The 47,596-nt window shown below is 55.1% G+C and carries 39 protein-coding genes; 23 read left to right on the top strand and 16 right to left on the bottom strand.

What is annotated here, in order from left to right; translation table 11 throughout:
* The first annotated feature begins 423 nt into the window (after positions 1-423).
* Positions 424-795, top strand: coding sequence for an SgcJ/EcaC family oxidoreductase (locus VPK24_RS00930; RefSeq protein ID WP_393009910.1), 372 nt, complete (start codon positions 424-426; stop codon positions 793-795).
* 238 nt (positions 796-1,033) lie between these two features.
* Here the strand turns inward: VPK24_RS00930 and leuC are convergent, their stop codons facing one another.
* Positions 1,034-2,443 (bottom strand): 3-isopropylmalate dehydratase large subunit, encoded by a 1,410-nt coding sequence (gene leuC, locus VPK24_RS00925; protein WP_393009886.1) that lies wholly within the window; start codon positions 2,441-2,443, stop codon positions 1,034-1,036.
* 328 nt (positions 2,444-2,771) lie between these two features.
* Here leuC and VPK24_RS00920 point away from each other — a divergent pair, with 328 nt between their 5' ends.
* Both VPK24_RS00920 and VPK24_RS00915 read left to right on the top strand, forming a co-directional pair.
* The gene (locus tag VPK24_RS00920) at positions 2,772-3,686 is read left to right on the top strand and encodes a DNA adenine methylase (protein ID WP_393009884.1); all 915 of its coding nucleotides are present in this window, start codon (positions 2,772-2,774) and stop codon (positions 3,684-3,686) included.
* 51 nt (positions 3,687-3,737) lie between these two features.
* Positions 3,738-5,285: a GTP-binding protein gene (locus VPK24_RS00915; RefSeq protein ID WP_393009882.1), complete on the top strand. Its 1,548-nt coding sequence runs from the start codon at positions 3,738-3,740 to the stop codon at positions 5,283-5,285.
* A 45-nt stretch (positions 5,286-5,330) separates the two neighbouring features.
* On the opposite strand, the gene VPK24_RS00910 is transcribed toward VPK24_RS00915, so the two are convergent.
* Complete coding sequence (locus VPK24_RS00910) at positions 5,331-6,494, bottom strand: 2Fe-2S iron-sulfur cluster-binding protein (RefSeq protein WP_393009908.1); 1,164 nt, start codon at positions 6,492-6,494, stop codon at positions 5,331-5,333.
* A 112-nt stretch (positions 6,495-6,606) separates the two neighbouring features.
* Between VPK24_RS00910 and VPK24_RS00905 the strand changes: the two genes are divergently transcribed.
* Positions 6,607-6,984, top strand: a complete 378-nt coding sequence (locus tag VPK24_RS00905) for a hypothetical protein (RefSeq protein ID WP_393009880.1) — start codon at positions 6,607-6,609, stop codon at positions 6,982-6,984.
* Positions 6,985-7,491: 507 nt separating this feature from the next.
* A complete protein-coding gene (locus VPK24_RS00900) occupies positions 7,492-7,884 on the top strand; it encodes an AbrB family transcriptional regulator (protein WP_099534465.1) in 393 nt (130 codons plus the stop codon).
* A 264-nt stretch (positions 7,885-8,148) separates the two neighbouring features.
* On the opposite strand, the gene VPK24_RS00895 is transcribed toward VPK24_RS00900, so the two are convergent.
* Together VPK24_RS00895 and VPK24_RS00890 are read right to left on the bottom strand one after the other, a co-directional pair.
* Positions 8,149-9,138, bottom strand: a complete 990-nt coding sequence (locus tag VPK24_RS00895) for a M48 family metallopeptidase (protein WP_393009878.1) — start codon at positions 9,136-9,138, stop codon at positions 8,149-8,151.
* A 77-nt stretch (positions 9,139-9,215) separates the two neighbouring features.
* Positions 9,216-9,983 carry an ABC transporter permease gene (locus VPK24_RS00890; RefSeq protein WP_393009876.1) on the bottom strand — a complete coding sequence of 256 codons (768 nt, stop codon included), beginning with the start codon at positions 9,981-9,983 and terminating at the stop codon, positions 9,216-9,218.
* A 345-nt stretch (positions 9,984-10,328) separates the two neighbouring features.
* On the opposite strand from VPK24_RS00890, the gene VPK24_RS00885 reads away from it, so the two are divergent.
* From VPK24_RS00885 to VPK24_RS00870, 4 genes are all read left to right on the top strand, one after another.
* Complete coding sequence (locus VPK24_RS00885; RefSeq protein WP_393009874.1) at positions 10,329-10,910, top strand: slr1658 superfamily regulator; 582 nt, start codon at positions 10,329-10,331, stop codon at positions 10,908-10,910.
* A 419-nt stretch (positions 10,911-11,329) separates the two neighbouring features.
* On the top strand, positions 11,330-11,671 hold the full coding sequence (locus VPK24_RS00880) for a slr1659 superfamily regulator (RefSeq protein WP_393009872.1): 342 nt from the start codon (positions 11,330-11,332) through the stop codon (positions 11,669-11,671).
* Positions 11,672-12,024: 353 nt separating this feature from the next.
* Complete coding sequence (locus VPK24_RS00875; protein ID WP_393009870.1) at positions 12,025-13,107, top strand: GGDEF domain-containing protein; 1,083 nt, start codon at positions 12,025-12,027, stop codon at positions 13,105-13,107.
* Between the two features lie 339 nt (positions 13,108-13,446).
* Complete coding sequence (locus VPK24_RS00870; RefSeq protein ID WP_393009868.1) at positions 13,447-15,498, top strand: PP2C family protein-serine/threonine phosphatase; 2,052 nt, start codon at positions 13,447-13,449, stop codon at positions 15,496-15,498.
* A gap of 18 nt (positions 15,499-15,516) precedes the next feature.
* Here VPK24_RS00870 and VPK24_RS00865 read toward each other — a convergent pair whose 3' ends face one another.
* Positions 15,517-16,833 carry a BaiN/RdsA family NAD(P)/FAD-dependent oxidoreductase gene (locus VPK24_RS00865; protein ID WP_393009866.1) on the bottom strand — a complete coding sequence of 439 codons (1,317 nt, stop codon included), beginning with the start codon at positions 16,831-16,833 and terminating at the stop codon, positions 15,517-15,519.
* A gap of 243 nt (positions 16,834-17,076) precedes the next feature.
* Between VPK24_RS00865 and VPK24_RS00860 the strand changes: the two genes are divergently transcribed.
* The 4 genes from VPK24_RS00860 to VPK24_RS00845 all read left to right on the top strand — a co-directional run bounded on the left by VPK24_RS00860 (position 17,077) and on the right by VPK24_RS00845 (position 22,307).
* Positions 17,077-17,811, top strand: a complete 735-nt coding sequence (locus VPK24_RS00860) for a hypothetical protein (RefSeq protein ID WP_393009864.1) — start codon at positions 17,077-17,079, stop codon at positions 17,809-17,811.
* Between the two features lie 560 nt (positions 17,812-18,371).
* Positions 18,372-19,799 carry a pyruvate kinase gene (pyk, locus tag VPK24_RS00855; RefSeq protein ID WP_393009862.1) on the top strand — a complete coding sequence of 476 codons (1,428 nt, stop codon included), beginning with the start codon at positions 18,372-18,374 and terminating at the stop codon, positions 19,797-19,799.
* A gap of 285 nt (positions 19,800-20,084) precedes the next feature.
* On the top strand, positions 20,085-21,821 hold the full coding sequence (locus VPK24_RS00850) for a CTP synthase (RefSeq protein WP_393009860.1): 1,737 nt from the start codon (positions 20,085-20,087) through the stop codon (positions 21,819-21,821).
* A gap of 45 nt (positions 21,822-21,866) precedes the next feature.
* Positions 21,867-22,307: a hypothetical protein gene (locus tag VPK24_RS00845; RefSeq protein ID WP_393009858.1), complete on the top strand. Its 441-nt coding sequence runs from the start codon at positions 21,867-21,869 to the stop codon at positions 22,305-22,307.
* Positions 22,308-22,461: 154 nt separating this feature from the next.
* On the opposite strand, the gene VPK24_RS00840 is transcribed toward VPK24_RS00845, so the two are convergent.
* Positions 22,462-23,811, bottom strand: coding sequence for a CHAT domain-containing protein (locus VPK24_RS00840; RefSeq protein WP_393009856.1), 1,350 nt, complete (start codon positions 23,809-23,811; stop codon positions 22,462-22,464).
* A 140-nt stretch (positions 23,812-23,951) separates the two neighbouring features.
* Between VPK24_RS00840 and VPK24_RS00835 the strand changes: the two genes are divergently transcribed.
* A complete protein-coding gene (locus tag VPK24_RS00835; protein WP_393009854.1) occupies positions 23,952-24,380 on the top strand; it encodes a DUF2511 domain-containing protein in 429 nt (142 codons plus the stop codon).
* Positions 24,381-24,459: 79 nt separating this feature from the next.
* Here VPK24_RS00835 and VPK24_RS00830 read toward each other — a convergent pair whose 3' ends face one another.
* Complete coding sequence (locus VPK24_RS00830; RefSeq protein WP_393009852.1) at positions 24,460-25,347, bottom strand: ABC transporter permease; 888 nt, start codon at positions 25,345-25,347, stop codon at positions 24,460-24,462.
* Positions 25,348-25,458: 111 nt separating this feature from the next.
* Between VPK24_RS00830 and VPK24_RS00825 the strand changes: the two genes are divergently transcribed.
* From VPK24_RS00825 to VPK24_RS00810, 4 genes are all read left to right on the top strand, one after another.
* A complete protein-coding gene (locus VPK24_RS00825; RefSeq protein ID WP_393009850.1) occupies positions 25,459-26,064 on the top strand; it encodes a shikimate kinase in 606 nt (201 codons plus the stop codon).
* A gap of 80 nt (positions 26,065-26,144) precedes the next feature.
* A complete protein-coding gene (locus VPK24_RS00820) occupies positions 26,145-27,236 on the top strand; it encodes a metallophosphoesterase family protein (protein ID WP_393009848.1) in 1,092 nt (363 codons plus the stop codon).
* Positions 27,237-27,444: 208 nt separating this feature from the next.
* Positions 27,445-30,339, top strand: coding sequence for an EAL domain-containing protein (locus tag VPK24_RS00815; RefSeq protein WP_393009846.1), 2,895 nt, complete (start codon positions 27,445-27,447; stop codon positions 30,337-30,339).
* A gap of 843 nt (positions 30,340-31,182) precedes the next feature.
* Positions 31,183-32,619 carry a sensor histidine kinase gene (locus tag VPK24_RS00810; RefSeq protein ID WP_393009845.1) on the top strand — a complete coding sequence of 479 codons (1,437 nt, stop codon included), beginning with the start codon at positions 31,183-31,185 and terminating at the stop codon, positions 32,617-32,619.
* A 59-nt stretch (positions 32,620-32,678) separates the two neighbouring features.
* Here the strand turns inward: VPK24_RS00810 and VPK24_RS00805 are convergent, their stop codons facing one another.
* Positions 32,679-32,843, bottom strand: coding sequence for a hypothetical protein (locus VPK24_RS00805; protein WP_393009843.1), 165 nt, complete (start codon positions 32,841-32,843; stop codon positions 32,679-32,681).
* Between the two features lie 109 nt (positions 32,844-32,952).
* Here VPK24_RS00805 and VPK24_RS00800 point away from each other — a divergent pair, with 109 nt between their 5' ends.
* The 3 genes from VPK24_RS00800 (at position 32,953) to VPK24_RS00790 (ending at position 35,576) form a co-directional block, all read left to right on the top strand.
* A complete protein-coding gene (locus VPK24_RS00800) occupies positions 32,953-34,542 on the top strand; it encodes a glycoside hydrolase family 57 protein (RefSeq protein ID WP_393009841.1) in 1,590 nt (529 codons plus the stop codon).
* A gap of 135 nt (positions 34,543-34,677) precedes the next feature.
* Positions 34,678-35,175 carry a Panacea domain-containing protein gene (locus VPK24_RS00795; protein WP_393009839.1) on the top strand — a complete coding sequence of 166 codons (498 nt, stop codon included), beginning with the start codon at positions 34,678-34,680 and terminating at the stop codon, positions 35,173-35,175.
* A gap of 8 nt (positions 35,176-35,183) precedes the next feature.
* Positions 35,184-35,576, top strand: coding sequence for a hypothetical protein (locus VPK24_RS00790; RefSeq protein ID WP_393009837.1), 393 nt, complete (start codon positions 35,184-35,186; stop codon positions 35,574-35,576).
* 170 nt (positions 35,577-35,746) lie between these two features.
* On the opposite strand, the gene VPK24_RS00785 is transcribed toward VPK24_RS00790, so the two are convergent.
* The 4 genes from VPK24_RS00785 to VPK24_RS00770 form a co-directional block, all read right to left on the bottom strand.
* Positions 35,747-35,971, bottom strand: coding sequence for a DUF2283 domain-containing protein (locus VPK24_RS00785; RefSeq protein ID WP_190354410.1), 225 nt, complete (start codon positions 35,969-35,971; stop codon positions 35,747-35,749).
* Positions 35,950-36,309 (bottom strand): PBECR2 nuclease fold domain-containing protein, encoded by a 360-nt coding sequence (locus VPK24_RS00780; protein ID WP_190528785.1) that lies wholly within the window; start codon positions 36,307-36,309, stop codon positions 35,950-35,952. The genes VPK24_RS00785 and VPK24_RS00780 overlap by 22 nt, the downstream gene beginning before the upstream one ends.
* A 179-nt stretch (positions 36,310-36,488) precedes the next feature.
* The gene (locus VPK24_RS00775) at positions 36,489-38,939 is read right to left on the bottom strand and encodes a tetratricopeptide repeat protein (RefSeq protein ID WP_393009835.1); all 2,451 of its coding nucleotides are present in this window, start codon (positions 38,937-38,939) and stop codon (positions 36,489-36,491) included.
* A complete protein-coding gene (locus VPK24_RS00770) occupies positions 38,936-39,394 on the bottom strand; it encodes a DUF29 domain-containing protein (protein WP_393009833.1) in 459 nt (152 codons plus the stop codon). Before VPK24_RS00770 ends, VPK24_RS00775 begins: the two co-directional genes overlap by 4 nt.
* A 290-nt stretch (positions 39,395-39,684) precedes the next feature.
* On the opposite strand from VPK24_RS00770, the gene glmM reads away from it, so the two are divergent.
* A complete protein-coding gene (gene glmM, locus VPK24_RS00765; protein ID WP_393009831.1) occupies positions 39,685-41,181 on the top strand; it encodes a phosphoglucosamine mutase in 1,497 nt (498 codons plus the stop codon).
* A 437-nt stretch (positions 41,182-41,618) separates the two neighbouring features.
* Entirely contained in the window at positions 41,619-42,299 is a 681-nt protein-coding gene (locus VPK24_RS00760; protein ID WP_393009829.1) for a TapB family protein, read from the top strand.
* Between the two features lie 205 nt (positions 42,300-42,504).
* Here the strand turns inward: VPK24_RS00760 and VPK24_RS00755 are convergent, their stop codons facing one another.
* The 4 genes from VPK24_RS00755 to VPK24_RS00740 all read right to left on the bottom strand — a co-directional run.
* Positions 42,505-43,434, bottom strand: a complete 930-nt coding sequence (locus tag VPK24_RS00755; protein ID WP_393009827.1) for a hypothetical protein — start codon at positions 43,432-43,434, stop codon at positions 42,505-42,507.
* The gene (locus VPK24_RS00750) at positions 43,431-43,871 is read right to left on the bottom strand and encodes a hypothetical protein (RefSeq protein ID WP_393009825.1); all 441 of its coding nucleotides are present in this window, start codon (positions 43,869-43,871) and stop codon (positions 43,431-43,433) included. Before VPK24_RS00750 ends, VPK24_RS00755 begins: the two co-directional genes overlap by 4 nt.
* A gap of 43 nt (positions 43,872-43,914) precedes the next feature.
* A complete protein-coding gene (locus tag VPK24_RS00745; RefSeq protein WP_393009823.1) occupies positions 43,915-44,547 on the bottom strand; it encodes a hypothetical protein in 633 nt (210 codons plus the stop codon).
* A gap of 53 nt (positions 44,548-44,600) precedes the next feature.
* Positions 44,601-47,596 (bottom strand): CHAT domain-containing tetratricopeptide repeat protein (locus VPK24_RS00740; protein WP_393009821.1); only part of this gene is annotated, 2,996 nt, incomplete at its 5' end.

Genomic DNA, 47,596 nt, shown 5'->3' with positions numbered 1-47,596 from the left:
CACAGAAAACCGAGCAGCAACTTTGCGGATCGATTCTTGATTGACCAGGTGTGCTGCCACAATCTTTTCTCGGAGATCCACTGAGTAGGCTTTCATGCGTCATCTATCCCTTGGCTTGCTCATCTCTCCTGTAGTACCTCATTTCATCGATAAGTGCTGTAACAAGCAAAATGAGATGGATTACGACAAAATTCTAATTAGCAAGTCATTGTGTGAAGTTCCTGAATTCCACATAATTGGGTATCAACTCCACTAACTTTTGAAGGAACGACCGCAGAGATGAAAATGAATTTTTGGGCGAAATCTTTGGCCGCAACTGCCTTGATCGCCACCACAGGAGCCATCACCGTCATCAAAGCAGGGACGGGGCAGTCCGTCCAAGCTCGCGAAGCCCAAACGGCGCAATTGGCTACCACTTGCAAGATGGCCAATGAAGCTGAAGTTGCGGCCTTGTTTGATCGCTGGAACCAGTCACTACAAACAGGTGATCCTGAAAAGGTGGTTGCTAACTATGCGGCGCGATCGATTCTATTGCCGACGGTTTCCAACAAGCCGCGCTTGACTCCTGCCGAAAAAGCCGATTATTTTCACCATTTTCTAGAAAATCAACCCTCGGGCAAAATTGATCTGCGGATGGTTGATATCGGTTGTAACTACGCGATCGATGCGGGACTTTATACCTTTACCTTTGCCAAAACCGGCGCAACGGTGAAGGCTCGCTACAGCTATTCTTACCGTTGGGATGGTTCACAATGGCTGATCACCAGCCACCATTCCTCAAAAATGCCTGAGTAATAATCCCGAGTCATTTTGGGTTGAATTCCAATCAACCGTAGTAGCGCGGCTGCCTTAATTTACTGGGTCAAAGTCGCGAAGTCAGTCGTCGTAACAAGGGACTTGAGCATCTTGCTGCCTAACGATCTGGTGACGGCAACAGTCGTTTGATTTGACCTATCAAAATAAGCTTGACGTGCTAGTAGGGGCAGGTTTCAAACCTGCCCTTACCAGTACTTGGGGTTGGCGACTATCGCCGTTACAGCAATTCGCGCACGTCGGTGACGGAACCGGTCACGGCCGCCGCTGCCACCATCGCCGGACTCATCAGCAAGGTGCGACCGCTGGCGGAACCCTGACGGCCCTTGAAGTTGCGGTTCGAAGAAGAGGCGCTGATTTGGCTGCCCTGCAACTTGTCCGGGTTCATGGCCAAACACATGGAGCAACCCGCTTCCCGCCACTCGAACCCGGCGGCCTTGAAGATTTCGTGCAAGCCTTCCGCTTCGGCCGCTTGCTTCACGGATTCGGAGCCGGGGACGACAAAGGCGGTGATCCCTTCGGCCACTTGGCGACCTTGGGCCACCTTGGCAGCTTCCCGCAGGTCGCTGATCCGGCCGTTGGTGCAACTGCCGATGAAGCAGACATCCACCTTGGTTCCAGCGATCGCCTGGCCCGGGGCCAGTTGCATGTAGTCGTAGGCTTCCTTGGCGATCGAGCGATCGCCCTCGTCCAGTTCATCGACCGTCGGGATCGTTTCTGTCACGCCGATGCCCTGACCGGGCGTGATTCCCCAAGTGACGGTCGGTTCAATGTCCGCCGCATCGAACACCACCACATCGTCGTATTCAGCATCCGCATCGCTGCGAACACTCGTCCACCAAGCCACCGCCGCATCCCAATCGGCTCCCTTGGGGGCAAACTCGCGCCCTTGCAAATAATCAAACGTGATTGGGTCGGGGTTCACGTAGCCGCAACGCGCGCCGCCTTCGATGCTCATGTTGCAAACGGTCATCCGTTCTTCCATGCTCATGGCCTCGAAGGTCGTGCCCGCGTATTCGTAGGCATAGCCCACGCCGCCTTTCACACCCAGCTTACGGATGATGTGCAACACCACGTCTTTGGCGTAGACTCCGGGGCGCAGGTTGCCATTCACTTCCACACGGCGCACCTTCGGCTTGGTCATGGCCAGGGTTTGGGAAGCCAGCACATCGCGCACTTGGCTGGTGCCGATGCCAAAGGAGATGGCCCCAAATGCGCCGTGGGTGGAGGTGTGGCTGTCTCCGCAGGCGATCGTCATGCCCGGTTGGGTCAGACCCTGTTCGGGGGCAATCACGTGGACGATGCCTTGCTTACCGGAGCCGATGTTATAGAACCGAATGCCGAATTCTTGGCAGCTTTGCTCAAGGGCCACGATCATGTCCTCGGCCAGGGAATCCACGAAGGGCCGCTGGCGTTGTTGCAATTGGGTGGGGACAATGTGATCAACGGTGGCCACGGTGCGGTGGGGAAACGGCACTTTGAGACCCCGCTCGCGCAACATGGCAAAGGCTTGGGGGCTGGTCACTTCGTGGATCAGATGCAGGCCAACGAACAGTTGGGTTTGGCCCGAGGGCAATGTGGCGACGGTGTGCAAATCCCAAACTTTGTCGAAGAGGGTTCCTTGGCTCATGACGGTCGATCACTCTGTGGTGGGTGTATGTATCTCTCAGATTTAGGACTAGCGCGATAGTCTACTCAGACAAGGGGCTTAAGTCCCTTGTCCTAGTGCTGCTGATTGCCCCAGTGCTGCTGGGGGTGCGTCAGTCCGATGGGGTAAACGGATCATCGACGGGCAACTTGCCGGGCCGATTCAGAGGTCTTATTCTATCGCGTTGCTGACAATCGCCCGTTGATTGGCTTGGAGGCGATCGCGGTTATGGATACAGTCACAGATATAGTCACGAATCAGACCCATCACCATTCGCAGGGGCGCATGACCGTCAGCCCTTCAGCATTCCATGAAAACGATGACTCCTGATTCACCCGATCGCCCTGTGGTCACCGATCAAAGCCGATCGGAACGGTTGCGTGATTGGCGATCGCCCCTGCGATATCCGGGGGGGAAACAAAAAGATTTGCCGATTTTTACGCAATACTTTCGATCGGCTAAGGAATATCGGGAGCCGTTTTTAGGGGGTGGCAGTGTGTTGCTCCATGCGATCGGGTCGCGGGTGGCGCAAGCATTTTGGGCGAATGATGCGAATCCGTTGTTGATGGATTTTTGGCAGCAGGTGCAAACCGATGCGATCGCCCTGGCCCGGTTGGTGCGATCGCTGCGGGATGACTACGACGGTGAGCGGCGCAAGTGCGATCAATGGGTGGAATTTCGCGATCGCTATCAACAAAAACTGGCGGACTTACCGGGCGATCGGCTCCATAATGCGGCGCGATTTTTTATTTTGAATCGCAGCACCGCCAGCGGCCTCACGGAATCCGGCGGCATGACGGCGGCGGCCTATTGCGGTCGATTCACGGAGTCCAGCATTCAACGGCTGGAAAATTTGCAAGGTCGGTTGGCGGGGGTGCGCTTGACCCTCGGTGACTATCAGACGCTAATTCATGCGCCCGGTGAAGATGTGTTTATTTTTCTCGATCCGCCCTATTTTTCCGCAGAACAATCGCGGCTTTATGGGCGATCGGGCGATTTGCACAAGGGGTTTAATCATCAACAATTGGCGGCAGCCCTGCGCGATTGTCCCCACAATTGGCTGATGACGATCGATAATTGTGAAGCAATTCAGGATCTCTATCCGGCCGATTGGGCGGATTGTTTACCCTGGACAAAGCCCTACAGCATGACCAACACCCAAGGCAGGCGATCGAAGGCCGGTCAGGAATTATTAATCGCCAAAAAAGGTCTGATCCAATTCTGACGAGTGTGGTTTAGATCAATTTCTATTCTTAATGGTTATTCCCGATCGCCCATGGCTGCCATTCCGCCAAATCCTGAATTTTCTGAGTCAATGGAAGGGCCGATGGATCGACCCACCGATGTTGATGGGAGTGGCTTGGATCGCGGCGATTTTGAGAGTGATGATTTTGAGGGCGATGATTTTGAGAGCAACGATCGCCTAGACGAGTGGGATGCGGTCGATCGGGAATTGGATGCGGCGATCGAGTCCTTGGCGGATTTAGATGCGGAGTTGGCCTATCGCCAAGCCCGATCGGCCCTGCGATCGCTGATGGAGCGGTTGGACTTGACCCCCCGGGAGCGATCGGGTCTGGAGCCAGATCTGGAGGGTTTGGCGCAAATGCTGGACAAGCTGGAGGATCAGCGGGTTCAAATTGCCGTGTTTGGGGCCGTCAGTCGCGGCAAGTCTTCCTTGCTCAATGCCCTGTTGGGGCGATCGGTCTTTGAAACGGGCCCCACCCACGGCGTAACCCAATCCAGCCGGAGCATTCATTGGACAGTGCCGTCCAGTTTAGGCCAAGTGGAACTGGTGGACACGCCGGGCATTGATGAAGTGAATGGGGCGGCGCGGGCGGCCCTGGCGCGGGAAGTGGGGCAAGCATCAGATCTGATCCTGTTTGTGGTGGCCGGGGACATGACCCAAGTGGAATGCGAGGCCCTGTCTCAGTTGCGGGAAGCGGGAAAGCCGATTCTGCTGGTGTTGAACAAGATTGATCAGTTTCCCGAGGCCGATCGACAGGCCATTTACGAAAAGATTCGGGACGATCGGGTGCGGGAGTTGCTTTCGCCTGATGAGATTGTGATGGTGGCGGCGGCTCCCCTGGTGGCCCAGGCGGTGCAGCGGCCCGACGGGACGATCGCGGCAGATTTGCAACGGGGCGCGCCCCAGGTAGAAAGTCTGAAGCTGAAAATTTTGGAGGTGTTGGCAAGGGAGGGCAAGGCATTGGTGGCCCTGAATTCTTTGCTTTATGCCCAAGCAGCGGGCGATCGGATCCTGTCGCGCAAGTTGGCCCTGCGGGATCGTTCTGCCGATCGCCTGATTTGGAATGGCACGATTGCCAAAGCGATCGCCGTGGCAGTGAATCCCGTGGTGGTGTTGGACTTGGTGGGGGGCGCGGCGATCGACCTGGCCACCATTTTGGCCCTCTCGCGGCTTTACGGAATTCCCATGGGCCAACGGGGCGCGATCGCCCTGATGAAAACCATCGCGATCGGGCTAGGTGGCCTCAGCGCCGGAGAATGGATCGCCCGGTTGGGCCTCAGCGCCCTCAAGGGATTTTTGGGCCTGTCCACCGTCGCCACCGGCGGGATCACCACCGTGCCCTATCTGTCGATCGCCGCCACCCAAGCCGCGATCGCCGGAGTTTCTTCCTACGCGATCGGCCAAGCAACCAAAACCTACCTAGCCAACGATGCCTCCTGGGGCCCCGATGGGCCCAGGGCCGCGATCGGGCGGGTGTTGGCCACCTTGGATGAACAGTCGATCGTCAAACGCATTGAGGCAGAACTGTGGGCCAAGCTGGGCCGGCCAGCGGTTCCCGATCCCTTTGGTTCTCGGTAGGAGCCACTTTCAACCTCAACAACAGGATTCCCCGGATTCGCGATCCTAGGATTCCCGATCGGGCGAGGGTGGCTGGGCCGTGCCTTGGGCCGCTTCCACCGCCCGCACCGCATCAATCAGACCTCGCACTTGGTCAGTGCCCTCGGATTTTTCAAACGTGAGCGGCATTTTGCCCCGAGCCACCATCCGCCAGCCCACCGGAGCCAAACTGGCCAGCCCTCGCCAATCGCGTCCCGAATTGCCAATGACCCGAATGGCAAACTGACGCTCATCAATCCAGCCCCCCTCGCGCACCATCTGCACCAGCGTCTGGCGGTGGCGTAAGGGTCGTTCGATCGCCTCGCCGGTCGTCGCCGCCTGTGCCAACAGCACCGACTTAATGCGCGAGATGCGATCGAGCGGGTTCACCTCCATCGGGCAAACCTCATTGCAAGCAAAACAGCGCGTGCAACCCCAAACACCGCTGCCATCCTCACCCAACTGGCTTAAGCGTTCCGCCGTTGCCCGATCGCGCGTATCGTCCACCAACCGCTGCGCCTTCGCCAGGGCTTGGGGCCCCGCAAACTGCGGATTCACCATCACCGCGTTGCACTCCGAATAGCAAGCCCCGCAAGCAATACAGTTGCCCGCCTGCTCCAACAAGGCCCGCTGATCCGGCGTTTGGCGCGTTTCCCGCAAAGGTTGATCTGGAGGTTGATCTAGAGGTTGATCTAAAAGTTGATCCGTCTGGCTTACCTGGTTTGCCTGGCTTGCCTGGCTTGCCTGATTTGTTGAGACTGGCTGATTTTGCTGGAGCGATCGCTCCTGGGCCGCCGCCACTTCCGCCGCCGCTAACTGCTCCGCCCGGCTCACCGATGGGTGAATTGATTCCAACCGGGCCCAAAACGGCTGCAAATCTACCACTAAATCTCGAATCACCGGTAAATTGCCCATTGGAGCCACGGTGATCACCGGTTCGTCATGCTCATCCGTCCCGATCGCCCGGGTCAACATCTCCGAGACATTTTCTTTACAGGCCAGGCGCGATCGGCCATTAATCTGCATGGCACAACTTCCGCAAATCGTATTTCGACAATTCTTGCGAAAGCCAAGACTGCCATCTTGCTCCCACTTGATGCGATTCAGGCAATCCAGAATCGTATTTCCGGGTAAAACATTGTCGAGGCGATAGGACTGAACCCGAGGAGACGATCCGGGTTCCCGACGCATGATTTGGAAAGTGACTTGCACGGCTGGTCGATTCGGCAAATACGGCAGGGATTTGATACTAGTCTAGTCGCAAATTGGTGGGAGACCCGCTCCCCCGTCACAACAATCTGCAATGTTTTTTGAGGAGAGTTTGAGCACCCCGCGCCCATCGTCCGATCGCCTTGCCCCCTTCCGTAAAAATCATCCAAAAACACCCAATTTGCAGTGCTTCTTCCCTGAGAAGGATACATTTTCTATTTTTTCCGCTCCCCTTGTCTTTACTTTTGGCCAGCCCCGCTTTAGCCTTAGCGACAAAGGCCGTCATCCCGAACTGATCAAAGCAATCGAACCCACCCTGGGGGATAGATCAATCTATAGGGAGCCAAGAGCTTTTTTTAATCTAAAAATTTTGAGCAGTCCGATTCAAATTTCTGCCGCTTGGGGCTATAGTCTTAATGTAGTCAATCTCGATTCCGGTGTTTTTCTGGATTCTGCCCAGGAGCGCATCTAAAGCTGCCTCAAAAATTTATCTCCGTGCTTAGTCTCTAGGCGATCAATTTTTATGGGTAAATCCTAGGCTTCAGCCATGATTGGCATTGGCCGGTCTAAATTTAGGCTGCCTGTCAGAGCATGATCAACACCGGTAAAACCTGATTCCGATCGAGAGAGACATCCTCACTGACCATCCTTCGATGCAAGATTGTGCGGTTTGATCGTTTGTAGAATTACCGCTGGATTTTGCCAGATTATGGCAAATCCCTGATTTTTGAGGGGGCCAATCCAGTCGAATCGAACAATCGATCCAGCCAAGATCGATCGGGGTTTGATCACCCTCCAATGATTCGAAGAGTCTCTGAGGAAGTGATGTCTGAATTGGGGAAGTTCGGAGCAATTGGTCTCGACTAGGGAACGCGCTAGGCTACGTCGGTTGCGTTCTTAGGTTAAAGGGCAATTGCATCTGGGGAACTCCGATTCAGCCGGGCTAGGCTTTTTTAACTGAACTGAATGTTTGACAGCAATGAGTGATTCCGCAACTGCTCAACAACCCACACCGCTGAAGGGTAAAGCCCTACTGCAAAAACTGAAGGAACTCTCGAATCTGCCCCGTCGCGAAAAGGCAAAGCGCTGCGGCTACTACAAAGAGACCAAAAGCGGCCAAGTCCAGGTGAACTTGGCTGAGTTTTATGATGCATTGTTGGAAGCAAAAGGCACGCGGATTGATCCGGAAAGTGCCAAGGATGGCCGGGGTCGCGAACCGACTTATCGCGTGACGGTGCATCAAAATGGCCAAATCGTGATCGGTTCGACCTATACCCAAAGCATGGGTCTGAAGCCGGGCGATGAGTTTGAGATCAAGCTGGGCTACAAGCACATTCGCCTGGTGCAAGTGGACGGCAAGGGCGAAGAATAACTTGCAGAATAGCCCCTAGCACCAATGGGGGTAGACAAGGGGCTTAAGCTCTCTGTTCTCATTCCTGAGACAAGGGGCTTAAGCCCCTTGTTTTTCTGGTCGTTGGGAGGGTGCGTCTTGAAGGGCCTGATCAGGCCTGATTAATCTGGCCTGATTGGTTTGTGTTGTTTGGTTTGCACTTTTCGGTTTGCACTTGTTGCCTTTCGGCTTGTACTTTGCGATTTGTGCTTACTCGCGTGGATTTTTGCGAGTTTCTAGCAACTTCTATCGCGCCGGGCGCAGGCGATCGAGTTCCCGTTGCAGGTCTTCAATTTGTTGGCGCAGGCGATCGGCTTCGGTGTTGCCGGTTGAGCGCGCCGTGGTGGTTGCATTTGCCGTCACATTCACGGCCCCTTGAGCCACATCCCGTTGATAGTCCCCGCGCCGAATGGCTTGATATTCCGCCGAAGTGGCCCAATTTTGGAGATAGCTGGCTCGCTCTACAGGGAAGGGATGGCTGCTGTACATGCCCTGGGGCAAGTTGTTGTAAAGAAAGAATTTATAAGCCTGATTCATGGCATCCGCGTCCAGGGATTGGTAGTCGCGGGCTTGCTTTTTGAATTCCGCAAGGCTCAGTTCTTGCAAATGTTTGGGACTGCCGCCGGCCACTTTCACCATGGTCATCAATACGGTGTCGAGATCATCGGTGGCAATCAGGGCGGCTCGATCGGCCGACAGTTCGGCCTTGCGCTTCCATTCATAAAACGCCATGACCAATGCGTTGCTAATTAGCATGTTGCTTAAGCCCATGGTCATTTGCCCCACCATGGAAGCCGCATACAGCGTCCAAATGGCCATTTGGGTGAGGGTGCTGTGGCCACATTTCAAATGCCCCAATTCGTGGGCCAACACCACGCGCAATTCGGCTTCGTTCAGCAATTCCAGCAGGGCGGTGGTGAGCACCAAGGTGGGCTGTTCTTGACCAATGGTGAAGGCGTTGACCTGATAGCTTTGGCTGACGAACAGGGCCGGCTCCGGGAACACATCGAGGTCTCGCAAGCACTCCCGTAGGAGCTGATGCAGGCTGGCGTATTGACGGGGCCCCACTTGGACGCTGTTGCCCATATGGTAGAGATATTGGGGCCGATCGACCGCCACTTCTAGAAATTTGCGTGCCACCAAGTCAAATCCCGGCAGGCTTCGCAGGGCTTGCTCGGCTTCGCGATCGAGCGGATGACGAAAGGCTTCGCTGGAAATTCCGGGATAGCTAGGCATGGTTGGGAGCAAGGGCCCTCGGAAGGGGCCAAAATGACTGCAAGTTCAGCGTAGCGCGTTCCCCAGGATGGAGCGCCCTAAAGGCAGCGATCGCGCCGTAACAGTTGTCGATAGGTCACCGCGCTCAGGCCCAAGCCCCCGATCGCCACTCCGCCCAACACCCACAGATGCAAGGCAATGTCAGCGGCCGTGGCTCCCTCGCTAGCCACCCGCAACAGGGCTTCATTCATGTGGTAAATCGGGTCAAAGCGGGCCAACTGTTGCAACAGGGGTGGAAACAGCCAGGCAGGCACAAAGCTGCCGCCCAAAATCAGCAGGGGCACGCCCAAGGCCGCCACCAACGCATTCACATCTTCCGTGCGCCGGGCAAATTGTCCCCCCAGCACAAAGCCCACCCCCACATAGGCCAACACACTCAGCAACCCGATCGCCCCGCCCAACCACCAGGCCCCCTGGAACTGGGCCCCCACGGCGGTGGCAATGATTCCTACAATGACCGCCTGGCCTAGGGCGATCGCCCCGTGAGCGAGGCTAATTCCCAAAAAATAAGCCATGCCACCCAGGGGCGACAGGCCCAGCCGCCGAAACGTGCCCGACTCTCGCTCGCCCACCAGGGTTGCCACCGTGCCGCCCAGGCAGCTAAAAAACAGGGCCGCCCCCACCCAGGACACCGGAGCCGCCCGCTCAAAGGCCGCCGCGATCGGCAGTTGGGCCCGCTCCGCCAAAATCAACCCATTCAGCACCAACACCAGCGCCGGAAACAGCGACCAAAACACCAAGCTGCGCTTGCGTCGCCACAACTCCTGCAAAATCCGCCGAGCGATCGCCAGCGTCTGCCGACTCATTAACCGAAGCGCGGTCGGAGTCACTGGAAAGCATAAGGTTCTGGGAGATCTGATCATCTTTCTGATCATCTTTCTGATCATCCTAAAAATTCGGTGGAGCCTTTGAAGTCATGATTTTGAGTGAGCCATTGCCCTCGATCGCGCAAGGAGAAAGCCCTGCAATCATGCACCGGAGCCGAATCCAAGCCCTCCCAAACCAGCCAGCCAAACTGTGACGGTGCGAATGTTTTGGTAGTTTAGGGTATGACTTGGAGTTTCCAAAACATTGTTGACGCTGAATTCAGCCCTCTACTCTCGGAAAATTTTGCCTTATCCTATTCTTAGCTTGGTCAATGCATAAGCGTGATGAATGTAACCTTAGGCGAGTTTTACGATTCCCTACCTGATACCCAAGAATACCTAACCTTGGGGTTTTCGCCGAGTGCGCAAGCTCGCAAAATTCGTTGGCGCAACTATGGACTATCGGCCGATTTTTTGGGCGACTATTTCGCCACCTTTTTTCCGGGCAACAATGAGGACGCGGCCGATAGCTCCAGCACTCAAGAAAATGTTAAAGCCTGTATTAGCTATGTCGCCAATGAACTCATTGAGAATGCGATTAAGTTCAGTGATGAACGGGTGAACAGCCCAGTCACCATTTCTCTCTATCTCTATGAGTCCAGCATCTTGCTTCTGGTTTGCAATAGCACAACGGCCGATCGCGCCATCCGGTTTCAGAAGCACATCCATGATATTTTGACGACTGATCTTGACCTACTTTATGCTCAACGACTAGAGCAAATGGGGCTTGAAGAGTCCAATGAATCTTGCCTGGGGCTGATTTCAATCATGGCAGATTACGGAGTGAAGATGGGATGGCGATTTAAACCATCTACCCATGATGACAACTCCGTTGATATCAGTGTGATGGCTCGACTCACAGTGTAGTGATTGACTACTAAAATGTCGATCGCCTGGGAGCTGAGCAAAGAGACCAAGATATTGTCAAACTCTTGCCAGCATTTCGGTGATGGGGGGATCCCGAAACCTTGCATGGCCCAGAGCAAGTTCATGTAAGGATAGTTAAGGCTCGATCGCATGGTGAAACTGCACCAACTGCGATGGCTCATTCGCGTGACTGACTGGATCTAGTAACGGGATCTAGTAACGGAATCTAGTAACGGGATCTGAAGATGCAGACCCACTGGTCAGCATCACCGCAGGATCACGATTCGATCGCGCCTTCTCAATTGGTTCGCCCCCAGCCCTTCCGCCTTACATCATGACCCTATCTTTCTGTTAATACCCCTTAGCTCCTGGTTTTCTCCAATGCCCCAGTCCTCCGCAATTTCCCACCACTCATTCGTATGGAACTAAAACAACCGGACTACAGCATTCAGTATGACCCTGCCACGGCAACGATTCTCTGTCGTGGTTCCCTGCGCCTGGACGGCCTTGAAGCCTACCGTCCTGTGCTCGATATTTTGGAAGCGGCGGCGGAAGAGTCTGAGCAAATCATTGTTGACCTCCAGGAACTCGAATTCCTCAATAGCTCCGGTATCAGTATGCTGTCTATGTTTGTAGTTCGGTTGCGACAGCGGGGGACAGCAAAGTTAACTTTTAAAGGATCCGCTAATATTGTTTGGCAAACGCGATCGCTCAAAAATCTCCAGCGTCTCATGCCCAGCATTGAACTAGTGCTAACTTAGCGATCATGAGCTTGGAAAGAGTTTCGTGGGTCATGGCCGGATGGCTCACTCAGAAGGGATGGCTCGGAATGGTTAACTCAGAATAGATCGCTCGGAATCGATCGCCCAGCGTCGATCAGCCCTGAGTCATCACACCTGAGTCATCATCATGAAAAGCCATCATTCGGTGGGTAATCCTGCGGTGAGCCATCCTACGGCATCGATCACACGGCATGGATTACCTCAATCACCCTTGATCCTTCCAGGTCTGTGCAGCGCTCAGTTCAACATCCATTGGTTCAATAACTAGGCTGGAACTAGGCTGTGGCGTTGATGTTGATCGCTCCCTCGGCTCTACCCTCTACAAGCGGTCTATGCCGCGTCTGTTTGGAGATACTGTGCGCGATCCCCAGTCGCTGCCCGATCCGGCGGCATCGTCTGATCCACAAGCGTTGATTGAAGAAAACAAACGCCTTCGCCAGCAGGTGGCTGCTTTAGAGCAAAGCAACCGCGATCTCCAGATCGCCCTTGAAACCACCGCCATCCATGGTGACTGTATTGAAAACGAACTACAGTCCACCCTGTCGCTGTACCGTCGCCAACAGCAGCGATTGCAGACGATTTTGAAGCAAGTGGCCCAACAGAAGCGCGATCTGGAGTGGGTTTTGCAAACCACGATCGAGCATAGCAGCGTGATTGAAAACGAGCTGTTGAGCGCCAATGAGCGGTTAACCCTCGAAGCCAATCAACACCGGAACGCGGAACAAAAACTGCAATCGCTGTTGGGGACGATTACCCGGGAGCGGGAAGACCTGGAACATGTGCTGCGGCTGATTATTGAGCACGGGGATGCCATGATTGAGCAGCTCTATGTGCAAGCCACGGAAGCGGGAGCCAAGGCCACGATGGATGCCTTAACGCGCGTGGCCAATCGACGGCGGTTTGATGAATATTTGGAGCAACAATGGCAGACGCGGGGCAGCCGGTCTGAGCCATTGGCCTTGGTGATGGTGGATGTGGACTCCTTCAAGGCCTACAACGATTTGCTGGGCCATGTGGCGGGGGATGTCTGTTTGCAGCAGGTGGCGATGGCGATCGCCCAGGTGGCTCGATCGACCTCGGATTTGGTGGCTCGCTATGGGGGCGAAGAATTTGCGGTCTTGTTGCCCCGCGCCACCTTGCAGCAGGCGGAATTGGTGGGAACCCGAATTCGCCAGGCCGTGTTGGGGTTGAATTTGCCCCATCCCCGATCGGTCGTCAACCCTTGTGTGACGGTGAGCGTTGGGGTGGCAGCCATATTTCCCTCCTTGACCACCTCGCCCACCCTGTTGGTATCCCGGGCCGATCGGGCCCTATATGCCGCCAAACAACAGGGGCGCAATCGGGTGGTGGTGGCTGACGAACTCAGCAACGAAACGATCGCCCTTCGATCGGCCGTTGAAATGCGAATTCATTAGGATTGGCACTGAATTAGCCATGAATTAGCCATGAATTAGCTCTGAATTAGTCATTAATGAGCCATGAATGAGAGAGATCTTGAATTGGGCCCAGAATTAGGCCGAAAATTAGGCCATCAATTGAGTTTTGAATCAAGTTCTGAGTCAGGTTTTGAATTGAGATTCAAATCGGGCATCGAATCGGGCTGTTTTTAAGCTGTTTTTAACTTGAGGTCACCCCGAATGGGGCCAGTTTTACATTGTTTTAGCCTGATATTGGGCGCAACCAATGACATGGCCTAGGATTGGGAGGGCGGATAACCGTTTTAAGTGACAAAAATTTTTAAGTAACATTTACGTATGAATTTACAAAGACGCTTGCTATTCATGATGGCGGGAGTGGCGGTGGTGGCCGTCTTGCCCACCATTGCCATTTTTCACTGGAACACCCATCACGAATTGATTCGGCGCTCGGAAACGGACGGCGTGCGCCTGGCCAACACCCTCAGCCGTGCTCTGTCGGTGTTGCGAGATGTGCCGGCCACGGTGGAAAACAAATTGGGCCAGCAAATGGCCGCCACAGCCACAGCCTTAGCTCAGTTGGTGGATTTGAGCCAAAAACGCGGCGAACCAACCGCCCAACTCCAACAACGAATTAACAGGATCCTGGCTAATTCGATCATCGATGAAGTTTGGATTTCCGATGCGGATGGATGTGCCCGTTTGCGACCGCCCGGGGAGGCGGTTTTTTGTTTTAATCCTGATCCGAAAAAACAACCCCAAGCCCATGTGTTTTGGCCCCTGTTGACGGGCAAGGCCAAGATGGTGATTCAAGAACCTCGGCGGCGAGAAATTGACGATCGCGTCTTTCAATATGTGGGGGTTCCGGGAATTGATCAGCGCCGCATTGTGCAGGTGGGTAACCATGTGGCCTTTTTGGAATCCCTCCGCCAGGCTCTGGGTCTCGATCGCCTGATTGAGGAGTTGCTGCGGGAACCGGACGTGCTGGGCATTTGGGTGGTTGACTTGCAGGGCAAGGTGATTGCGGGTCAAGCTCGCCCGGAAAGCGGCCTCGGGAAGCAATTGGCCGAGCAGCAATTGTCTCTCTTGCGCAATAGCCTCAGCACCCAGGCAACGGCCCGCGTGGTGGATGACAATCTGCTGCATGTGATTGTGCCGTTGCGCGATCAGTCACAAACCTTGCAAGGATCCGCCCTGGTCACCCTCTCACTGAAGTCCCTGCAAGAGGCATTGGCCACCCAAACCCGATCGCTCCTGATGGTGTCCAGCATGGTGCTGTTGCTGGTGGTGGTGGTGTCCTATTGGATGGCGGGTCGGTTGGTGGAGCCAATTGTGGCCCTGAATCGGGCTTCCCAGGCAATCGCCCGTGGCCATTGGGATCAACCCTTGCCCACCGATCGGGAAGATGAAATCGGCGCATTGGCCACCTCCTTTGCGCGGATGGTCACCCAACTGCAAGTGCATCTGGAAACCCTGGAACAGCGCGTCACCGAGCGAACCTATGACCTAGCGCGGGCTAATCAGGAAATTGTGACCCTCAACCAGCAGCTCACGGACGAAAATCGCCGGATGGGGGCTGAATTGTCCGTGGTGCGTCGTTTGCACCAAATGATTCTGCCCAAGGAAGAAGACTTGCTGAACACGGCGGATTTGGAAATTGCCGCCTACATGGAACCGGCCGATGAGGTGGGCGGCGACTACTACGACGTGCTGCACCGGGATGGCCGGGTGGAAATCAGCATTGGCGATGTGACGGGCCATGGCTTGGAAAGCGGCATGGTGATGCTGATGGTGCAGGCGGCGGTGCGCACCTTGCAAGCGGTGGGCGAAATTGATCAGGTGAAAACGATCAACACCCTCAATCGCTTGGTCTATGACAACACCAGGCGAATGCGATCGTACCGCAACATGACCCTTTCCCTGTTGGTTTATGAGCGGGGGTCACTGCGTCTCAGCGGTCAGCATGAGGAGGCGATCGTGGTGCGGGCGGATGGGTCGATCGATCGGGTTGATACCTTGGATTTGGGCTTTCCCCTCGGGATTGAAGCGGATGTCAGCAGTTTCATTGCCGAAGCGGAGGTCTATCTCAATCCCGGCGACTTGGTGGTGCTCTACACGGACGGTCTGACCGAGGCGGCCGACCACAGCAACCAGCTCTATGGGGCCGATCGCCTCTGTCGGTTGCTGCGAACCGAGCACCATCGCACCCCCCAGGAAATTTGTAAATTGGTGGTGGATGATGTGTATCGCCACATTGGTGAGGCCAAGATTTTTGATGACATCACCCTGATTGTGATTAAGCGACAGCAGGAGCCAGCCGATCGCCCGATCGAGTCTGCCACGGCGATCGACTGGCCCAATGTTTGTAGCGTACCGTCCTTGTCGGCTTAGGTCGCAAAATCCACGACTTCAGCCCTGGTTCACCCCCAAAGGCGCGGCGGCGACTCCCTGGGCGATCGCTTGGCCCGCAATCCAACCCGTAGACCAGGCACTTTGGAAATTGAACCCGCCCGTGATGCCGTCAATGTCCAAAATTTCACCGGCAAAGTGTAACCCCGGGCAGGAGCGACTTTCCAGAGTTTTGAAGTCCACGGATTTCAAATCAATGCCGCCACAGATCACAAACTCTTCCTTGAAGACCGCCTTGCCGGTGATTTTGAATTCTCCCTGCACCAATTCGCGCACCAACGCCTCGATCGGCCCCTTCGGTAAATCGGCCCAGCGAAAATCCGCCGCCACCCCCACCGCTTCCACCAATTTTTGCCAAAGCCGTTTCGGCAACTCCGGCGGCCCAGCGGTGGACACGGCCTTGCGTGGGTTTTGTTGCTTCAGGGTTCGCAGCCGATCGCGTGCCTCCTCTGCCGAAGCTGTGCCCAGCCAGTTCACCCGCAACAGGGCCCGATAGTGAGCCTCGTGGAGCGATCGCGCCGCCCAGGCCGACAACCGCAGCACCGCCGGCCCACTCAGGCCCCAATGGGTAATCAGCACCGGGCCGATTTGCTCCGAGTCCGGTGGCTTTTTGCCTTTGCCCCCCCGATCGGCCTCCGGCAAAACCAGCCGCACCTGGGCCCGCTCCACGGCCAACCCCGCCAGCGTGTCTAGCCGGGGATCGGGAATGGCCAGGGTGAACAGCGAGGGAACCGGCGACACGATCGGATGGCCCAACCCCGCCGCCCAGCGGTAGGCCGTCGGCTGGCTGCCCGTGGCCAGCAACACCCGATCGGCCGTCAAAATTTCCCCCGATCGCAACTGAACTTGGAATTGTCCCGCCTCGTGGGTGATGTTGCTGACCGCCGCCCGCGATCGCAGCCGCACGCCCGCTCTTTCCGCCGCCCGCATCAAGCAATCGGCAATGGTGCTCGATCGATCCGTAATCGGAAACATCCGCCCATCCGGCTCGGTTTTCAGCAGCACCCCCTCCCCCACAAACCAAGTCACCGTATCGCGGGGTTGAAACCGGCTAAACACCCCCCGCAAAGCCTTGGCTCCGCGTGGGTAATGTTGCACCAACTGGGATGGCTCAAAGCAAGCGTGGGTCACATTGCAGCGGCCGCCCCCAGAAATCAGCACCTTGCTCAGAAATTGGGGCCCCGCCTCCAAAACGGTCACATCCAGGTCAGCATTCGCCCGCGCACAGGCGATCGCCCCAAAAAAGCCCGCGGCCCCGCCGCCCACCACCACCACTCGCCCCGATCGGTTCATGTTCGGGCGATCGTCCAAACTCATCCCCTAACCTCCCGTCACGATCGGCCAAAAATGGGCCCCAATCCGAAACAGACTCAAGCCAATAAAACTCAGCAGCGCCACAAAAATGACCACATTCGCAATTTCCGATAGTTTATTCATGATGATTAGTTCAATAGGCGGTCTGTCAATGACCTGATTAAGATAGCATTACAAAAATCACACAATACCCGAATTAGCGTAAAAATTTAAAGGAAGTTCCAGATTATTTGATGAACATTCATAATGAATCGATTAAATTTTGTCTCAGCGGTTTTTGTAGCAAGCTTAATGACATCTCTCCAGAGCTGTAATTTTCTACCAGGACAGTCTGAATCTCAGCCTAATGCGTCGCCATCTACTCAAGTCAGTCCGTCTACTCAGCCTAGTACAACCATTCAATTCAGGGATGCTGTCAATAAGGCAATGGAAGCGGCCAAGCTAACTCAAACAGCTAAAACCTCGGAAGAATGGGCAAAAGTTGCCGAAAATTGGCAACAAGCCATTAATTTAATGAAGTCAGTTCCGGAATCTAGCGCTAATTATTTAGTTGCACAGAGGAAAGTAACTGAATATCAGGGCAATCTTCAATACGCGAAGCAAGCTGCTGCTAGCCTGGGTAATGCAAGTCAACCCTCAGAATCACCAACCAGCCCAAGTATTCCTATTTCTGAAAAGGCTGCGCAGTTGCAAACAGGGATGACATATCAAGCAGTTATTTCTTTATTAGGTCGTCAGCCTGATACGGTCGTGAATGATCAGATTCGCCAAGAGTTGGGCGAATTGCCACAGGGAAATGATTTAATCAAATTTGAATGGGCTAATGACAACCCAAACTGTCATCCAGTTTCAGCACAATTCAATCCTTTGGATATGACTCTAACTGGATGGGATCAAGGCTTGACTTGCACAGGGCCCAGCCTTTTTAACAAGCCTTTTGGAAAACCTTGCGCTGAAACGCAGCTTTGTAAGGCTCAGTAAAATAGATTTGAGTTCAGAGAAAGTTTGCCGTGGTTTTTGTAGGTAATCAACACAGAGACTACGGCAAATTCATGAATAATTCACTGAGTAAATCATTGATGAATATATTAATAATTTACATAAAGAAAAAGTCATAAATTGAGACCAAAAATAATTTTTTGAAAATTCAATGAATGAACATCTTGATTTTAATTAGGTTAGTCAATTTTTGGCAGTTAATTATTGAATTCATCACAAGTATTACGAATTTGGTATTGCAGAGCACAGTAGGCAAATCTTCCTAATTTCTTTATTGACAGTTCTCGGTCTTTAAAACCAAGATCGGGTTATCGGTGATCCAATTTTTAGGGATCCACGATCAAGTCCCATGGCACAATTTGCTATCCATGAGCAACATTAACGTTTAATTTCATTATTCAACATTAATGTTGCTAAAGGTGCTGAAGTTGCCGCTGTTCTGATCTGAATCATTGGGTCTGAATCATGAGGGATATTGCGTTGGGGTGAATCTCTTCAGGTTCCGCATTTGATGCCGGTATTGTCAGTTAGGCAAGAATGATATGAAACCGTTAACCCATCGCACCAAAATTGTGGCCACGATCGGGCCGGCCAGCGATTCTCCAGAAATGATCCGCAAAATGCTTTTAGCGGGCATGAATGTGGCGCGGCTGAATTTTTCCCATGGTCACTATGATGATCATGCGGAGCGAATTTGGCGACTGCGGCAAGCCTCCGAAGAACTGGATTTGCCCCTGATGTTACTGCAAGATTTGCAAGGGCCAAAAATCCGCGTGGGTGATTTACCACCCGAAGGAATTCCCCTCACAGAGGGAGAAATTTTAACCCTCGTCCCGATCGCAGAATATCAAAATCAACCCAACACTGTCGGCATTGACTATCCGCACTTGGCCACTGAAGCAGAACCGGGCACACAAGTGTTGCTGGATGACGGGCTGTTGGAGTTGTCAGTGCAACAGATTGATGGTCATGCGGTTCATTGCCAGGTCATTGAAGGTGGCATTCTCAAAAGTCGCAAAGGGGTGAATTTTCCAAGCCTAGATTTGCAGTTACCTTCCATTACCGACAAAGATAAACGGGATTTGGAGTTTGGGATTGCCCAGGGGGTTGATCTGATTTCTTTGAGCTTTGTGCGCAAGCCGGAAGATGTGCAGGTTTTGAAGGCATTGTTGGCGGCTAAGGGTGCGGAAATTCCGGTGTTGGCCAAGTTGGAAAAACCGCAGGCGATCGCCAATTTGCAGGCCATTATTGATGAATGTGATGCGGTGATGGTGGCGCGAGGGGACTTGGGAGTGGAAATGCGCCCGGAGAAAGTGCCCTTGATTCAAAAACAGATCATTCGCCTCTGTAATCAAAGGGGAATTCCGGTGATTACGGCAACCCAAATGTTGGACAGCATGATCCATAATCCACGCCCCACACGGGCGGAGGCCAGTGATGTGGCGAATGCGATTATGGATGGCACGGATGCGGTGATGTTGTCCGGTGAGTCGGCGGTGGGCAGCTACCCGATCGAGTCTGTCAAAATGTTGGCGCGGATTGCCACGGAGGTGGAACCCTCAATTCAATTTGTGAACTATCCACCCAACCAAAATGAGGATACGGATGCCATCAGTGAAGCCCTGCACGCGATCGATGAAACGATCGATTTGCAATGCATTGTGGCGTTCACCGAAACGGGATACACCGCCCAACTGGCATCGGCGGAGCGCCCCAAAACGGCCATCATTGCTTATACCCCCGATCCCAAGGTTTATCACCGTTTGAGTTTAAGTTGGGGAGTCAGGCCCATTTTGCTGAAGGGATTTAATGGGGAAACGTTGGCCTCTGCGTTGGCGCTGGTGGAGCAAGATTTGTTGGCTCGTCAATATGCAGCGTCGGGGGATAAGGTTTTGGTGATGGGCGGTGTCCCTTTTGGCAAGGCCGGGAGTACTAATTTTCTGAAAATTCACACGATCGCTGCCGATTAGCAAGGGAGACTGACCATTTTTGGCTCCTGGGGTCAGGGGCGATCGCTCTAAAATCTCAGCGATCGCACCAAGGCCCTATGGCAGAATTGAGGGCGTTCAACCCGGGCGTTCAACTCGGGTGTTCAAACCCGACGGGTTTCATCTGGCGATCTTCTGACGATCTGTTGAGATGATCGGTTGATCTGTCAGTTTAATGATCTGTCAGTTAATGATCTGTCAGTTAATCTGCAACCCGATCGCCCCTCACGCGCACCGACGCTACAAGCACCAAAATTTTTGCCAGCCATGACCAAATTCATCTTCGTAACCGGTGGTGTCGTTTCCAGCATTGGCAAAGGAATCGTCGCCGCCAGTCTCGGTCGGCTGCTCAAGTCCCGGAATTATTCGGTTTCCATTCTCAAGCTCGACCCCTACATCAACGTTGACCCCGGCACGATGAGTCCGTTTCAACACGGCGAAGTATTCGTGACCGGCGACGGAGCCGAAACCGACCTAGACTTGGGCCACTATGAGCGCTTCACCGATACGGACATGTCGCGCCTCAACAGTGTCACCACCGGCCAAATCTATCAATCGGTGCTGAACAAGGAGCGGCGCGGCGACTATAACGGCGGCACGGTGCAGGTGATTCCCCACATCACGGGGGAAATTCGCGATCGCATCCATCGGGTGGCCCGCAACACCAACTCCGATGTGGTGATTTCGGAAATTGGCGGAACGGTGGGGGATATTGAGTCGCTGCCCTACCTGGAGGCGGTGCGCCAGTTCCGCAAGGATGCGGGGCGCAACAATGTGCTCTATGTCCATGTGACGCTGATTCCCTGGATTCCGGCGGCGGGCGAAACAAAAACCAAGCCCACGCAGCACTCGGTGAAGGAGTTACGATCGATCGGGATTCAGCCCGACATCATTGTTTGTCGGTGTTCTCAGCCCTTGCCGGCCAACCAACGGGCCAAGCTGTCGGAATTTTGCGACGTGCCCGAAAGTTGCGTGATTCCCGCCATGGACAAGCCCAGCATCTATGATGTGCCCCTGAGCTTGGAAGAAGAGGGCCTCGCCCACCAGGCCCTTGCTCTGTTGGGGATGGAGCCTCGCCAGCCGGATCTGAGTCGTTGGCGGAATTTGGTCGATCGCCTGCATAACCCTGTGCGCACCGTGACCGTGGCGATCGTGGGTAAATACGTCAGCCTCAGCGATGCCTACTTGTCTGTGGTGGAAGCCTTGCGCCACAGCGCGATCGACACCCACAGCGAACTCAACATCCGTTGGGTCAGCTCCGAAGACTTGGAAAATGGGGGGCCCGAAAAATACCTCAGCGATGTGGACGGCATCGTGGTGCCCGGTGGGTTTGGGATTCGGGGCATTGACGGCAAAATCGCCGCCATCCGCTACGCCCGAGAAAACCATATTCCGTTCCTGGGCCTCTGTTTGGGAATGCAATGTTCCATGATTGAGTGGGCCCGCAATGTGGCCGGTCTGCCGGGGGCCAACAGCGCGGAATTTGATCCCCAATGCGAAAATCCCGTGATTGGGCTGTTGCCGGAACAGGAAGACGTGGTGGACTTGGGCGGCACGATGCGCCTGGGGCTGTATCCCTGCCAAGTGCAACCCGACAGTTTGGCTCACCGGCTCTATGGCAAGGAGGTGGTTTATGAGCGCCACCGCCACCGCTATGAGTTCAACAATTCCTATCGATCGCAGGTGATCGAAACGGGCTACCGCATCAGTGGCACATCGCTGGATGGTCGGCTGGCGGAAATTGTGGAGTTGCCGAGCCACCCATTCTTTTTGGCCACGCAGTTTCACCCGGAATTTTTGTCACGGCCCAACCGTCCCCATCCCCTGTTTTTGGGGTTTGTGCAGGCGGCGATCGCCCGACAAGCGCCCAGCAGCCCAGCCCCGATCGCCCCGCCGGAACCGGCTTTGGCATCCCTGGAGGCGGTGAATTCCGTGGAGGATCCGGCAGAAGATCCCCTGTCCACTTTTGCCAGTAATGCAGAGGCGGAACTGGCGAACTTGTAGAGTCTTGTAGAGTAAGGTTGATGTCGTTCGGGCGATCGCGCGGCTGTGGCACATTGGATTCAGTTTTCCTACGAACGCAACGAATATCTCGTGAATTTGGCGAGTATTCGGTTTTTTGCGCGTGATAGCAGCCAGCGCATCTCGTTTTGGCTGCCGGACTCTGCCATGCCCGTTGTTTTGGTTCCCCAGGATCATCCAACGGCCTACCAGCAGGTAATGGAATTTATCGATCGCCTGCCGGATGCCAACGCCGACTGTTACTGGGTGCATTTGGTTTACGATCGACGGGAATACACCATCAATCTGAAAACCATTCGGGCCTTCTCCCGATCGGCTAACGGGCGGCTGGTGTTTTGGTTGCCGGACAATGGCCAAGACATGGTGTTGCACCCGGAACTCAACGCCGAAGCCTATCATTTAGTGAATGACTACATCACTAAATGCATCACGGGCCCCGGAGCGATCGACCCCCTGATGGGCGATTGACCCCCTGATGGGCGATCGATATCAACACAAGCCTCAATCGTCATGGGGGCAAGGGGCTTAAACCTTCGTGGGGCAAGGGGCTTAAGCCCCTTGTCTGTGTTGATCGTTTTGTCTGTGTTGATCGGGGGGCGTACAGAGTTGTGATTGCCAGACGCTACCAAGGATTGCCGATGACGGTGAACGCAGCCCAGTAGTAGGGGTGCGATAGCAGTTCCTGGCCGGTGGCAGCAATATCCGGCGGCAGAAACACCGTGCCACCCCGGGCTCCGGAGCCGCGTAGCTCATTGCCCTCAATTCGCACCTGACCCCGCAGGAGCGCCAATTGGGCTTGGCGCAGGGCTTCCGACTTGGTGGGGGCCTGGCGCAATTGGCGATAAAACTCGTTCATCAGGGCTAGGGTTCCCCGATCGCTCACATACCAAAGACTGGCGATCGAGGCCTTGACTCCAGAGGCGATCGCCATGCCCGCAAAGCCCAACTCCGCTTCCCGATCGCCCACGGCGGTTCGACAAGCACTGAGCACCAACAATTCCACCGGCTTGCTGATCCAGTCGATCGCCTGGATTTGCGCCAAGCTCAATCGCTCTTGCCAAAACTGAATAAACGACGCTTCGGGGCGACCGGCTTTAAATTCCGCATGGGTCGCCAAATGTACGATGCCGTAGTCGCTGCGTTGGCGTTCCCGTTGCAGCGCACCCAAGGTGAACTGGTTGTTTAAGAAATAACGACCGGGCCACAGACCGGGCCGATCGCCATTGCCGACGATCGCTTCCAGCTCGATCGGCACACCGGGCAAGGGGCTGAGGTTGGTGGTGTCTTCAAACTGCGAAGCGCCCATGGCCAGCACCCGCGATCGCCGGAGGTTGCCCGCTTGAGGATCAAAGAGGCTGAAGCCGGGAATTCGAGCGATCGCGTATTTTTCAATCAAAAAGCGCTGGCCATCGTGCAAGGCTGCCAAGGGAGCCGATCGCAACCCCTCTCCGGGGCAAAAAATCAGCAGCTCAATCCCTTCCGCCTGGAGTTGTGACTCGATCGGGGCAATCAGCCAATTGTGCAAGCGTCGTGCATAGGGTAAATAGTTCACCCCGTTCCGCTGCACCGGGTTGGTGATGGCAACGGTCAGCAGCTTCACCGCTTCTTTGACGGTGGCTTGGGACGCGCCGGGAATGATTTCAATTCTGGGTTCGCTGCGGCCGGTGACCAACACCAATTCCACATCATTGTCCCGGGGCATCATGTACAGCAGCGCCGATCGCTGGCCGGTGCGCCGTTCCATTTCCCGCAACTGTTCCGAGACAATCGCCGCCGAAATGCGTCGGGCGGGTAAGTCGCGGTTGAATTGGCGTTCGTATTCCCCCTCCCACAACGCTTCGATTTTGTTGACCACGTTGGCGGGGGTGACGGGTTCGCTGGGCTGGCTGGCCCAACCCGGCGGCGCGATCGTGCTGCCCACCATTACGGCTGCCAGGCTCGCCGTCAACTGTCGAATCATGCGATCGCCCATGGGTAGTGAAAACGCTGTTCCTATTCAAACAGGGCAACTGGGCGATCGTCAGGGTAACGTCAGTTTGAAGTTATGCAAGTTCATGTAAACGTATTGCTTTTTTAGCTTGCCGGAGTATGGATAAGTGCAATATATAAAAAATGGCTACTATTGCCTTAATGGCACTCAAAAGGCTAAACATGCAGCTCAAGATCATAATTTCAACCATTAGCATTCTTGTAACCGCTTGTAGCTCTGCGACAAGTCAACTAGAGACTACTACAGACCCTAACAACTCTTCATCGCCACCACAGACAGCATCTCCCATTGCGAAAACTTCCTCTGTTGAAGTGACTGAAAACGAATTCGGTCAATCTTGGCCATTAACGGTTCCAAGTGGAACTCTAGAATGCGTAGCGTCACAGCAGGTTATTTTCCGAGTTAATGGAAAGGTTTATGCAGTGAATGGCTCCGCAAAAGCAACGGGTGCGCTTCCCATTGATCCTATATGGAAGGATAATCCTGCAATTCAAGGTACTAAAATTCCAATTTCAGGATTACTCAATCGTGGATTAGAGCTATGCCAATAGATTTTAGGAGAGCCTAACTGCACTGATAGTTAGGCTCTTCTGACTATGACACTCTCATCCCTGCTCATGATCTCAGGCATTAGGATGATCTCTGTTGCGGGTCGATCGCATCCCGTAGCCCATCTCCGATGAAATTGGCGCTTAAAACCGTCATAAAAATCGCCAGCCCCGGAAAAATTGCCATATGCGGCGCGGTTTCCAAAAAATTCTGGGCATCATAGAGCATTCGCCCCCAAGTGGGCACATCGGGCGGAAAGCCCAGCCCCAGAAAATTCAGGGTCGATTCCGTCAAAATGGCCGTGCCCACCGCCAAGGAAGCCGCAACAATAGCCGGGCCGATCGCGTTGGGCAAAATATGCCGCCAAATTAACCAGCCCGATCGGGCCCCCAAGGCATAGGCCGCCAACACGAAATTTCGTTCTCGCAGAGTCAGGAAATTAGCCCGAATTAACCGCGCCACACTCATCCAGTTCAGCCCACCGATCGCCCCAATCACCAGCAGAAAAATCCCCAATTCTGGCCCCGCAATCGCCCGCAACGGTTCCCGAAAGAGATAAATCAGCAGCAACAACAGGGGCAACTGAGGCAAGGCCAAAAACAAATCCGTGAGCCGCATCAACAGCCCATCCACCCAGCCGCCATAGAACCCCGCCACCGCCCCGATCGTTGTGCCCAAGGTGACCGCCACCAGCATCGAAGCAATGCCCACCGTGAGGGACACCCGCCCACCGGACAGCACCCGCGCCAACAAATCCTGCCCCCGATCGTTCGTGCCCAACCAATGGGCCAAGCTGGGGCCTTGGTAGGCGCGGCCATAGTCCAAGTCCGTGGGCGAAAGGGGATAGAGCCACGGGCCCACCAGGGCCGCCAGCCCGATCGCCCCCAGGCAAATTAGCCCAAACAGGGCCAACCGATCGCGACAAAATCGCCGCCAAGTCGCCCCCCACAGACTTTCCGAGTGATTCATTGACCTGGTTTGTAATTTTGTCTAATTTTGTCTAGTTCTGGCTTGTTCTGTCCTGCCCTATCGTGTTCTATAGCAACCGCACGATAGACCGCACCATTTTTGCCTTATCCCATGACTGACTTTTCCGAGCCACCCAATCCCCAACATCTCGCCACCTTGATTCGTGGCACCAGTCTGTATTTAGTCGGGCTAATGGGGTCAGGAAAAAGCAGCACCGGCCGCCAGTTAGCTGCCGCCCTGGATTATCGCTTTTTTGACACAGATCAGTTGATTGAGCAGGCTGCTGGCCAGTCGATCGCCCAAATTTTTGCCACCGAAGGCGAGGCGGCCTTTCGCCAACTGGAAACCCAAGTGTTAGCGCAACTGTCCGCCTATAAGCGATTGGTGGTGGCCACCGGGGGCGGCATTGTCACCCAACAGGAAAATTGGGGTTATTTGCGCCATGGATTGGTGATTTGGCTAGATCCCACCCTGGAGACGATCGTGGAGCGCTTGCGGGCGGATCCGGCCGAAATTGCCCAGCGGCCCCTGTTACAGTCGCCCGACCCGGTGGCGGCCTTGGCGGAATTGCGCGATTGCCGATCGGCCCAATATGCCCAAGCGGACTTGCAAGTGGCGATCGAGCCGGAGCAGTCCCCCGCCCAGGTGGTGGATCAAATTCTGGTGGGTATTCGGGGAGTCTTGCGGCCGGAGGTAACTGGCTCCACTGAAAATTAAACCGAGGATTAAGGATTTTTAGGATGAATGAATCGATGAATTAATCAATCACCGTTGATTAACCCCCAGAGGCCGTCATTGTGACCCAATCTCGTCGTCAGTTTGTTCAAAATCTATTGGCTGGTGGTTTGCTGGCCACGGGGGCGGCGACCTGGCTGCAACGGGCCGATCGCACCTGGGCCCAAAGTCCTCCCAATTTGGAGCAAGCCCCCCCACCCGATCGAGGTGATTTGCGGATCATTGCCATCAGCGATTTAAACAATGGCTATGGCGAAACGGATTACCGCGCGGAGGTTCATCAGGCGATCGCCCTGATTCAGCGCTGGCAGCCGGATTTGGTGCTTTGTGGCGGGGACATGGTGGCGGGCCAAAAGCTGGGCCTCACCCGATCGCAGTTCCAAGCCATGTGGGCCGGGTTCGATCGCACCATCTACCGGCCGCTGCACCAAGCAGGGATTCCCTTTGCATTCACCTTGGGCAATCACGACGCTTCAAACATCACCTTGCCCGATCGAACCTTTAAATATGCACTCGATCGAAACGAAGCCGCAGCCTATTGGCGAAGACAGCGATCAACAATGAATTGGGACTGGGTGGATGATGCCTGGTTCCCTTTTTTTTATGCATTTCGGCTCGGAAATGCCCTAATTGTCTCCTGGGATGCTTCGGGGCCCGTCATTCGTACGGAACAATTATTACGGGCGGAACAGTTGCTTACCTCAGAAGTCGGCCGAGCAGCCCAGGTGCGATTGTTGTTGGGTCATATGCCACTCCATGCGGTTACTCCCCAACGCAACCAGCCGGGAAATGTGTTGCGAGACACCACCCAAGTGCAATCGCTCTTGGAACGGGCCCAAGTCACTGCCTACATCACGGGCCATCACCATGCTTACTTTCCGGCACGCATGGGTACGGTCGATCTATTACACCTGGGATGTTTGGGAGGCGGTGCGCGATCGTGGCTGGGCACCTCTAGCACTCCAATCCGCACTTTGACCGTCATTGATGCACGGTTTGGATCTCCCAATTTGCGGTATAGCAGTTATCAACTCAATCCGTTCCGCTCCCTGCGTGATGATCAGCTACCTCGGGAAATTGTTGGGTTTAACGGTCGGTTGGTGCGGCGCGATCAACTACTGTCCAAAGATCATGCTTTGAAGGTCACAATTTAAATAGAGGACACTAAAAGCTGAACGCGAAAAATTGAACGCTAATCCCAAACGCCAATCGATTTTTCGCCAATTCTGCAAAGCGTTGGTTGGGTTATTCCCGATCGACCATTGGGTAGACGATCGATGAGCGATGGCTGGCTAGCACTCAAAAACGACGGCCCGGGATTACCAAAACTAGGGCTGATGTCGCTGATAAGTAGGGGCAGGCATGACTCAAGGACGAAATGGTTGGGGTGTAGTGCGCAGTCAACGAAATCACCGATCGAGCTGCCGAATCCGGCGGCCGGGGGGTAAAAGTCGTCCTCAACGATCGGTTCTCCCGTTAGGGTTGGCTGCGGCCTTGGTGGTCTGCTTGGGGTGCGTTGAGGGGGTGGGGCGATCGGCCATGGCGCGATCGCCCCAAGATTTGGGAACCGGCCCAACGCCCACAGCCCCTTGGCCCGGAAAATTGCCGCCTCGCAGCCCCTACACGGAATTGTGGGGGCCCCTGGGCTTAACGGGTTTGTCCCTGGTGCTGTGGCTGAGCGATCGCCTCTTGCGCCATCGCCTGCTGAAGGTTCTGGATCCGAGCCTCATGGCGGCGGATCCCTTGGGGGCGGTTCCCTGGCCGTTGGGCTGGTGGCGCTGGCCCTGGCCCCGAGTTCGATCGCCCCAATTTCCCCGATCGCTCCGATTGCCCCGTTTCCTAGCCCATGCCAATCCTGAGGCTCTGGGGGATGGGGTGGTGCAAGGGGGCAACCGTTCCATGGGGCCCATGGGTGGTGCAGCCAGTGCGGAATCTTGCCCTTCCACCGTTGCGGCGGCTGCGTCTTCGTCCTTAGCCGAAGCCCAATCCCCGGCCTATGCCGACTTGTGGAACCGGGTTGTGGCCGTGACCAGTGCGGCGGCTGATTTTGACTCCGCTTTGGAAGAAGCGTTGCAAGTGTTGGGCCAAGAAACCGGGTGGGTTGCGGGCGAAGCTTGGGTTCCCAGCCTGGATGGTGCATCGCTGGTTTGCAGCCCCGCTTGGTTCTGTACGATCGAGGGCGTGAACTTGTTTCGGCAGGCTAGCTTGGACTTGACCCTGAAGCTGGGCTGCCAGCCACCGGGACGAGTTTGGCAAACCAAACGCCCGGAATGGATCAGCAACTATGAGCTGGAGTCGATCGACCATTGCAGCCGCAGCCAAATGGCCCTGGGGGTGGGCTTGCAATCGAGCGTGGTGTTGCCCATTCTGACCGGCGATCATGTGTTGGCGGTGCTGGCTTTGTTTGCCGCTAGCCCCCGAGAGCAAGACTTAACCTTGCTGAACCGGTTGGCGATCGTCACCGCCCAACTGGGGCCCATTTTGCAGCACAAACAGGCCGAAGCCCGCTACCGCAACCTGTTTGAACGGGCGATCGAGGGGATTTTTCAGGTGTCTCCCGATGGTCGCTATCTTCATGCCAATCCCGCCTTTGCGGCCATTTTGGGCTATGAGTCTCCCGAAGCGGCCCTGCGGGCCCTGAATGCTACCGATCGCCGCCTCTACGTGCGCCCGGCCGATGAGGTGCGTTTCCTGGAACTGTTGGAACAAAGTCAGGATGCTTGCAACTTTGAATGTCAGGTCTATTGCCAAGACGGCCAACGCATTTGGGTGGATCAACGGGCCCAGGCCGTGCGCGATCGCAATGGCCGATTGCTCTATTACGAAGGGTGCCTGTTAGACATCACCTCCCGCAAATGGGTGGAAGCCCAGTTGCAATACAACTCCTCCCATGATGTGCTGACGGGCCTGTGGAACCGGGCTTGGTTTTTGGAGCGGTTGGTGGAGGCCGTGTCTCGGGGGCGGCGCGATCCGCAGTTTCGTTTTGTGCTGCTGTTTTTGGATATTGACGGCTTCAAACGGATTAACAACAGCCTGGGCTATTGGGTGGGCGATCGGCTGCTGATGATGCTGGCGGGCCGTTTGGAAAAGGCCATTTCCCCCGATTATGTGCTGGCTCGCACGGGGGGGGATGAGTTTGTGGTGTTGGTGGAGTCCGCCGCCACCTCCGACGAGGGGCAATTGGCCGCCGCCAAGGCCGCCGCCCACCGCCTTCAGGATGTGTTTCGCGATCCCTTTGTGGTGGATGGGCGCGATGTGTTTTTGCAAGCGAGCATGGGCATTGTTTGCCGCCCCGATTCCCACGGAGATTCGCGCCCCGACCAGCCCTATCGGATTTTGCGCGATGCGGATGCGGCTTTGCATCGGGCCAAACAACAGCGCAATGGCAGTTTTGTGATTTTTGATGCGGCCCTGCAATCGGACACAGAACAGCTATTGCAACTGGAAACGGATTTGCGCTGGGCGATCGAGCGGCGGGAATTTTGTTTGCATTACCAACCGATCGTTTCCCTCGATTCCCGATCGATTGTGGGGTTTGAAAGCCTAATTCGCTGGCAACACCCGCGCCACGGGTTAATGATGCCCGCTTCTTTCATTGGGTTGGCGGAGGATCGCGGGGCGATTGTCCCGATCGGGAATTGGGTGTTGCAGTCCGCTTGCAAGCAAATTGCAATCTGGAAAACCCAAATGCCCGAAGTGTTTCCCATTTGGGTGAATGTCAACCTTTCGGCCCGGCAACTGGTTCCCGAGTTGGCTGACTTGATTGAAGTATTAATGGATGCCTACGACCTAGAAGGCTATGAACTTCGTCTAGAGATCACCGAAACTTCCTTGGCGCTGGATCCAAATGCCAGCCGCGCCTGTCTCGATCGACTGCGGGAACGGCGGATTAAAATTTGCCTCGATGACTTTGGCACGGGCTACTGCTCCCTCAACTATTTGCGGGAATTCCCGATCGACTCGATCAAAATCGAGCGATCGTTCATTCAAGCCATGCTCGAAAATCAGCGCGACGCGGCGATCGTCCGTGCCGTCATCGGTTTAGCCAACGACTTGGGCCTCAGCGTCATTGCCGAGGGCATTGAAACCCAACCCCAAATTGATCACCTACGAGACTTGGGCTGCGGCTTTGGCCAGGGCTATTTATTCTCCAGAGCTGTGCCCGCCGAGGAAGCCGGTCAGTTTCTCAATGCCGGATTGCCACTGGCCCTTCGTTCCTTGCCCCGTCCCCAATCAGCTCGCCATCCCCTCTGCTAGGTTGCTGATTAACCTTCATGGTCGCGATCGGGTCTGAATCAATGCCTGATCGCGTGGCGATCGAGGGGCTGAAGTTACCAATCTTCCCCCCCCTGTTGGGAACGAGGCTGGGGCCACACCGCAACCGGCTTACTCAAGACCTCGATCGGGAATTGGCTCAAGAACGCGATCGGGCACAAAACCAAGCACCAACGACAGCACTGAAAAGAGTGCTAAATATCAAGATAGAACAATCAAGATAGAACAAGGCCGTCACAGCTCAAGGCAGCAAAACCTAGCGCAGAAAAAATTGCTACTGTCATTTGTTTAAGTATTGGTTAAACGCATATTATCAACAGATCAAGTTTCAATAAAAAATCCTCTTAACCCATTTCCTAAAAATATTCCCTGAAAAGATCATGAAGATCTCTTGAACCGATGATTCAATAATGAACTTGCTGTCGTGACAAAGCCTTGCACTGACAACGCCAGGCTGATTGCAATCAGATGTTTTGACAAGATTTTATGGTAGATCTATTCTGTCTTTCCTGCTGTAAGATGCTAGCCTTGAAAAGGATAGAAGTCGGGAACGTTTACCTGCAACCAAGTAATCTTAAGACCCCGATTCCAAGCGATCGATTCATCAAACCGAGTCAATTGACCGAGGTTACTCACCAAGGCAATTGGTTGATCAACACTGGACTCCCTTGGGGTTGTATGGCTATCTAAGGCGATTTCAATCGAGCGTGCCAGCCTGATTCATTCTTTCCCATGACATCTCGGTCCTGATATCGGCCCCAGGTTCCGAGTGCAATGCTCTGAACCTGTTGGCTGCTCGCCCGTCCCTCTGCACCCTCATTTCCTATGCTTGCCACTTCCACTTCAACCATGGCTGCTCCGGCTGTGCTGCCTAACCTTGCTGCCTCGCTGAATTTGGAGTCCACGCTCAATGACCTGTGCCTATCCTGCTTTGCCATGGATTTGTCACAGCCGGGGATTGAGCTGGCCCAAGCCTTGGAGGCGGATCCCCTACTGCCAGGGGCCGTATTGCTCGATCGAGGAGCCTTTGCAGGGCTACTGTCACGGCGGCGTTTTTTTAAGCATCTGAGCCGGCAATATGGCCCGGAGTTGTTCCTACATCGGCCCCTGCGCGTAATGTATCAATACGCCCATGTGCCGCTGCTGGTGTTGTCGGGCAGCACGCTCGTGGTGCAGGCAGGGCGGGCGGCCCTGGAGCGATCGCCTGACTTACTCTATGAACCGTTGGCAGTGGAATCTCAGGAAGGCTGCTATTGCCTGCTGGATGTTCACCAGTTGCTGGTGGCTCAATCCCAAATTCACGAGCTAGCCATGCAGCGGATTCAAGAACAAACCCGCGCTCAGGTGATTCAAGCGGAGAAAATGGCCAGCCTGGGGCGGATGGTGGCGGGCATTTCCCATGAAATTAAGAATCCGGTGAATTTCATTTCGGGCAATGTGGTTTATCTGACCCAATACACCCGAGATTTGATTGAACTGGTGACGGCCTATGAAGCCCTGTTGCCGGAAATTCCTGAGACCTTGCAACAGTTGCGATCGACCATGGAGTTTGACTTCCTGCGGGAGGATTTGCCCAAACTGATCGACAGCATGGCGATCGGGGCTGACAAACTGAAAAAAACCGTTGCCGGTCTCCAAAGTTTCTCCCATGTGGGATCAGAAACCTTCAAGGCTGCCGACCTGCACGATTGCATCGAGAGCACTCTGATTGTGCTCAACAACCGCCTGCGGGAAGGGGTGGAAGTGATCCGCACCTATGGGGAATTGCCCCTGGTGGCTTGCCAGTCGGGACACCTGAGCCAAGTGTTTATGAACCTGCTGGCCAATGCGGTGGATGCGCTGCTGGAGGTGCAAAACCAAATTCCGCCACTGGAGCGACAACGCTGGCAGCCGACCATCATGATCCGCACCCAATGCATGGACGAGTTACCGGCGGATTTGGCGGCGATCGAACCGGCCTCGATCGCGGCGGTGGAACCCCGCACCATGGATGTGACGGGCTGGGTGATGGTGGAAATTGCCGACAATGGCCCCGGCATCCCCGAAGCCATTCAGACCAAAATCTTTGAGACCTTTTTCACCACCAAGCCGATCGGGAAAGGAACGGGCCTGGGTTTGGCCATCACCCACGAAATCATTGCGCGCCATGGGGGCCACCTCCGACTGCGATCACCCCGTTGGCCAGAAACCTATCCCGATCGCCCCTTTGATTTACCCGGCACCAGTTTTGAAGTGTGGTTGCCCCTCACTGCCGATCTCTGATCGCCCGAGCGCCAACCCGGGCCCAGCGCCAGTCGTCCATGGGCGATCGCGAGCCAAAACTAGGGCGGGCCAAAGCTAGAGCGAGCCAAACTGAGGTTGCCCCAAGCCCACGGGAGTTGGCGGCGGGATGACTCGATCGATGCGTCCCCATCGATCCCCACAGATCCCCATAGATCCCGATCGCCCAACATCTGGTCAAATTCACGACCTACCCCCGGTCGCACTTCGCCTTAAAATCTGCTAAAGCTTAAGCCAAGCTTTACGCCGATCCGGCCAGGGCGATCCCACGAGCGATCGCCTCAGCCTTATTAATTGCGCTCTAGGACAATTGCTATGACCCTTGGCTATGTCGCCCTCGTCCTGCACGCTCACTTGCCCTTCGTCCGGCACCCCGAAAGCGACTACGTTCTAGAGGAAGAGTGGCTCTACGAAGCCATCACCGAAACCTACGTCCCCCTGTTACGCGCCTTTGAAGGACTCGAGCGCGATGGCGTAGATTTCAAAATCACCATGAGCATGACCCCGCCCCTGGTGTCCATGCTCCGCGACCCCCTCTTGCAAGACCGCTACGATCAGCACCTCGCTCAGTTGCAAGAACTCGTCGAAAAAGAATACGTCCACAACGAATTCAACGGACACCTGCGCTACCTGGCCGAGCACTACATCAAAGAATTCCAGGAAGTACGGGAACTCTGGGAACGGTACGATCGCGACCTCGTAACCGCCTTCAAGAAATTCCAAGACTCCGGCAACATCGACATCATCACCTGCGGCGCAACCCACGGCTATTTGCCCCTGATGAAGATGTATCCCCAAGCCGTGTGGGCCCAACTGAAAGTCGCCGTTGACCACTACGAAGAAAACTTTGGCTGCGCTCCCAAGGGCATTTGGCTGCCCGAATGCGCCTACTACGAAGGCCTCGAACGGATGGTGGCCGATGCCGGCCTGCGCTACTTCCTCACCGACGGCCACGGGATTTTGTACGCGCGGCCCCGCCCTCGCTTCGGAACCTACGCCCCCATCTTCACGGAAGCAGGGGTGGCCGCCTTTGGGCGCGACCACGAATCCTCCCAACAGGTTTGGTCTTCGGAAGTGGGCTACCCTGGCGCGGCCGAGTACCGCGAATTTTATAAAGACATCGGCTGGGAAGCGGACTACGACTACATCAAGCCCTACATCATGCCCAACGGCCAGCGGAAGAACGTAGGGATCAAATACCACAAAATCACCAGCCGCACGGCGGGCCTGTCCGATAAGGCGCTCTACGATCCCTATTGGGCCAAGGAAAAGGCGGCGGAACATGCCACCAACTTCATGTTCAACCGGGGCCAACAGGTGGCCTATCTGAATGGCTTGATGCAGCGCCCCCCGATCGTCGTGTCGCCCTACGATGCGGAGCTGTTCGGGCACTGGTGGTACGAAGGCCCCTGGTTCCTAGATTTCCTGTTCCGGAAGGCTTGGTTTGACCAAAAGACCTTCCAAATGACCCACCTGTCGGACTACTTGCAAAAGCAACCGACCCAGCAGGTCTGTCGCCCGTCCCAGTCGAGCTGGGGCTATAAGGGCTTCCATGAATATTGGCTGAACGATACGAATGCTTGGATCTATCCGCACCTGCATAAGGGCGCGGAACGGATGATTGAACTGTCCAAACTGGAGCCGGCCGATGAGCTGGAATGGCGGGCCCTGAACCAAGCGGCGCGGGAGTTGCTGTTGGCCCAATCGTCCGACTGGGCGTTCATTATGCGGACGGGGACGATGGTTCCCTACGCGGTGCGCCGGACGCGATCGCACATGATGCGGTTCACGAAGCTCTACGACGATATCCGCGCGGGCAAGGTGGATTCGGGTTGGCTGCAAAAGGTGGAGGCGATCGACAACATCTTCCCCAACGTCAATTACCGCGTCTATCGCCCGTTGTAATTTCAGAGGTAATTACTCAATCAACGGCACTCGTCAATTACGATTCGGTGCGGGGGCTGGGGATGCTCGCTACAATGGAAACATCAAAGCGATTTGAATCACCCATCACCTTTCTCCGCACTGTTTTCCCTTGCTATGTCTGTGGACTCAGCCAAACTCAATGCTTTGATTTTGTACATTGGTAGCAATCCCTATGTACAACAGTTGGGTGTCACCAAACTTTGGAAAATTATTTATTTTATTGAAGTCACGGCGCTCAGAGAAATTGGCCAAACAATTACGAACTCTGAATTTATTAAATATGAGCATGGGCCAGTCCCCAGCCGAGGTGATAAGGCGCTGAAGCAACTTCAGCGAGAGCATAAAATTCACCTCACCCAATCTCGGTTAGGTCAATATCGGATCAATCAAATCAACGTAGAAGAAACTGTTGATCTGGCGGATCATGCTACTTTATCCAGCCAGGAATTAGAGATTATCGATCGAGTTTGTCGAACCTATGGCGGTAAGTCCGCTAGTTTTTTATCGGAACTGAGCCATCAAGAGCCTGCTTGGTTTTATGCCAAGAAACTGGAGAAACTTTCACCAGAACTCATGCTCTATGGCTTCGGTGAAGATAGCGAAGGACTCTAAAACAGTCTATGGATGTTCGCTTTCATTGTTCTCGTTTAGCTCGTAAAAGCCTTAAACGATCAAAACATAGGCTAGAGAGCTATTGTCAGACCCTACAGGCAGTGTTGGCACTCAATCCCGATTATGGCTTGCTTGTTCCGGGTTGGGATGGGTTGCGAAAAATGCGCTTGCAGGTTCCTGGCTTGAACTGTGGCAAAAGAGGTGGCTACCGGCTCATCTATCGCTCAATGATTATTGATGATGTGTGGCATGTTGTTTTTTTGAGGGCTTTCTTTAAGGGAGAAATGGAAGATTTACCCCATCGAGATTACGAAGCCATTCAAGCAGAGTCCGATGAGATCTTGGTGAATTCTCTGGAATTTGAATGGGATGATTTTCGAGAAGATTCAGCGATTCAGTAGATTGGCGCAGTTTTGCTCCTGTGCAGCAAGGGGCGATCTCGCGGAACCGATCGCGTAGGGTGAGCGGGAGAACGCTTGCGGGGTAACGATTTGGCTGGTTTGGCTCCCACGCACCGTCGATCGCCCCTCGGGATCGCGAGTCGGTTGTCGGCGGCAATGGGACGATCGGGTTATGCGGTCTGGTTCTGGCTGGCGTTCAGGATGGTTAGACCAACCAAGATTTCGTTGTGATAGTGATAAATGATGTTGTCTTCGAGGGTGCTGTCGTTGGCGTTTTGGGGTTTGCGAAAGCTGAGATAGAGAACATCGGCGATCGGGTCATAGCTACTCCAAATTTGGTTGGAGGGAGCCTGGAGCAGGTGGGGAATGGCGTTTAGGATTGCGGGCGTTGCCATTGGATACCTCGTTGGGTGATTTTGTGGGGTTTTGAGGTCAAGAATGCGGTGATCACGAAGCCATCTTCGGGGCTGGTTTCTTTGTAGACAACGACGGCATTTTTCTCGGTGATTGGGGTTTTGGGGTAGTGCCGAAGGGCGACTTTTTCGTCTGTCCAGCCATTGGCGATCAGGTCAGGATCGCTGACGGTTTCAATGACCATATCGAGGCAACCGGCCATGTAGTCGTGGTTTTCGGTGATGTGGGCCCATTGCTGGTGGGTGATGCGAATGGGTGTGCCGCTGATGGATTGGGTTTGGGCGAGTGGTGGAATGTTGGTTTGGCCGTTGCTGGTCATGGATGAATGGTTGAGGGATTCTGTAATTCTTGCAAAATAGCTGGGGTGAGGGGGTGGTCGGAGAGGTCGGCGGCGTGATCACCCCTCGGGATCACGAGTCGGTTGGCTAGCATCAATGGTGGCGGTGCGTAGGGCACAAATCCCATCTCGGAAACCTGCAAACCGTTGCCCTACGCACCCTACGGGGTTTCGGGTGGGGTGGTGAGTTCTTGCAGGATGGATTGGGTGAGGGGGTGGTCGGAGAGTTCGGCGGCGCGACCCTGCTGGAGGGCGACTTGCACCAGACCGTACAAACTTTGGAGGCTGGTTTGGGTGCGGGGATGGGCTTCACCCAACTTCTGCACCCGAATCTCCAAAGCACGCACCAACAGCCGCTCGGCTTCACCCCAACGATTTTGGTAATAGTGCAGCACTGCCAAGTTGTTGAGGCTGGTGGCGGTGTCGGGATGTTCAGCCCCTAGCACTCGCTCACTGATTTCCAGAGATCGCCGGTAGAGGGGTTCCGCTGCCTCATACTGTCCCTGGGATTGATAGAGTCCTGCCAAATTGTTGAGGCTGGCGGCGGTGTCGGGATGGTCGGCTCCCAGCACTCGCTCACAGATTTCCAGAGATCGCTGATAGAGGGGTTCCGCTTCCTCGTACCGTCCCTGAGATTGGTAGAGTCCTGCCAAGTTGTTGAGGCTGGAGGCAGTGTCGGGATGGTCGGCTCCAAGCACTTGCTCACGAATTTCCAGAGATCGCCGGTAGAGGGGTTCCGCTTCCTCGTACCGTCCCTGGGATTTGTAGAGGTATGCCAAGTTGTTGAGGCTGGTGGCGGTGTCGGGATGGTCGGCTCCCAGCACTCGCTCACGGATTTCCAGAGATCGCCGGTAGAGGGGTTCTGCTGCCTCGTACCGTCCCTGGGATTCGTAGAGTAGTGCCAAGTTGTTGAGGCTGGTGGCGGTGTCGGGATGGTCGGCTCCCAGCACTCGCTCACGGATTTCCAGAGATCGCCGGTAGAGGGGTTCTGTTGCCTCGTACCGTCCCTGGGATTCGTAGAGTAGTGCCAAGTTGTTGAGGCTGGTGGCGGTGGCGGGATGGACGGGGCCGAAGCGGCGTTCGGTGGTGCTCAAGCGATCGCTCCAGTGCTGTTCAGCCTCAGCCCAGAGACCTTGCCCCTCAGCCAGCCGCGCCAGTGCTGTGAAGGGCCAACCGCAATCGTCATCATTAATCTCGCCACTGGCTGCCGCTGCTGCTTCCAAGTGAGACCAGGTGGGGCGGGTGCGTGCCAAGTCGGCCAGCGTCACCGTTTGCAGAACCGTTTTCGCCACGCTCACCATTTGCCCCAAAAACGCTTGTTGCAGCGCCCCGCCCTCAGGCCAGTCCACCCGTTTGGCTGCAAAAAACTCCCGAATCAGCGGATGCAAATCATATTGCCCGTCCTCAGCTTTCACCAAACTCAGCTTCACCAACTGATCCCGCGCCTCTTCAAGATCCTCCTCGTCGTCGTTGGGCAAACAACCCAGCACCCAGCCCCACAACACCGGAGCCGGCCCAAAACAACCCAACAACACCGCCAGCCGTTGCGCCTCCGAGTCCAACGCTTGCCAACTCAACTCAAAGGCCGCTGCCACCCCGCGCCGCGCCGTCATCCCCTCGGGAAAATCTCGGTCTTTGGGGGCGATCGCCGGGGCCTGTAACCGTTTTGCCTCCAGCCGCTCCTGCATGGTGGCTAGCGACAGATCCGCCTTGCGCTTCAGGTAGTAGCCCACCAACTCAATCCCCAACGGCAAATAGCCCAGCCATTTGCACAGCGCCGCTGCCGTCTCAGGTTCCGCCGCGATCCGCTCCGTTCCGACAATGCTTGTGAGCAACTGGAGCGCCGCCTCGGGGGTCAAAACCTCCAATTCCAGCCGCTCAACCCCCTGAAACTTCGCCCGCGTCGTGATCAACACCCGAAACCGCGAATCAGGCGGCAAAATTGCGTGAACTTGAGTGCGATAGTCCGTCACATCATCAAAAATCAACAACACCGACTCCGGTGGCATTTCCTTTGCTGGCCAATGGTCAAAGCAATAGCGCAACTGCTTCGGCAAATCCCCCCAATCCGATAGGTTTTGATTCGGGAAAAATGGTCGGGCGAAGTCCAGCAGCTCAACCCCCGCCCGTTCTCCGGCTAGCCACACCGCTCCACCGCGATAGGTTTCGTGCAACTGCCAATAAGCGTATTGCAATGCAAGTTCGGTTTTGCCCACGCCGCCCATACCATCCACACTGGCGATCGCGACTTGGTGATTGCCCGTTTGCAGACGCTGGTGCAATTCCTCCAGCACTTCATCGCGTCCAAAAAATAGCTTGCGTGCGCCCGGCAAATTATTTGGCGGCCCATCCCCAGTTCGTTTCGGTAGTGGGGATGACTGGTGGATATGGTTATGGACGTGCTTATCACGCGCAACGTTATCGCCCGAACCACTGTGGTTCTGCTCGATGCGATCGCCCATCGTCTGTTCAACCTTGCCGATCTTGATCGTGGCTTGATCGTTGGCAATAATGCCCTGCTGCTTCACGAACTGGTTATCGTGAATGTCGTTTTGGCTGCCTTTGAAATTCAGCCCTTGCCAGTTCTCGATCGGCTGTTGGGAATCACTCATGGGTTAGGGGAATTGTCAGGAAAATCGATCGCCTGTTCGATCGCCGTTGGCCAGTCAAAGGGCGCAACCTCGGGAATATCGCGATCGGCCAGGCCCGTTTCTTCAAGGGCCATCAACCGACCGCGATCGTAGCCATCCGCAAATACTTCCGGCAGCTTGGCTCGCAAACTGGGGTTATCGCGCAAAATCGCCGCAATTTCCTGGCGGGCGCTGCGAATGCTCAACACCCACGATCGACTGCGCTTGGCCGGTTGATAGCGCCACTTCAGCAAATGGGCACAGAGCCGCGCAATTTGGCTAATCAACGCCCGCTTTTCCGATCGCCCCAAGCTTTCCAACTCCTCCAATAAGTTGTGCGCGTCCAGTTCGCTCCACTGGCCCTGACGAATCAGCGCCGTTTGTTGCTGCACCCAACCATAGAAGTCGCTGTCGTAGGTAATGGCTCGATCGCCCATGTCCACCGCCCTCGCTGATTTAAAAGTTCTACGTCCTGCCTACTCCAATGCGCTTTTGATTGGATGCGATCGAATCCTCCGGGCTTGGGGCAAACCGGGGCGATCGCGCCTCACATCTGCCTTAAGTTTACTCACTCCCCCAAACAGCGCCATGGTATCGGGGGCGATCCAACCGCTCGATCGGCCCGTGCTATCCTTCAGGCGAGTTGCGAACTATGTCGATCGTGCGGACGCGAGATCGATTTGGTGTGGAAAGCAACACAAACCCTTGGTGTGGAGTGAGCGCAATTATGGTTACGTCTCCTGTTCGGTTGGGTCGCGAATCGGGCGAACTTGGGTTGAACCAAAAACCCCAGGATTTGGAGCAACCAAGCTTGAATCTGAATCTGCATGGGTTGTCGCCCCTGGAAATTCCCGAGAGCGTGCCCCTGTTTGGAACCGACGGGATTCGCGGGCGCGTGGGCGAGGTGTTGACCGCGAGCTTGGCGCTGCATGTGGGCTATTGGGCCGGGCGTGTGTTTGCGGCCCGATCGGGCAAAGGGGCGATCGTCGTGGGCCAAGATTCCCGCAACTCCAGCGAAATGCTGGCGGCGGCCCTGACGGCGGGGCTGACGGCGGCGGGGTTGGAGGTGTGGAATGTGGGCCTCTGCCCAACTCCCTGCGTGGCCTATTTGGTGGAAGCGACCGGGGCGATCGGGGGCGCGATGATTTCCGCCAGCCACAACCCGCCCGGCGACAACGGCTTGAAGTTCTTCGGCCCCGATGGGCACAAGCTGGCCAAGGAAGCCCAACAACAAATTGAATCGGCCTTGCGTCACCACGTGTTGCCCGGTTTGGAACCCGTGACCGGTTGCGGCCGGGGCTATTTCCGGCCCGAGCTGGTGCGCGGCTATGCGGTGTCCCTGGAACAAACCCTGGAGCAAGAGGGCTGGGGCGATCGCCCGTTGGCGGGTTTGAAGGTGGTGTTGGATACGGCTTGGGGAGCCAGCGCCAAGGTGGCCCCGGCAGTGTTTGAGGAGTTGGGCGCAACGGTGATTGTCCTGCACGGGGAACCGGACGGCGATCGGATTAATGTGAATTGCGGCTCAACTCACTTAGAGTCCCTGAAAGCAGCGGTGATTGAGCATCAAGCGGATCTGGGCTTTGCCTTTGATGGGGATGCTGATCGGGTGTTGGCGGTCGATGGTAAAGGGCGCGTGGTCGATGGCGACTACATCCTTTATTTCTGGGGGCAAACCCTGCGATCGAGCGACAAGCTGCCGGAAGCAACGATCGTTTCGACGGTGATGGCGAACCTGGGCTTTGAGCGGGCTTGGCAAAAGCAGGGCGGCAATCTGATCCGCACGGCCGTGGGCGATCAATACGTACAAAAGGCAATGCTCGATCGCGGCTACATGCTGGGCGGTGAGCAGTCGGGTCACATCCTTTGCCGTCACTACGCCGTCAGCGGCGATGGCACGTTGGTGGCGCTGCACCTGGCGGCCCTGGTGAAGCAGTCCGGGCGATCGCTCGCCGTCTGGGTGGATGACAGCTTCCAGAAATATCCACAACTGCTGGAAAATGTGCGAGTTGAGGATCGCGCGCGCCGGTTGGGCTGGCAAGATTGCGCCCCCGTGGCCGAGGCGATCGCTCAGGCCGAAACCCAAATGGGCGATGCGGGCCGGATTTTGGTGCGGGCTTCGGGCACGGAGCCGGTGATTCGCGTGATGGTGGAAGCGGCCGAGGCGGATTTGGTGCGCCATTGGGCCGATCGCCTGGCCGCCGTGGTGCGATCGCACTTGAGCTAGGTTTCCAACGCTCGATCGGGTGGGTTAATCCGGGCGATCGACCCACCCATTTCCTGTTGGTTTTTGGGGCGGGTTGTTGCATCAACCTTGAAGCCGCCGATCTGCCCAGCATCCTCCAATTTAGTCCAGTTGATTCAATCCTGAAAACCCTTGATTCAACAAAATTCAACCCAAAATTCAGCAACCAAAGTCTCATTAATACTTAAATTTTTAAAGTCGAAAACTTAAAATTCCAAAATCAAAATCATCAAAGATTACAAAAAATCTCCTCATTTTTATTGATTGGGTTAGCGCTTAACAGATCAACATATTTCCTGTGCAATCGGGCAGGTAATGCCTATCTTAATGGGAGTAGTTGTTCTGGATTTGAAATGATATTTTTCCAGCTCAAGATTGCACAACAGAGACCGCATCAAACCCAGCGCCAAGCTAGCTCTATGAATTGGCAGCGGCTAGGGGAGTTCGTGGGCGGCCGTTGGGTTGTTGGGTTTATGTTGGGACTGGCGATCGCACTGCTGACGGCAACGGGACTGTGGGCCGCGCCACCTCCACCCGACTATTACCCCTTTCCCTTGAATGGTCGTTGGGAATATACCACGACCCACGCAGCACAGGGCACAACAGGCAACTTGCTAATCAAGGTAATTGGGGCCGATCGCGACGGCTCGCAAATGCGCTACACCACTGAGCAAGATTTAGGATTTGGGCCGTCTAATTTGCTCTATCTCAAGGGAGAAGGTTGGGTCAAGGAAATTAAGTTTGTGTTGGCTCGTAATGGCATGACCAACGAAACGGTTAATGATCCAATCAAGCCCATTTTGAAAAATCCACCGAAGGTGGGCGATCAATGGTCTTGGACTGGTCAGCAGGTGGGTGCAGCCACCGCGAACGCCTCCGAGTCCTACAAGGCAGCGGCGGCGGAAGAAGTCACGGTTCCAGCGGGCAAATTTAATACAATTCGGGTGGAAATTACGGGAGAAAAAGCGGGAACAGCATTCCGCAAGGTGATGTGGTATGCCGATCGTGTTGGGCCAGTGAAGTGGCAAATTTGGGATGCCAGCAATGCGCTGCAAACCACCACGGAATTGAAGCGATACGAATTTCCCAAGGCTTCCTAGCCTTGCCCGATGACAGATTTGGAAGCCGCAATACGGGGCGATCGGGGGATTGAATGGTCATTATCCCCCTCGCCGTCAATTATTACGGGTCTGCGATCGTGCCCCAGCTTTTTGCCTACCTTTGTTGCGATCGGGATCCGGGAGACAACTATGCTCGATCGACTGAGATAGCAAAGCCATGAAATTAGTTTTCATGTGCGAATTTCTATTGATCAATTACTGGGGAAATTTCTGAAGTTGCAATAAATTTATAGGACTCTGGCAAAGTACCACGCCAAAGATATTGAGTTAACATCCGTCCGGCGGCCGGTTCTTGGTCTGCTTGCTTCGGAAAGGGTAATCGCAAAGCCTCGTAGAGCAAACCACGATAAAGATCAAAACTCGCTTCGATCAAGTCGCCATAGGTTTTGGCCGCTGCGATCGCCCAGTGATAGGCAAAGCAAATTGAGAACAGGGCGATTAGTGCTGCCCACCAAGCCCAAAACGCCCAAATAAAAAATAACCAGCTCCAAATCCACAACCGAGCCATGGCATTCAGCTCGGCCCGCGCGGCCTGTAAATCTGCTTTGGCTGACTCGGGCAGCAACAGCCACAATCGCGGCCAACAAATCACCGCATCCAACCCATATTTATCGAGCGATCGCAACTCCGCCGCCCGCAAAATATTCCCAAATCGGGTCGGCATCAAATCGCTTTTAGGAAACTCTTCTAAGCGATCTTGAAGCTGAATATACTGGCTGTGTAATTCTGAATTGGGTTGCTGCTTGTAGGCCTTGGCAACCTTGCTCCACTGCTGATAGATTTTCTTGCGACTTGCTATCTGCTTGGCAACCAACTGTCTCCGTTGATGCCTAAACACTGAAGGCCAATAGCCTTCTAGTCCACGCAACGCGGCGAGCTGAAACCGTTCGACTACCATCGAAGATGCAATCGCACCGGCTAACACAACAATTAAAAAAGCAATTTGAATCGCTTCCGATTGGCCATTCAGGGCATCCAGTACAGACCGCCAGCCAAAGCGGAAAATGGCAGCAGCCAAGCCACCTGCCCAAAAGATAATTGAAGAAGTGAGCAATCTAGGCAGCCATTCTTCGGCAACTTTACCGCCTGCTCCTTCGAGAACCTTGGCAATCATGGCTGCTTCTGTAAACGAAGAGTGAGTTTCTCTTGATCATGGGGGCAGGTGAGCTGTTGTCCCAGCAAGTCTGCATCAACATCTTCCTCTGCAATGCTGTGGCCGCATTTCTTGCAGAAATATTCGTAGAAGGCAATGCTCATTCGATCGCCTGCTAGTCCGTCATAGCTTCTTGGGTCAACTTGATCTGATTGAACTTGAAATTGCTTGAGCCAAGTTTTTGTAGTTGCTTGGGCTTCTAGAATTTCCTCGATCGCCTCACTAGCTTGCAAAAGTTGTAATTGATCGGCAGTAGCTAGATTGGCTGGGAGTGATTCCAGAGTTTCCGATAATTTCCGATGAATATCTGCCGACTCAGAATCTGAGACCGCGCATGTTTGACAAAAATCATTGAGATTGGCTCGCAGGTGTCGAATTAAAAGCTGGTCGTAGCTCATGACTAAAGTTGCTTGAGAAAAATATTGACTGATATTGGGAGTGTCAGGATTTCACCAGAATTCCGACTAAAGCCCGCAGTAGCTCATCCAAATCATTAGGAACACGATACATATTCAGATCTTGCGTCACTGTTTTCTGCTGGGCATTCAAAACAGAAAACTGCCAGACTCGCCCTATGGAAACGGCTCCCCATAGCTCATTGCTGAAGTTGTTGGCGGTTCTACTTTCCCGCTGAGTTTCTTCATGAATTGCGATGAGTTCAACAGCCAGTTGCTTAAATCCTCGCTCAAGATTCTCATCCTTAGCTTCAACCACCAGTAGTTGATCTGTTGACTGCAAGAGATAGTCAATTGAGCCACGAAGCTGTGGGCTAACATCCACAGTGTAATTGACTCGAATTTGGCTGTGGGTGCTGATGGCTAATTCCAGCAAGATCGGAGAAATCAAGAACTCACGCCGGGCTATTTCATTGTCGGTTGAAATCAGTGGCAATGTTTTCTTGATGTGATTCTTGATTGACTCTGGATCTAGATTAATTTGATTACTTGTCGGCAATTCCAGTTCTCTTTTCTCAAACTGATATCCGAAGTAATTCAGAATTTCTTCAGGATAGGCGTTGAGTTTAAAGTAATCGGAGAATGCACAGCTTTCTGGTAGATGAATTGAGCGAATCATCTGAATTAACCACGCAAAAGACTCTCAAATGATGGTCTGGGTGATGCTTCAAATTATAAGCCGGTGTAGCTGAAGCCTGCCCAATGGTAAGGATGGTCTTTGTTTCCTGCGGGGGTTAGGCCTGTTTCTTGAGAGATGGCGCTGCGTTTGGTGTCGCGGAACCATTGTTGGGCTTGGTGGAGAGCGTCGGGTGGAGTGAGGTGGTGGTTGCGCCAGAGGTCGTAGAACTTGGTGAGCAAGATCGCGGTGCTGAGGTCGCTCACGGCCCAGAGGGAGGCGATCGCCCCGGCCACGCCTGCTTGCAACAATCCGACGGGCAAGCCGATCGCCTCGTCGGCTAAGTCCAGGCCGGGGAGGCCTGTTTCGCAGGCGGAAAGGACGGCTAGCCGGATGCCGTGTTTATCGCCTTCGGTGAGCTTGAGGTTAAACAGCTCGCGCAGGGTCAGCAGGTCATCGTTCATCAGCAGTCCGCTGTTGAGGGGTTCGTTGAAGTTGGCGGTTCCGTGGCAGGAGAAATGGACGATCGCCTGTTGACCCAGGTTGGCAGCGACGGTGGCGGTAGTGGCTTTTTCGTGCCGTAGGACGGTGGGGCGGGGGAAGGTTTTGACGGCGGCCAGGACTTCCCGTTCGGAGCTGGGGAGATCTTGGCGGGGATTGTCGATCGCCAGGATTGAATCGAGGTGGCTGTCGGGGAATCGCTGGGCGATCGCGCGGGCGGCCACAAGGGATTGGGCGTTGGGGGTGTAGGTGAAGGTCAGCTCATCGAGGGCATAGCGGCGGCCGGTGGGGCGGTTGGGGTCGGGTGTCCAGGCGGCATGGAGGGGCAACAACCCGAGCAAGCCGGTGGGAATCAGGATTGCTTGGGTGTGGTTGTGCTGTTTGAGGCGATCGATTAGGGGAGCCATCAGGTTGTCCCACAGTTGGCGGGTTCCCTGGTCGATCGCCTCCAGCCAGCCGGGGAAGTCGTTGCGTTGATTTTGGGAGGCGTTGAGCCAGGTTTGCACCAAGTCGGTGAGGGTGGCTTCGGGGAACGCATCGAGCCACAGGGGGTCGATCGCCTGGGGAGTGGCGATTAGGGCGAGGCTGCCGTTGGGGGTGGGAATCAGGTAGACGGTGGGTGCTTCGGTGCTGAGGTTTTGTTGAATTTCGGTGAGGCTGGGTGCTTGCAGGAAGGTTTCATAGCCGGGAACTTGGCGAATTTGGGCGATCGCCTCGGTCAAGTCCTGGCGGAGTCTTTGGGCTTCGTTGCGGTGTTGTTCGGGGGTGATGGCTTGGCGATCGCGGACTTGCTGTTCGCGTTGGAGGCTTTCCAGGTTTTGCAGTTGGTTGGTGATGTCGCGATAGCGATCGAATAGGTCGGGGCGCTGTTGTTGGAGTTGTGCGAGGTCAGCGCGATCGCGTTGGAGTCGTTCGCTGAGGCCCCGGGCGCGGCCCCGTTCGATCGTTTCGAGTGCCTTGGCGAGTTGACCGGCTTTGGCGTAGGCATAGGCCGCACGGCGGGGCAGGTCGGCGGTTGCTTTGAGTTCACCGGCTTGGCTGTCGAGCAGGGTGCAGGCTTGGTATAGATCTTCCGCAGCACCCAGGGCTTGCCCATAGGCTGAGATCGCAGCATCCCAGTTTTGCAACTCACTTTGAAGATTACCGAGCGATCGAGAAGTCAAACGACATTCTTTAGGAAATGCCTCGCGGGTATAGACTTCCAGCGCCCGTTCGTAGGCGGCGATCGCTAGCTCCAGGTTGTCAGCACGCTCCCCTCGGATGCGATCTCGGTAAGCAGTTGCCAGGTTGTTTTGGGTCATAGCCCAATCTTGAGGAAATGCCTCGCGGGTTCTGACTTCCAGTGCCCGTTCGTAGGCGGAGATCGCTAGTTCCAGGTTGTCGGCGCGCTCCCCTCGGATGCGATTGCTGTAAGCATTTCCCAGGTTGTTTTGGGTCGTTGCCCAATCTTGAGGAAAGGCATCGCGGGTCAAGACTTCCAGTGCCCGTTCGTAGGCGGCGATCGCTAGCTCCAGGTTGTCAGCACGCTCCCCTCGGATGCGATCGCGGTAAGCATTTCCCAGGTTGTTTTGGGTCGTTGCCCAATCTTGAGGAAAGGCATCGCGGGTATAGACTTCCAGCGCCCGTTCGTAGGAGGAGATCGCTAGCTCCAGGTTGTCCGACCGCTCCCCTCGGATGCGATCGCGGTAAGCATTTCCCAGGTTGTTTTGGGTCGTTGCCCAATCTTGAGGAAAGGCATCGCGGGTATAGACTTCCAGTGCCCGTTCGTAGGCGGCGATTGCTAGCTCCAGGTTGTCCGCCCGCTCCCCTCGGATGCGATCACGGTAAGCATTTCCCAGGTTGTTTTGGGTCGCTGCCCAATCTTCAGGAAAAGCATCGCGGGTTCTGACTTCCAGCGCCCGTTCGTAGGCGGTGATTGCCCGCTCCAGGTTGTCCGACCGCTCCCCTCGGATGCGATCGCGGTAAGCAGTTGCCAAGTTGTTTTGGGTTGCTGCCCAATTTTCAGGAAAGGCATCGCGGGTTCTGACTTCCAGCGCTCGTTCGTAGGCGGCGATCGCTAGTTCCAGGTTGTCCGCCCGCTCCCCTCGGATACGAGAGCCGTAAGCAGTTGCCAAGTTGTTTTGGGTCATTGCCCATTGTTCAGGAAACGCATCGCGGGTTCTGACTTCCAGCGCCCGTTCGTAGGCGGTGATTGCCCGCTCCAGATTGTCCGCCCGCTCCCCCCGGATGCGATTGCTGTAAACAATTGCCAGGTTGTTTTGGGTCGTTGCCCATTGTTCAGGAAAGGCATCGCGAGTATAGACTTCCAGTGCCCATCCGGAGGCAGCGATCGCCTGCTCCAGGTTGTCCGCCCGCTCCCCTCGGATACGAGAGCCGTAAGCAGTTGCCAAGTTGTTTTGGGTCATTGCCCATTGTTCAGGAAACGCATCGCGGGTTCTGACTTCCAGCGCCCGTTCGTAGGCGGTGATTGCCCGCTCCAGATTGTCTGCCCGCTCCCCTCGGATGCGATCGTTGTAGGCCAGTCCCAGGTTGTTTTGAGTCGCTGCCCAAT

Origin of the sequence: Limnothrix redekei LRLZ20PSL1 (assembly GCF_043235035.1) — a bacterium.
Classification (GTDB): domain Bacteria; phylum Cyanobacteriota; class Cyanobacteriia; order CACIAM-69d; family CACIAM-69d; genus CACIAM-69d.
Note: the sequence above shows the minus strand (reverse complement) of the source record. Positions and strands in the feature narration are given on the sequence as shown.

Bases quoted from the DNA above. Each gene is read 5' to 3' on its own strand.
- VPK24_RS00875 (WP_393009870.1), top strand. From the start codon at position 12,025: ATGCCGCGTCTGTTTGGAGATACTGTGCGCGATCCCCAGTCGCTGCCC.
- VPK24_RS00775 (WP_393009835.1), bottom strand. From the start codon at position 38,939: ATGAGTGATTCCCAACAGCCGATCGAGAACTGGCAAGGGCTGAATTTC.
- VPK24_RS00920 (WP_393009884.1), top strand. From the start codon at position 2,772: ATGAAAACGATGACTCCTGATTCACCCGATCGCCCTGTGGTCACCGAT.
- VPK24_RS00825 (WP_393009850.1), top strand. From the start codon at position 25,459: ATGACTGACTTTTCCGAGCCACCCAATCCCCAACATCTCGCCACCTTG.
- VPK24_RS00880 (WP_393009872.1), top strand. From the start codon at position 11,330: ATGGAACTAAAACAACCGGACTACAGCATTCAGTATGACCCTGCCACG.
- VPK24_RS00750 (WP_393009825.1), bottom strand. From the start codon at position 43,871: ATGAGCTACGACCAGCTTTTAATTCGACACCTGCGAGCCAATCTCAAT.
- VPK24_RS00780 (WP_190528785.1), bottom strand. From the start codon at position 36,309: ATGACCAGCAACGGCCAAACCAACATTCCACCACTCGCCCAAACCCAA.
- VPK24_RS00790 (WP_393009837.1), top strand. From the start codon at position 35,184: ATGGATGTTCGCTTTCATTGTTCTCGTTTAGCTCGTAAAAGCCTTAAA.
- VPK24_RS00815 (WP_393009846.1), top strand. From the start codon at position 27,445: ATGACTCAAGGACGAAATGGTTGGGGTGTAGTGCGCAGTCAACGAAAT.
- glmM (WP_393009831.1), top strand. From the start codon at position 39,685: ATGGTTACGTCTCCTGTTCGGTTGGGTCGCGAATCGGGCGAACTTGGG.
- VPK24_RS00870 (WP_393009868.1), top strand. From the start codon at position 13,447: ATGAATTTACAAAGACGCTTGCTATTCATGATGGCGGGAGTGGCGGTG.
- VPK24_RS00930 (WP_393009910.1), top strand. From the start codon at position 424: ATGGCCAATGAAGCTGAAGTTGCGGCCTTGTTTGATCGCTGGAACCAG.
- pyk (WP_393009862.1), top strand. From the start codon at position 18,372: ATGAAACCGTTAACCCATCGCACCAAAATTGTGGCCACGATCGGGCCG.
- VPK24_RS00885 (WP_393009874.1), top strand. From the start codon at position 10,329: ATGAATGTAACCTTAGGCGAGTTTTACGATTCCCTACCTGATACCCAA.
- VPK24_RS00910 (WP_393009908.1), bottom strand. From the start codon at position 6,494: ATGCGTCGGGAACCCGGATCGTCTCCTCGGGTTCAGTCCTATCGCCTC.
- VPK24_RS00760 (WP_393009829.1), top strand. From the start codon at position 41,619: ATGAATTGGCAGCGGCTAGGGGAGTTCGTGGGCGGCCGTTGGGTTGTT.
- VPK24_RS00770 (WP_393009833.1), bottom strand. From the start codon at position 39,394: ATGGGCGATCGAGCCATTACCTACGACAGCGACTTCTATGGTTGGGTG.
- VPK24_RS00900 (WP_099534465.1), top strand. From the start codon at position 7,492: ATGAGTGATTCCGCAACTGCTCAACAACCCACACCGCTGAAGGGTAAA.
- VPK24_RS00840 (WP_393009856.1), bottom strand. From the start codon at position 23,811: ATGGGCGATCGCATGATTCGACAGTTGACGGCGAGCCTGGCAGCCGTA.
- VPK24_RS00915 (WP_393009882.1), top strand. From the start codon at position 3,738: ATGGCTGCCATTCCGCCAAATCCTGAATTTTCTGAGTCAATGGAAGGG.
- VPK24_RS00795 (WP_393009839.1), top strand. From the start codon at position 34,678: ATGTCTGTGGACTCAGCCAAACTCAATGCTTTGATTTTGTACATTGGT.
- VPK24_RS00785 (WP_190354410.1), bottom strand. From the start codon at position 35,971: ATGGCAACGCCCGCAATCCTAAACGCCATTCCCCACCTGCTCCAGGCT.
- VPK24_RS00890 (WP_393009876.1), bottom strand. From the start codon at position 9,983: ATGAGTCGGCAGACGCTGGCGATCGCTCGGCGGATTTTGCAGGAGTTG.
- VPK24_RS00835 (WP_393009854.1), top strand. From the start codon at position 23,952: ATGGCTACTATTGCCTTAATGGCACTCAAAAGGCTAAACATGCAGCTC.
- VPK24_RS00850 (WP_393009860.1), top strand. From the start codon at position 20,085: ATGACCAAATTCATCTTCGTAACCGGTGGTGTCGTTTCCAGCATTGGC.
- VPK24_RS00860 (WP_393009864.1), top strand. From the start codon at position 17,077: ATGAATCGATTAAATTTTGTCTCAGCGGTTTTTGTAGCAAGCTTAATG.
- VPK24_RS00830 (WP_393009852.1), bottom strand. From the start codon at position 25,347: ATGAATCACTCGGAAAGTCTGTGGGGGGCGACTTGGCGGCGATTTTGT.
- leuC (WP_393009886.1), bottom strand. From the start codon at position 2,443: ATGAGCCAAGGAACCCTCTTCGACAAAGTTTGGGATTTGCACACCGTC.
- VPK24_RS00895 (WP_393009878.1), bottom strand. From the start codon at position 9,138: ATGCCTAGCTATCCCGGAATTTCCAGCGAAGCCTTTCGTCATCCGCTC.
- VPK24_RS00810 (WP_393009845.1), top strand. From the start codon at position 31,183: ATGCTTGCCACTTCCACTTCAACCATGGCTGCTCCGGCTGTGCTGCCT.
- VPK24_RS00745 (WP_393009823.1), bottom strand. From the start codon at position 44,547: ATGATTCGCTCAATTCATCTACCAGAAAGCTGTGCATTCTCCGATTAC.
- VPK24_RS00800 (WP_393009841.1), top strand. From the start codon at position 32,953: ATGACCCTTGGCTATGTCGCCCTCGTCCTGCACGCTCACTTGCCCTTC.
- VPK24_RS00865 (WP_393009866.1), bottom strand. From the start codon at position 16,833: ATGAGTTTGGACGATCGCCCGAACATGAACCGATCGGGGCGAGTGGTG.
- VPK24_RS00905 (WP_393009880.1), top strand. From the start codon at position 6,607: ATGTTTTTTGAGGAGAGTTTGAGCACCCCGCGCCCATCGTCCGATCGC.
- VPK24_RS00755 (WP_393009827.1), bottom strand. From the start codon at position 43,434: ATGATTGCCAAGGTTCTCGAAGGAGCAGGCGGTAAAGTTGCCGAAGAA.